Raw genomic sequence first — 57671 nt, 5'->3', positions numbered from 1 at the left:
GCGTCGTCGCAGGCCCGGACTCCACCCTGCAGTCGCAGCCCGCGCGCGCGATCGCGAAGGCCTGCGCGAAGGAGGGCATCGCACCCACCGACCTCGACCTCATCGAGATCAACGAGGCGTTCGCGGCCGTCGGCATCGCATCCACCCGCGAACTCGGACTGGACGCGGCCAAGGTCAACGTGAACGGCGGCGCGATCGCCGTCGGGCACCCGCTGGGTATGTCCGGTGCGCGGATCGCGCTGCACCTGGCGCTCGAGCTGGGTCGTCGCGGCGGCGGCGTCGGCGCGGCCGCGCTGTGCGGCGGCGGCGGTCAGGGCGACGCACTGATCATCCGGGTCCCCAAGCAGACCGACTGAGAGGAAGAACCGCATGGGATCGCCACAGCCGCAGTGGGAACCGACACAGGACGACGTGCGCCGCGCCCGGATCACCGACTTCGCGGAGTGGGTGGAGAAGCAGTACTCGGTGTCGGTGCCCGACTATCACTCGCTGTGGCGATGGTCGGTCGAGCACCTTGACGACTTCTGGCGGTCGGTCTGGGACTACTTCGGGGTCCGGTCGGCGACGCCGGTCGGCGAGGTGCTGGCCGAGGACCGGATGCCCGGCGCCGTGTGGTTCCCGGGGGTACGGCTGAACTACGTGGACCAGGTGCTGCGCAACGAGCGGTCCGACCGGCCCGCCATCGTCTACTCCGGCGAGGCGGCGTCCGAGGACGTGACCATGTCCTGGGAGGAACTGCGCAGGCAGGCGGGTACGCTGGCCGCGACCCTGCGTGCGAACGGGGTGGGGCCGGGCGACCGGGTCGTCGGCTACCTGCCGAACATTCCGGAGGCCGTCGTCGCGTTCCTCGCGACCGCGAGCCTCGGCGCGATCTGGGCGGCCTGCGGCCAGGACTACTCGGCTCCGGCTGCGCTGGACCGACTGGGCCAGCTCGAACCGTCGGTGCTGATCACCGCTGACGGTTACCGTTTCGGTGGCAAGCACCACGACCGCGGCGAGGCGATAGCGGAACTGCGCGCCGGACTGCCGAGCCTGACGTTGACGGTGCTTGTACAGCGTCTCGGCTCTTCCGAAAAGCGTCCGGCGGCCGACACCGAGGGCATCGTCTGTTGGGCCGAGGCGACCGCGGGCGCGGCGCCACTCGAGCCGGTGGCCGTCGAGTTCGACCATCCGCTCTGGGTGGTGTTCTCCTCGGGCACCACCGGGCTGCCGAAGGGAATCGTGCACGGGCACGGCGGCGTGATCCTCGAGCACCTCAAATCGATTGCCCTGCAAATGGACATCGGGTCCGCGGACACCTTCTTCTGGTACACCAGCCCGAGCTGGATGATGTGGAACTTCCAGGTGGCAGGCCTGCTGGTCGGCGCCACCATCGTCTGCTTCGACGGCAACCCCGGATATCCGGAAACCGATTCGCTGTGGGTGCTCGCCGCGCGGCATCGGGCCACCGTGCTCGGCACCAGCCCGGGCTACGTGCTCGCCTGCGCGAAGGCGGGCGTGGTCCCCCGCCGGGATCACGACCTGACCGCGTTGCGCGCGGTGGGGATCACCGGGTCGACCCTGCCCGCGTCATCGTCGTTGTGGTTGGCCGAGAATGTCTGTGCGCCAGTGGTTTCCATCACCGGCGGCACCGATGTGGTGTCTGCCTTCATCGGTGGCGCGCGCACCGTCCCGGTCTGGCCGGGTGAACTGTCCGCGCCGTTCCTCGGGGTCGCGCTCGACGCCTACGACGAGGGTGGCGTGCCCGTTCGCGGCGACGTGGGGGAACTCGTCATCACCAAGCCGATGCCGTCCATGCCGGTTCGATTCTGGAACGACCCGGACGGAAAGCGTTACCACGATGCCTATTTCGATGACTTTCCCGGAGTATGGCGGCACGGCGACTGGATCACCATCACCGAGCGGGGCAGCGTGCTGATGCACGGTCGCTCGGACTCGACACTCAACCGCAACGGCATCCGGATGGGCAGCGCCGACATCTACCAGGCGGTCGAACGGCTGCCCGAGATCACCGAGGCCCTCGTCATCGGGGCCGAGCAGCCGGATGGCGGGTACTGGATGCCGCTGTTCGTCGTGCTCGCGGACGGCGTCGTGCTCGACGAGGCGCTCGAGAACCGGATCAAGTCGACGATCCGGGAGCAGGCCTCGCCCCGGCACGTCCCGGACGAGATCATCGCGGCGCCGGGTGTCCCGCACACCCGCACCGGCAAGAAGCTGGAGGTGCCGATCAAACGGATGTTCCAGGGCGCCGACGCGGACCGGATCGTCGACCGGAGCGCGATCGACGCCCCCGAGCTCATCGACTGGTACCTCCAGCACAAGCGCTGACCCCAGCGGCGGGTGTGCGGCCGGGCTCGAGCGGGCAGACTCGAGGCATGGCCTCTGGCGCGTGGGTCGCGCGGACCGTGCTCGTCGCGGTGGCGGTCGTCGCGCTGCTGCTGGTCGCCCTGTGGGTGTTTCAGCGTCGGCTGATCTACCTGCCGGACGGCGCGGCGCCTGCGTCGGCGGATCGGGTGATCGACGGCGCCCAGGATGTCCGGTTGACCACCTCCGACGGTCTCGAGCTCGGAGCCTGGTACGTGCCGCCGACCGGAGCGGATCGCGGTGTGACGGTCCTCGTGGCGAGCGGGAATGCGGGGAACAGGGCCGATCGCGCCCCCTTGGCCCGTGCCTTCGCGGGGGCGGGGTTCGCGACGTTGCTCTTCGACTACCGCGGGTACGGCGGCAATCCGGGGCACCCCAGCGAGGACGGACTGGCCCGGGACGTTCGCGCGGCCCGCGTTCACCTCGTCGACCACAGAGGGGTGCCGCCGGAGCGGTTGCTGTACTTCGGTGAGAGCCTCGGTACGGGCGTCGTCGCCGAGCTCGCGACCGAGCATCGCCCGGCCGGAATGATGCTGCGCTCGCCGTTCATCGACCTGGCCACCCTCGGCCAGCGGCACTATCCCTTCCTGCCGGTCCGGCTGCTTTTGTGGGACAGCTTTCCGGTCGCGGAGGCCGTCGGGCGGATCGATGTGCCGACGACGATCGTCTACGGCACCGCCGACACCATCGTCCCGCCCGACCACAGCGAGCGGGTGGCCGAGGTCGCAGGGGGTCCCGTAGTGCGGGTCGCGCTGCCCGGGGTCGGGCACAACGATGCCGAGATGTTCGGCGGCCCGGAGATCGTCGGGGCACTGGTGGAACTGGCCGGTCGGGCCGTCGGGCCGTGACGTGCCTGATTCGGTGACCGCTGAGTGAGACAGGACTGGACGGAATCGTTACACGGTATATCGAGAATCTGCGTTCACCGGAAATTTTGCGGCGCATTCCCATACGCTCCTGCGGAATCGCTGCCTATCTCGAAGGACGCACTGTGAACTTGAAGAGACTTGCCCCGGTACTCGCTTCACTCGCCGCAGTCAGCCTCGTCGCGGCCGGATGTAGCGGCGACAGCGGCGCGGAATCGACGGAGGGCGCCGCGACCGGCCAGCCGATCAAGGTGGGACAGATCGTTCCGATCGAGTCCGCCGGACTGTCCGTCGCGACCCAGGCGGCAGGCATGACCGCCTCGATCGACGCGCTCAACTCGCGAGGGGGAGTCGGCGGACGCCCGCTCGAGCTGATCCAGTGCGACTCGACGGGTGACCCGAACAAGGAAGTCGACTGCGCCAAGAAGATGGTGTCCGAGGGAGTGGTCGCGACCCTCGCGGACTTCACGCCCACCTCCGCCGAATCGGTGTCGCAGATCCTCGCCGCCGCGGGGATCCCGCGGATCGGCCTCAACCCGATGAACATCGCCGACTTCACCGCGCCCAACGTGTTCACGCCGTTCTCCGGGTCACTACTGACGCTGTACGGGCTGGTGGACACCCTCGTCGCCGAGGGCAAGACGAAGCTCTCCTTGATGCGCCCCGACGTCCCGGTCGCCGCGATGCTGATCCAGCTGCTCGGCCCGGCCGTACAGGCCAAGGGCGCCGAGATCGTGAACGAGGTCGCGGTCGGCGCGGGCGCCACCGACTACACCCAGTTCGTCGTCGCCGCCGAACGCAACGACGCGCAGGGCGTGATCATGGCACTGACCGCCAACGAGTCGAACCAGATCGCCGAGTCGTTCGACCAGCTCGATTCCAAGCTGAGCTTCGGCAACGCGGCCACCGGGTTCACGCAGGCCGACCTGCAGAACCTGGGCGCCTTCGCCACCAGTGCGGTGTACACCAGCCCGGTCCCGGCGCCGTCGTCGAGCACCGAGGACTTCCCCGGGCTCGAGCCGTTCCTCGCGGACATGAAGGACTCCGGCGAGGAGGGCCTCGAGCGGGAGAACCTCACCGGTACGGAACTGTTCTCCTGGCTCTCGGTCCGCGCCTTCAGCCAGGTGGCCGAGGGACTGGGCTCGGTCAATGCCAACACCGTGACGCAGGGTTTCGAGAGCGCCAAGGACCTGGACATGCTCGGCCTGGTGCCGAACTGGACCCCGGGAGCAGTGTCGCCGTTCGGGATCTTCCAGCGGGTGTCGAACTCGATGATGTACCGGATGAAGTTCGACGGTGAGGCCGTGGTCACCGATCCCAAGCAGTACGACCTGCGCGGTCAGTAACACGGCAGAGGCGGTCCCGGCGGCGACGCCGGGACCGCTCCCGAGTTCTCGGAGAGTTGAATGACTGAATTCCTGCAATTCGCCATCCTCGGCCTCGGCGCGGGTTCGGCGTACGCACTGTTGGCGCACGGCGTGGTGTTGGTCTACCGCGGATCCGGGGTGGTCAACTTCGCTCAGGGTGCCATCGCCATGGTGGCCGCCTATGTTTGCCTGGAAACTCTTCGGGGAGAACATGACTGGTCCCTGCCCGCGGCCTTCGCGGTCGCGGTGCTGGTGGCCGGGCTGATCGGGCTGCTGTTCCAGGTGCTGGTCCTGCGGTGGCTGGCGGGCGCCGCGCCGATCGTCCGATTGGCCGCGACGCTGGGCCTGCTGGTCATTCTGCAGGCCGGTGTGCAGCAGTACTACGGATCGAAATCCATTCGGGTGCGCGCCTTCCTGCCGAACGACGCCTACCACTGGGGCGGGGTCGTGGTGCAGCAGGACCGGCTGATCCTGCTGGGCATCGCGGTGGGGATGACCGCCGTGCTCTGGGGGCTGACGCGATACACCAGGGTCGGCCTGGCGATCACCGCCGCGGCCGAGAACGAGCGGGCCGCAGCGGCACTCGGGTGGTCGCCGCAGCGTCTGGCGGCCCTGACCTGGACGGTGGGCGGCGCGCTCGCGGGGACCGCGGGAGTCCTGGTGGCTCCGCTGACCGGGCTCACCCCCACCGCGTTCATCATCATCGTCACGGTGTCCGCACTGGCCGCAGCCCTGCTCGGCGGCTTCAAGTCCTTCCCGCTGACCCTGCTCGGCGGGCTGCTGCTCGGGGTGGGGGAGAGCCTGGTCGTGCTGTACCAGGACCGGATCCGCGACCTGCTGGGGCTGGAGACGCTGACCGGGATCAACCGTGCGGTGCCGTTCCTGGTGATCCTCGTGGTGCTCGTCGTGCGGGGCAAGGGCCTGCCGCTGCGCAGCCACGTCTCCGAACGGATGCCGCGGCTGGGATCGGGCCAGATCCGCTGGCGCACACTGGCCGTGGTGGTCGGCGCGCTCGCGGTCGTGGTCATCGTGTTCAGCGGCGACTGGCTGCGCTCGCTGACCCTGACCCTTGCGGCGGCGGTGTTCCTGCTGTCCGTCGTCGTGCTCACCGGTTTCGCCGGGCAGCTCTCGCTCGCGCAGTACACCGTCGGTGGGCTCGGCGCCCTCTTCACCGCGAGGCTCGTCGGCCAGGCCGGCTGGCCACTGATCCCCGCGGCGATCGTCGGCGTCGCGTCGGTCATCGCGATCGGCGTCCTGTTCGCGCTCCCGGCGCTGCGCACCCGTGGGGTGAACCTGGCGGTGGTGACCCTCGGGCTCGGGTTCACGATCCAGGAGATGGTCTTCAACAACCCGACCCTGACCGGCGACAAGATCGACGGGGCGGTGCGGATCCGGGAACTGAGCCTGTTCGGATTCGAGGTGACCGCGACCGAGTACCCCGAGCGGTGGGCGTTGCTGTGCCTGCTGGTCCTCGTCCTGTGCGGACTGATGGTCGCGAACCTGAGGCGGTCGCGGACCGGTCGCCGTCTCATCGCGGTCCGCACCAACGAACGGGCCGCGGCGTCGCTCGGCATCAGCGTGTTCGCGGTCAAGATCTACGCGTTCGCGCTCGCCGCTGGGCTGGCGGGCGTAGGCGGCATCCTGCTGGGCCTGCGCAACACCTCCGTCACCTACATCGAGTTCAACGTGTTCGCGTCGATCAACGCCGTGGTGCAGGCGGTGACCGGCGGCCTTGGATTCGTGTTGGGCGGCGTCATCGGTGCGTTGATGGCGCCGGGCGCGCTGTTCAGCCGACTGGTGGAGAGCAGCTCCACCACCGGGGCGATCTCCACGTTGATCGGTGGGGTTGTCCTCCTCGTGATCCTGCTGACCAATCAGAACGGCATCGCCGACATGCTTTCCCGGGTGGCTGCAGCGGTCAGGAGGATGCCCTGGTTGCGGGCGCTGCCCAGGCGTGAGCCGGCACGGGTACCCCAGCTCTCTGCCGAGACGACCGTGCGCGCCGCGACGCCGACGCCGCTCTCCGTTCAGGGTCTGACCGTGCGCTTCGGCGGGGTCACCGCAGTGGACGGCGTCGACCTCGCGGTGCAGCCGGGCCAGGTCGTCGGCCTGATCGGGCCGAACGGAGCGGGCAAGACGACGGTGATCGACGCGATCACCGGGTTCGTCGGTCCCGCGGCGGGGCAGGTCACGCTCGGGGACCAGGACATCACAGGGTGGTCGACGGCGAAGCGGTCGCGGGGTGGGCTGCGTCGGTCCTTCCAGTCCCTCGAACTGTTCGAGGACATCACCGTCGCCGAGAACATCCACGCAGGCGCCGACGAGTCGACGTGGCGAACCTGGCTGACCGATCTGGTCCGGCCGGGAACCCATCCGCTCTCGCCGACCGCCTCAACGGCGGTGCGCGACTTCGAGCTCGAGGGCGACCTGGGCGCGCTCCCTGGCGCTCTGTCGTATGGCAGGCGGCGGTTGGTGGGGATCGCCAGGGCCGTCGCGTCCGGGCCGTCGGTGGTGCTGCTCGACGAGCCTGCCGCGGGATTGGACGACGCGGAGAGCCGCGAGCTGGCGACGTGCATCAGGCAGCTCGCGGTCGAACGCAACGCCGCGGTGCTGCTGGTCGAACACGACATGGGCCTGGTGATGTCCACCTGCGACCGGATCGTCGTGCTGGAGGCGGGCCGGGTCATCGCCGAGGGCACTCCAGGGGAGATCGCGCAGAGCACACGGGTGCGCGAGGCGTACCTGGGGACCGATGACGAGATGACGGGGGCGGCGACATGACGACCACGACACGAGAGCGCGCTGCGGCGTCGACCATGGTGCTCGAATGCGAGGGACTGAGCGCGGGTTACGCGGGCGCGGTGGTCTGCCGAGATCTCGACATCACCGTCCGGGCGGGCGAGGTGGTCGCGCTCATCGGCGCCAACGGCGCGGGCAAGAGCACCACGATGCTGACCGTCGCGGGCGAGCTGCCGCCGATCTCGGGTCGCCTCGCCGTTCTCGGTTCCGACAAGCGGGCCTCGCTGTCACGCCTGGCCGGGCGCGGCCTGAGCTACGTCACCGAGGAGCGGTCGGTGATCATGGGGCTGACCGCGGCGGACAATCTGCGGTTGGCGGGCGTCGGGGCCGATGCCGCGTGCGCGGTGTTCCCGGAGCTGCGCGCGTTGCTCGGGCGCCCGGCCGGACTGCTGTCCGGCGGCGAGCAGCAGATGCTCACCCTGGCCAGGGCGCTGGCCAGGAACCCGAGGCTGCTGCTGGCGGACGAGCTGTCTCTCGGGCTGGCGCCGCAGATCGTGGCGCGGCTGCTCGCCGTGGTGCGGGCTGCCGCGGACACCCAGAACCTCGGAGTCCTGCTGGTGGAGCAGCACGTTCGCCAGGTCCTCAAGGTCGCCGATCGTGTGTACGTGATGCGCCGCGGACAGGTGATGCTGGAGGGGACGGCCGCCGAGATCGGTGCGGATCTCGACGCGGTGCAGCGTGCCTACCTGTCGTCGGGTGAGCAGGGGGAGAGCGGGTAACAACCAATTCGGTCAACTCTTGTACTCTTGGTCGGTCGTTCGTCCTGGTCAGCGCGGGGCGTGACCGAACAGGAGTGAGGGTGATGGTGACGGCCGGAACGAAATCATCGGTGGTTCGGGTACCGAAGGCCGGTGAGCTGGTGGCCGCCAACCTTCGGCGACGGATCATCACCGGCGAACTCAACGTCGGCGACCCGCTGCCCACCGAGGCCGTGCTCATGGAGCAGTTCGGGGTGTCCCGGCCGACCCTGCGCGAGGCGTTCCGGATCCTCGAATCCGAGTCGATCATCACGGTGTTGCGCGGCGCGCACGGCGGCGCCAGGGTCCTCGCGCCCGACGCGTCGGTCGCCGCGCGGTACACCGGACTGCTGCTCCAGTACCAGGGCACACCGCTGGTCGACGTGTATCGCGCGCGGGCGTCGCTCGAGGTGTCCGCAGTGGGAATGCTGGCCGAGGGCAACCGCGGCGACGCACTCACCACCTTCGCCGAACTGATCGAGGCGGGTGCCGACCTCGTGGAGGACTCGGCGGGGTTCGCGCGCCACGACGTCGACGTGCACCAGGCACTCATCGACCTCACCGGGAACCAGACGCTCGCGGTCCTCGGCGGAATGTTGGTGCACATCATCGACGCACACAACGCCCTGTTCATCGCCGCGCACGGCGGCGGCAACGAGCGGCCCGCGGCCCTCGCGGCGCATCGTGCCTACCTCAAGCTGCTCGGACTGCTCCGCCAGGGCGATGCCACGGCCGCTCAGGAGTTCTGGCGTAAGCACCTCGACGCGATCGAGAAGTACATGATCGGTGACACCGAGACCACCCTCGTCGAGGTGTTGTCCTAGCTCTGTAGCGCCGCAGAGATCAGGGAATCGGGATCACCAGCGGCGGCAGGCCCGGAATCTGCACCTGGATCTGCGGAGGGGGCGGTGGCGGAGCCACCGGGACCGGTGCTGGCGCCGGTGGCGGCGGTTCTGGCGGTGGCGGTGGTTCGGGCGCCGGTGGTGGCGGAGGTGGCGGTTCGGGCGCCTGCCTCTGTACCGGTGGCGGTGCGACGGCGAGCGGCTCGAGTTGGGGCGCAGGCACGGGCGGCGGTGGCGGGCCGGGGGGTGGACTCGGCGGCGTGGGGCCCGGCCGGTCCGCGGGTTGTTGCGGTCCCGCCCCGATCGGAACGGCCGACAGGCCGCCGGTCATCAGGTCCACGACCGTCACCTGTGCCATCGGCTGCTGCGCTGGTTGAACGACCAACACTCGCTCGGCGTCGAATCCGGGCCAGGGCTCTTCCTGGGTGGCCGGTTCGAGGCCCGGGTACGGATCGATCAGCGGGCTTCCCCGCGCACACCGCACTCGGGGTGTCCCGTGGTCGTCGATCAGGACGACCGTCCCGGCCTCGAGCACCGACTGATACGAGGTGGCGCGGCTTCCGCTGTAGCCGTGATTGGTCACCCTTGTGTCCGCGCGCAGCAGCACGGGCGTGAGGGTGCGGACGTAGGTGCGCACGTCCTCGACATCCAGCACGCCCGACCAGGCCTCCGCCTTCGTGGGATCGCTCTCCAGGTCATCGACCAGTCGCTGCCGGTCACACAGCACACGGTCCGGGCTTCCCCCGTACAACCCGACGCGGTCTCCCGCGACGCGGAGGCCGCCGCCTTCGTTCGGCAGGGCGGCGCCAGGCGGACCGGGCGGGACGACCGTCGGGATCTGTGGCGGTAGCAGCCGATCGGTCCATGGCAGTCGGCCGTCGGCGATGACGTGGTCCAGGGTGAGGGGCTTGGGTTGCGTGGCGGTGCCGTTCGAACACGCCGCGGCGACCACCGCACATGCGATCACGAGCCATCGACCCGGCGCATGCCCTGCATGCGGACCGGTGCGTGCGACAGTGCTTCGTCGGGCAAACCATGCGGCCGGCCCGATGACGGTGGCCACCCGCACATCGTAAGCGCAGAGGCAACACAGCCGGGCTCTATTGCGCGAGGCGTCGCTGGTTCATCGCCGGACAGGGCCGAGGGTGGGGTTGGCCTTGAGGAACGCGCGATGTGGTCGAGTTGGCAGTCGGCTGCGGGCACGGCGCAGCCGGGGTGGCGGCAGGTGCCGTCGCGGAGTCGGACGGCGGCGGCGAGTAAGCAATGGGTTCCGGGCTGTCAGATCGGGCCCGGTCGGGGTGTACTCGAGAGGGCGCTCCACCCGTACTCACTAGGGTTCTCGCATGACGCGACATGCAAGCTCAGCGATCGGCCTGTACCTGACGGCGGCGGTGGCGCAAGCACTGACGTGGGCCGATCTCAGCGGAGATGAGCGAGGTACCCGTATCGTCCTGTTCCTGCTGGCCGCATCGTTCCTCGCCGCCATCCTCGGCGTGTCAGCGCGACCAAATGCAGACTGATCTCCGGGTGACGCGGCTCCGTTTATGGCGCGCAATGTGCTGGCATATCTCGGCCTCCCGCGGAGATCCGGCTCACCGCGCCGGTTCCGACTCCGGCGCCACGACCGGCACGGGGGCTGCGACGGTCGCCGGGGTCCGTCGCGGAATGAAGAACGCGATGAGCAGGGCAAGCAGGGCGGCCGCGGCGCCGATCAGGAAGGTCACCACGAAGGCCTTGTGGGTCGGCAGCTCGGTCGGTCCGAAGGGCATGGTCATGCTGGCCAGTACGACGGTCATCACCGCGGCGGCGAACGAGGTGCCGACCATCCGCATCAGCGAGTTGAGCCCGTTCGCGGCCGCCGTTTCGTGCAGCGGGACCGAGCCCATGATCAGCGCGGGCATGGCGGCGTACGAGATCCCGATGCCCGCGCCGATGATCGTCGAGACGAGCGCGATCTGCCAGACCTCGCTCATGAGGACGGCTCCGATCAGGTAGCCGGCCGCGATGACGACGGTGCCGACCATCAGCGTGGTCCGCGGGCCGTACCTGTTGGTGATGCGGGCGGACACGGGGGAGAGAAGCATCATCACGACTCCGGCAGGCGCCATGCACAGCCCGGCCATCACCATCGACTGGCCGAGTCCGTAGCCGGTCTCCGGCGGCGACTGCAGCAGCTGCGGAACCGTCAAAGATGTTGCGTACATGGCGAATCCGGTCATGATCGATGCCATGTTGGTCAGCAGGACCGGGCGAGAGGCCGACACCCGCAGGTTGACGAGGGGCTCGGCGATGCGCAGCTCGGCGGCACCCCATGCCAGGAACACGACGACGGCCGCGCCCAGTAGGCCGAGGGTGGTCGCGCTGGTCCAGCCCCATTCGCCGCCCTTGGTGATCGCCAGCAGCAGCGAGACGAGACCGGCTGCGAGGCCCACCGCGCCGAGGTAGTCGAAACGTCCAGGATTGCGGACGGGCGATTCGGGGACCAGGATCGCGACGGCGACCGCGACGAGGGTGCCAAGCGCGGCGGACGACCAGAACAGTATGTGCCAGTTGAAGTTCTGCGCCGTCGCGGCGGCCAGCGGCATGCCGATCGCGCCGCCGACACCCATTGTCGAGCTCATCACCGAGATCGCGCCGCCGACCTTCTCGGCGGGCAGTTCGTCGCGCAGGATGCTGATGCCGAGCGGGATCGCGCCGGTCGCCGCGCCCTGCAGGATGCGGCCGATGATCACCAGCGGGACCGTGTCGCTGATCGCGCACAAGACGGACCCGGCGACGAGGAAGGCCATGCTGATCAGGATCATCCGCCGCTTGCCGAACATGTCGCCGAGGCGGCCGGCCACCGGCGTGACGACCGCAGCCGCCAGCAGGGTGGAGGTGATGACCCAGGATGCGGTGGACACCGAGGTGTTCAGCAGCTCGGGCAGGACGTGGATCAGCGGAACGACCAGAGTCTGCATCAGTGACACCACGATGCCGGTGAACGCCAGCGTGGCGAGGATCCAGGTCGGGGGATGGGTGCGCCGCGTCGCGCTGGTGGCCGCGTTGGTCACGACGGACCTCTTCTCTTTGTGTTCTAGGTGCCGATCAAATTCGAACATGACAATGAGTGTGTACAGTACACAGCATATGTATCGTGCACAAATAGTTGGAGGGTCGGCGTGATGCGAGGATGACCGCGATGGATTCCGAGGAGATCGACACAGGACGCGGGCTGGAGCGCGAAATCACCCTGATGGCCCGCCACGCCACCCTGGTGAACAAGATGTGGCTGGAGCGGCAGGCACTGGACCGATCCGCGTATCTGCTGCTGTACCGGCTGGAGATCAGCGAACCGATGACGTTGAAGGAACTCGCGGACGCGTTCGGTCTCGATGTCTCCACGGTCAACCGGCAGACCGCCGCGCTTGTCCGTCACGGACTCGCCGAGAGAATTCTCGACCCGCAGGGCGGCACGGCGCGGCGACTGCGGCCGACGGACAGGGGACTTCGCGAACTGCGGTCCGACCGGCAGCACAACGTCGACGGCATCACCTCGCTCGTCGCCGATTGGGATGAGACGGACCGGCGGGATCTGGTTTCCTTGTTGAGGCGGCTGAACGAACAGATCGAGGAACGACAGGGCCTCAACTGGCCGCGGGACTGACCGACAAGCTGCGAGGGAGTTGCACGGATGGGCATCAACGAGGGACGCGTCGTGATCGTGACCGGCGCCGCGGGCGGCATCGGGCGTGAGCACGCGCTCGAATTCGCAAGGCAGGGAGCCAAGGTCGTGGTCAACGACCTCGGGCCGGCCGAGTCGGTGGTCGAGGAGATCAAGGCGCTCGGCGGCGAGGCCATCGCGAACAAGGACGACATCTCGGACTTCGACGGCGCCGGCCGGCTGGTGCGCAGTGCGATCGACACGTTCGGCACGCTCAATGTGCTCGTGAACAACGCAGGCATCCTGCGCGACAAGATGTTCGTCAACATGACGGTCGAGCAGTGGGACGACGTGATGCGGGTGCACCTGCGCGGGACGTTCGCGCCCTCGCAGCACGCTGCCGCGTACTGGCGCGAGCAGCACAAGGCGGGCACCCCGGTCGCGCACCCCCGAATCATCAACACCTCGTCGCCCTCTGGCCTGTACGGCAACATCGGTCAGGCGAATTACGGCGCCGCGAAGGCGGGGATCGCGGCCTTCACCGTGATCCTCTCCGACGAGCTCGCCCGGCTCGGCGTCACCGTCAACGCGATCGCCCCCACCGCGCTCACCCAGATGACCGCCGGCCTCGAGGGATTCGTCGCCGCGATGGAGGCGGAGAAGGAGCGCACCGGCTTCGACGCCGCCGCGCCTGCCAACATCTCGCCCACCGTGGTCTGGCTGGGGTCGCCGGAGTCCGACGGCATCACCGGTCGGGTCTTCAACGTGCACGGCGGTTCGATCAGCGTCGCCGAGACCTGGGTGGCCGGACCGGGAGTGTCGAAGAACGCCCGCTGGGATCCTGCGGAGCTCGGCGAGGTCATTCCTGCGCTGGTGGCGGAGGCTCGCCCCAATTCGGACATGGCGGGTCAGCCGCGCAACGAGAACTCGCGAGTGGGGCTCTAGTACCCCGCCGCCCGCCCGAGCAGATCCAGTGCGAAACCCGCGTACTCGGTGGCGATCTGCTCGGGCGTGGACGGCCCGTCGATCCGAAACCACTGGGGCAGGGATGTGCACATCGTGGCGATGGCGCGCCCCGCGTCCCTCGGGTGCCGCGTCGTCAGGGTGCCGTCGGCGACCGCTGCGTCGATCTCGTCGTCGAGCAGGTACTGAACCTGGTTGCGGGAGGCAGAGATCCGTGCCCGATTCGCAGGCTCGAGGCTCCGCATCTCACTGGCTCCGATGAAGGCGAGCTCGCGACGATGTGTGTGAAACAGCGCCAGGGCCTCGACGATCAGGGCCACCCGCGCGATGGCGGTGGCGCCCTCATCCCTGGCCGCGCGCACACGCCAGTGCAGTTCGTCCATCGTGAGGTCGAGCGCCCGTACCAGTAGTTCCTGCTTGTCGCGGTAGTGGTGGTAGACGCCCGGCACGCTCATGCCCGCCCGGCCGGCGAGCGAGCGCATCGTCGCGCCGTGGTACCCCGTTTCGACGAACGAGTCGATCGCGGCGGCGAGCACCGGGTCGATCCGCAGTGCCGGAAACGCTCGCCACTCGCCCGGCGCCCCGCCCGCCGAGTGTGCACCTGTCGTTGCCGTCCCTGGGGATTCGCTCCGGGAAGTGCGCACTCGGCGGCCGGCGGGCGGGGGAGGGTTGCCGTCCTCGCCCATCAGGTGCGCGGCGGTGGTGCCCAGCGCCGCGGCCAGCGCATGAAGTCGTTCCACCGAGACCCCGGTCTTGCCGTTCTCGATCGCGCTGAGGGTTGCCGGGCTGATCGTCAGTCGTCTCGCCAGTTCGCGCAGCGTCAGTCCCGCGGTCACCCTGGCCAGCCTGATCGACTCGGGGAGCCGCCGCGTTTCGATCATCCCGCCCCTTCCACATGTTCAGGATTACTGAACACAATAGCTGATGGCGGCCGGGCAATCCCGTTGACAGGCCAAGCCAAGTATGTAATCGTGCTGACGACGTAGGCCGAGCGATCGTTCGGCGTGGACCGGAACGGGGAGTTGCTGTGTCGATCGACCTGACGTATTCATCGGCAGTGCAGGACCTGATCGAACGCACCAGGACCTTCACCCGCGATGTCGTCCTGCCCATCGAGGACGAGCACGCGGGAGACATTGCGGTCGCGGGTGGCGACGCGCTGCGCATCGGTATGCAGCAGGCCGCGAAGGACGCCGGGGTGTTCGCCCCCCACGCCCCTGTCGAGTACGGCGGCCACGGGCTGAACATGTCGGACCGCGCGCCGGTGTTCGAGGAGGCCGGTTACTCGCTGTTCGGGCCGACCGCGCTGAACATCGCGGCGCCCGACGAGGGCAACGTCCACATGCTGGCGCACATCGCCAACCCCGAGCAGAAGCAGCAGTTCCTGGCTCCGCTGGCCCGCGGCGACGTGCGGTCCGCCTTCGCGATGACCGAGCCGGCACCGGGGGCGGGATCGGACCCGTCGGCCTTGACGACCCGCGCGGTCCGGGCGGACGGCGGCTGGCGGATCAACGGGCACAAGTGGTTCATCACCGGTGCCGACGGTGCCGCCTTCTTCATCATCATGGCGCGCACCTCGGGCGAGCCCGGACAGCGCGGCGGCGCCACGATGTTCCTGGCGCCGGCCGACGCGGCGGGGATCCGGGTCGGCCGGCACATCGACACCCTGGACCGGGCGATGATCGGCGGGCACTGTGAGGTCTTCTTCGAGGATCTGCTGGTGTCTGACGACGCGGTGCTCGGCGAGGTCGACCGCGGCTTCGAGTACGCCCAGGTTCGGCTCGGGCCTGCCCGGATGACCCATGTGATGCGGTGGTTGGGTGCCGCCCGCCGCGGACACGACGTCGCGGTCGCCCGGGTTGCGCAGCGGGAGGGCTTCGGATCCAGGCTCGGCGACCTGGGCATGATCCAGAAGATGGTGGCAGACAACGAGATCGACATCGCCGCCACACGGGCACTGCTGGTGCGGGCGTGCTGGGAACTCGACCGCGGCGAACCGGCGTCGAACGCGACGTCGATCGCGAAGACCTACGCCGCCGAGGCCATCTTCCGGATCGTCGACCGCAGCATGCAGATGTGTGGCGGAATGGGGGTGTCGGGCGACCTGCCGCTGGCCCGGCTCTCCCGCGAGGTCCGCCCGTTCCGGGTCTATGACGGCCCATCCGAGGTGCACCGCTGGGCCATCGCCAAACGGGTGGTCGGCGCGGCCAAGCGAGCACAGGGGGAACAGCGATGAGCCTGCCGGGCATGGACGTTGGCGCGCTGCGCGCGTTTCTTGTCGACCAGGGCCTCGAGGTGCACGGGGAGTTGCGGGTCGAGCTGATCAGCGGCGGCCGCTCCAATCTGACCTTCGTCGCCAGGGACGACAGGACCAAGTGGATCGTCCGGCGTCCGCCGGTCAGCGGGTTGACGCCGTCCGCACACGACATGGCGCGCGAGTATCGGGTGACCAGCGGCCTACAGGACACCAAGGTCCCGGTCGCCCGGACCGTTGCCTTCGATGAGCAGGGTTCCGCGCTCGGCGCGCAGATGACGGTCGTCGAGTTCGTGGAGGGTCGCGTGGTGCGCGACCAGAGCGAACTCGCGGCGCTGACCGACGAGCAGGTCCGGGCGGGCGCCCACACCCTGGTCGGCGTGCTGGCCGAACTGCACGCCGTCGACTACACGGCGGTTGGGCTCGAAACCTTCGGTCGCCCGGACGGATTCGTGGCACGACAGGTGAAACTGTGGGCCGGGCAGTGGGATCGGGTCAAGACCCGGGACCTGCCCGACGTCGCACGATTGCACGCGGCGCTCGCCGAGTCGATCCCGCGGTCGGCGGCGGCCTCGATCGTGCACGGCGACTTCCGGATCGACAACACGATTCTCGACGACGCCGACCCGACGGTGGTCCGGGCCGTCGTCGACTGGGAGCTCTCCACCCTCGGAGACCCGCTCACCGACGTTGCGCTGATGTGCGTGTACCGGTCGCCGGTGTTCGACAAGGTGCTCGGCCTCGACGCTGCCTGGACCAGTGACCGGTTGCCCTCCGCCGACGAGCTCGCGCAGAGCTACGCGACCGCCTCGGGGCGGGACCTGGGCGACTGGAACTTCTATCTGGCGCTGGCCAACTTCAAGCTCGGGGTGATCGGCGAGGGCATCACGCACCGCGCGCTGCAGGGGTCGGACGCCGGCGCCGGGGCCGTCCGGGCCGCGGAGGCGACGCCGGAGTTCATCGGCGCGGGGCTGCGGGCTCTCAAGGGGGCGAGGCTGTGACCGGCACCGGAGCGAACTCGACCGCGCTGGTCACCGGGGCATCGCGGGGTATCGGGCTGGGGATCGCGAATCGGCTTGCACGGTCGGGGTATTCGTTGACGATCACCGCCCGTGATGCCGAGCGGCTCGACGCCGTCGAACGCGATCTCAGGGCGGCAGGGGCCGCCGAGGTGGTGTCGATCGCGGGCGACATGGCTGACGAGTCCGATATCGCCCGGGTGACCGAGGCGCACGCGGACCGGTTCGGTTCGATGACCGCGCTGATCCTCAATGCAGGCGTCGGGACAGTGGGCGAGATCGGGGACTTCCCGCTACGACGGTTCGACAAGACCGTCGCGGTGAACCTGCGCGCGCCCTTTCAGCTGCTCCAGCAGTCGTTGCCGCTGCTGCGCGCTGGCGCCGCAGCGAACCCCGGTCGCGGTGCAAAGGTGGTCGCGCTCGCGTCCATCACCGGGGTGTACGCCGAGCGGGGCCTCGCGGTCTACGGTGCGACGAAAGCGGCGCTGATCTCGCTGGCGGCGACCCTGAATGCCGAGGAATCCGGTAACGGTGTCTGCGCGACGACCATCGCACCCGCGTTCGTGGACACCGACATGAGCGCCTGGACCCACGAGCAGATACCGCCGGAGGCGATGCTCGAGGTCAACGACGTCGTCGAGGTGGTCGACGCGCTGCTGAGGCTCTCGTCGCGGGCGGTGATCCCGAACATCGTCATGACCAGGTCCGGCACCGACGGCTATCGCGCCTGAATCTTTCGCGGGACGGAAGGACCGCGTAGCCTCCCGCGGATGACCACTCTGGCCGAGGGGTTCGGCCATTCGGAACGCCGTGCCAGGGGAGCTGGTGGTGCGGTCCGTCCCACCGAGGTGATCGCCGATCTGGACGCGTCGGGCTGACCGGATCGTGTGTCGAGGTCACGGTCTGTGACTCAATCACAATCCCGCTGTGACACGCGCACAAGGCGAGCCCTGAGCCTCCAAAAGGCCGTTGACCACGGTAAATGTTCCAAAATTAGGCTGACGGGAGCGTCATCGGGGCTCGCGAATCGCGGCATCCCTGGCGAGGTCCTGGACGCTTGTTAGAAGAAACACCAAAAGCGGGTGCCCGGCGCTGGATGAGATGTAGATTACATCTGCGGTGCGGGCAGATCTCGCCGCGATGTCGGAACGCTGTCACTTGTGACGGCGTGATTGTTCCTCGGGAGGGCGATCAATGAGCGCAGGGTGGATTCGTGGACTCGGTGCGCAGAGGGCTACTGCGGTGTCCTTCACAACGAGGTTGAGACCTCGTCGCAGTTCGGTGATTGCGCGAACCGCGGGAAGTTGTGTGACCACGTGACAGGTCGCATGACCAGACGATAGTTCTCGGTGCGCGCGTCGCGCACCCGTTCCCGCACGCACTTCTCAGCGATGCGGTCTCTTCCTTGTCGAATCTGACTTGGGTCCTCGTCTGTCTTTTGCTGTGCCCATGGGCTGGCACCGAGGGACTCAAGTGTTTGTTGGGACTCCGCGGTGTTCCGGAAAATGAGGTATCAGTTGAAGCCGAACCTGCACGACGGATTGGACGACGGCAGCCAGGCGTTGGATGTGGTCCTGGGTGACGGCCCGGCTCCGCTGCAGGCAGCTGTCGTGGATGCGCGGGACATCTTCCCGCTGTCGCCCGCGCAGCTCGGGATGTGGTACGCGCAGCACGTCGATCCCGAGGCTCCCATCAACATCGCGCAGTTCGTGGACGTGCGCGGTGCGCTCGACGCGGAGGTGTTGGAGAGGGCCGCGGACCTTGCGTCCCGGGAGTTCGGCACCGGATATCTGCGCCTGATCGAGGTGGATGGCACGCCGTACCAGATGGTCGACTCGGAGATCGAGGACCATCTGATCCTGCGCGACTTCCGACAGAGCGCCGACCCGGTGGGCGCCGCCCACGAGTGGATGCGGGCCGAGCACAGCGCGCCCATCGACCTGCTTGTGGATCGTCTCGGTGTTTCGGCCGTGCTGCGCATCGAGGACGACCGCTACTTCTGGTATTCCCGGGTGCATCACATCACCCTCGACGGCTTCGGCGCGATGGCTTACATGACCCGCGCCGCCGAGCTGTACACGACGCTGCTCGAGGGGCGGGAGCCGAGTCCCTCCAAGGCGAGCTCGCTGCGCAGCCTCTACGAATCCGAGATCGCCTATCGCGACAGTGCCCGGTTCCATTCCGACGCCGTGTACTGGGCCGACCGCGTCAAGGGCATGGAGGAGGGCACCAGCCTGAGTGATCGGACCGGGCCGCCGGTCGCGCACAACGGTATCGCGAGCGCGGCTCTGTCCAGCGGTACGGAGGCCCTGCTCACCGAGGCGGCTGCCCGACATGACTCCTCGCCGTCGGGGATGCTCATCGCGGCGTTCGCGGCGTATCTGGCGCAATTGACCGACACCGACGACGTGATCCTCAGCCTGCCGGTGACGGCGCGGACCACAGCCTCGATGCGCAAGTCCGGCGGAATGCTCTCCAACGTGGTGCCGCTGCGCCTGCGCGTTGGCACCGACACCACCGTCGAAGAACTGCTCAAGTCCGTCCAGATCGCGGTGTCGGGGGCTCTGCGCCACCAGCGCTACCGGCACGAGGACATCCGACGCGACTCCTCGAGCGCCGGCATGCAGCGCGAACTGCTGGGCCCGCTGGTCAATATCATGTTGTTCCACAACGAGGTCACCCTCGGACCCATCGTCGGCGAGTTCAACATCCTGTCCACGGGCACGGTCGAGGACTTGGCCGTGAACTTCTACCAGAGCGTCGCAGGCACGCGGACCCACATCGACTTCGAGACCAATCCGAATCTGTACAGCGAGCAGCAAGCCAAGGGCCATCACGTCCGGTTCCTCAGCTTCTTCGATCGGTTCCTCGCCGCGGGCCCGGCCCGCCGGGTATGGGACCTGACCGTCACCACCGAGGACGAGCGGGCCCTCACGCTGTCCGGTTGGAACTCCACCGAGCGTGCGCTCGAGGGCGGCACGTTGGTGTCGTTGTTCGACGCTCAGGTGGCGGCATCGCCGGGTGCGGTGGCGCTGTCGTTCGAGGGTGAGTCGGTGACTTACTCGGAGTTCGATGGTCGAGTCAATCGTCTTGCACGGCACCTGATTTCGATCGGTGTTGGGCCGGAGTCATTGGTTGCGTTGGCGATGCGGCGCTCGATCGACCTGCTGGTCGGTGTGTACGCGGTGGTCAAGGCAGGCGGAGCGTATGTGCCGGTCGATCCGGATCAGCCGTCGGATCGTATCGGCAACATTCTGGAGACGGCCGCGCCCGAATGTGTCCTGTCGACGTCGCGAGATGAATTCACCGGTACAGGGGACAGCTCTGTTCTCCTGATCGATGACCTGGATCTGGCCGGGGTCGATGGTGGGCCGGTGTCGGACGCGGATCGGTTGGCCCCGCTGGCGTCGTCGAACACGGCGTACGTGATCTTCACGTCGGGTTCGACGGGCCGACCCAAGGGTGTGGCTGTCAGTCACGACGCGATCGTCAATCGTCTGCTCTGGATGCAGGGTGAGTACGGCCTGACCGCTGATGACGTCGTGTTGCAAAAGACTCCGGTCACCTTCGACGTCTCGGTGTGGGAGTTGTTCTGGCCGTTGCAGGTTGGTGCTCGGATGGTCATTGCGACGCCGGACGGGCATCGAGATCCTGCGTATCTGGCCCGGCTGATTTCCGAGGAGTCGGTGACGACCGCGCACTTTGTGCCGTCGATGTTGGCGGTGTTCGTGGCGGAGCGATCGGTGGTCGAGGCGTCATCGCTGCAGCGGGTGTTCGCCTCAGGTGAGGCATTGCCTGCACAGACCGCTGCGTCGCTGCGTGATGTCCTGCCGTCGGCTCGGTTGCACAATCTGTACGGGCCGACCGAGGCTGCGGTGGATGTGACGTTCCACGAGGTCACTGCCGCGGATGAGGTGAGCGTGCCGATCGGTGCGCCGGTGTGGAACACGCAGGTCTTCGTGTTGGATTCGCGGCTGCGGCCCGTGCCGGTGGGCGTCGCGGGTGAGCTGTACCTGGCGGGCGTGCAGCTCGCTCGCGGGTACGTCGGTCGCAGTGACCTGACGTCGGATCGGTTCGTGGCGAACCCGTTCGATTGCTCGGGTGCACGGATGTACCGCACGGGCGACCTGGTGACCTGGACGACTGCCGGTGAGTTGGACTACATCGGTCGCACTGACTTCCAGGTGAAGTTGCGTGGTCTGCGGATCGAGCTCGGCGAGATCGAATCGGCAATGTTGGCGGACGAGCGGGTTGCCCAGTCCGTGGTTCTGGTGCGCAGCGACCTGCACTCCGGCGAGCAGCTCGTCGGTTACGTGGTCCCGGTCGAGGGTGCGGCAGTCGACGTCGATGAATTGAAGGCGACGGTCGGGCGCCTGCTGCCCGCGTACATGGTCCCCGCCGTCGTGGTGGTGCTCGAGGCCTTCCCGGTGAACGCGAGCGGCAAACTCGACCGCAAGGCATTGCCCACTCCGATCTTCGTGTCCGGGCGGGCCGCGTTCAGGGCGCCGCGGACGGCCACTGAGGAAATCGTTGCCGGGATCTTCGCGGATGTGCTGCAGGTGCCGCAGGTAGGGATCGATGACAGCTTCTTCGACCTCGGCGGCGACTCGCTCGTTGCCAACCAGGTGGTGTCGCGGATCGGTGCGGCCTTTGACGTCCGGCTCGGAGTCCGGATGCTCTTCGAGGCTCCCACGGTGGCTGGAATCGCCTCGCGCGCGGAGTCATTGGCTGGGGTAGATGAAGCGCGGCCGCAGCTGATCTCGGGCCCGCGACCCGACTTCATTCCACTGTCGCCAGCTCAGCAGCGGATGTGGTTCCTGAATCAGTACGACACTGCGGCGGCGACCTACAACCTGCCCTTCGTGGTTCGGTTGTCCGGTCAGGTCGACGGCGTTGCACTGGCCGCGGCGCTCTCTGACGTGATGGACCGGCACGAGTCGCTCCGCACGGTGTTTCCGGACTCCGACGCCGGTGCGCACCAGGTCGTGATCCCCAGCGGCGAGATCGATCTCGGCTCCGATCCCACTTCGGTCACCGAGTCGATCAGCGAGACGGAGTTGCCCCAGCGCCTGGCCGAGTTCGCCGGCACGGGATTCGACGTCACGAGTGAGATCCCGATTCGTGTTCGGGTGTTCGCGCTGGGCCAGCAGGACCTCGCGGTGGCAATGGTGCTGCATCACATCGCCGCGGACGGGTTGTCGTGGGCCGTCCTGGCGCGGGACGTGATGGTGGCCTACACCGCGCGGGCCGAGGGTAGGACTCCGGCCTGGGCGCCGCTGACGGCTCAGTACGCCGACTACAGCCTGTGGCAGCGCGAGCTCCTTGGTTCCGAGGACGATCCGGAATCGCTGTCCGCCAAGCAGATCGAGCATTGGAAGGCCGCGCTGGACGGCCTGCCCGATCAGCTGGATCTGCCGTCGGATCGTCCGCGTCCCGCGGTGCAGTCGTTCCAGGGCGGCCGACTGGGCTTCGAGATCTCATCGGAAACCCATGCCGGCCTCACTGCGCTCGCCCGGGCAAACGGCGTCACCATGTTCATGGTCATGCACGCCGCGTTGACGGTGCTGCTTTCCCGGTTGAGCGGAACCTCGGACATCTCGATCGGCACCCCGGTGGCGGGTCGAGGGGAGCAGGCGCTCGACGACATCATCGGCATGTTCGTCAACACGCTGGTCCTGCGCACCGAGGTCGACGCCGAGGCGTCGTTCGCCGACCTGTTGGCCCAGGTGCGTGACAGCGACCTGGCCGCCTTCGGTCACGCCGACGTGCCCTTCGAGCGACTGGTGCAGGTCCTGAACCCGGCCAGGTCGACGGCGCGGCATCCGTTGTTCCAGGTCGTGCTCTCGTTCGAGAACATGGCAGGCGCTGAGCTCGAGCTCCCCGGCCTGACTGTCACCGCCGACGAGGTCCGGGTCGACCTGTCGAAGTTCGACCTTCAGCTCACGCTTTCGGGTGGTGCGGCCGGTAACGACGGACCAATGTCCGCCGAATTCATTTACGCCACAGATCTATTCGATGAGGAAACGGTCTCCGCCTTCGTGGACCGGTTCCTTCGAATCCTCGACTCGGTGCTGGCCGAGCCGGCAGCGGCGGTGGGGGACATCGAGATCCTGTCCGCCGACGAGCGGACCGACCTCGTGCTGCGGCCGATCGAGACCGGCTTCGGGACGTCGGGGAGATTCGCGAAGCCGCTGACGCTGGCGCAGATCCTCACGTCCGCGGCCGCGCTCGATCCGGCGGCGGTGGCGCTGTCCGATGAGGGGCGCGAGCTCACCTACCGCGAGCTGGACGAGCGGTCGTCGCGGCTCGCCCGGGTACTGATCGAGCGGGGCGCAGGACCGGAGACCGCGGTTGCGGTGGCCGTTCCGCGGTCCCTGGAGTCGGTGCTCGCGGTGTGGGCAGTAGCGAAGACCGGTGCGGCATTCGTGCCGATCGACCCGAAGTACCCGGTCGATCGCGTCACGCACATGGTCATCGACTCGGGCGCCGTGATCGGCGTGACGATGGGTCAGTACCTCGATCAGCTGCCCGGTGCGGTGGAATGGCTCGCGCTCGACGGCCGGCCCGTCGCGGCCCAGTGTGAGGCGATGTCGCAGGCGCCGGTGACCGATTCCGACCGCACCCGTCCGTTGCGGATCGAGCATTCGGCGTACGTCATCTACACCTCCGGTTCCACCGGACGGCCCAAGGGCGTGGTGGTCACGCACGCCAACCTGTCAAACGTCTGCGGCCACCAGTCGGCGCATCTGTCGACGTCGGCGGACTCCCGCGTGCTGCACTTCGTGTCGCCGAGCTTCGACGTCTCCATCTACGAGCTTCTGCTCGCAGTCGGCGCGGGCGCCACGATGGTGATCGGCCCGCCGACCATCTACGGTGGCGCCGAGCTGGCGGAACTGCTTCGCCGCGAACGGGTCACGCATGCCACGGTGACCCCGGCAGCTCTCGCGTCCGTCGATCCGACCGATCTCACCGATCTCCGTATGGTGATGGTCGCGGGCGAGGCATGCCCGCCTGAGCTGGTCGCGAAGTGGGCTCCCGGCCGCGATTTCATCAACGGGTACGGTCCGACCGAGGCGACGATCATCGCCACCAGCACCCCTCCGCTGGTCCCGGGCGGCCCGATCACCATCGGTGTCCCGTCGTGGGGAATCCGGACGGTCATCCTGGACGCCCGACTGCGGCCGGTTCCGGTCGGGGTGGTCGGCGAGCTCTACCTGTGCGGACCGGCGCTGGCGCGGGGATACCGCGGCCGCCCGGATCTGACGGCGGACCGATTCGTGGCATACCCCTACGGCACACCCGGAGAGCGGATGTACCGTACCGGCGACCTGAGCCGGTGGACCGGACGTGGGGACATCGAGTACCTCGGGCGCTCTGACTTCCAGGTGAAGGTCCGCGGTTTCCGCATCGAACTCGGCGAGATCGACGCGGCGCTGAGCGCGTATCCCGGTATCGAGTTCGCGGTCACCCTCGGACACGAGGGGGCAGGCGGCGTCACCTCGCTCGTCTCGTACGTGCTGCCGTCTGAGGGCACCGAGGTCGACCTCGAAGAGGTCAGGGCCGCGATCGGGCAGACCCTGCCCGCACACATGATGCCGTCGGCGATCATGGTCCTCGACGAGATCCCCCGTACCCCGGTGGGCAAGCTGGACCGGAAGGCGTTGCCAGCCCCGGTGTTCGAGACACGCGCCTTCCGCGCGCCGACCACGCCGGTCGAGGAGATCGTCGCGACCACCTTCGCGGACGTACTCGGGATCGAGCGGGTCGGCCTCGACGATGACTTCTTCGAACTCGGCGGCAACTCGCTGATCGCCACGCAGGTCACGGCGCGCCTCGGCGCTGCTCTGGACACGACGGTCCCAGTGCGGACGCTGTTCGAGGCCTCCACGGTCGGAGCGCTCGCCGCTCAGGTCGAGCAGCACGCGGGCGCGGGGGGCAGACTTGCCCTCGTCGCCGGTGAGCGCCCCGACCAGATCCCGCTCTCGCTCGCACAGCAGCGGATGTGGTTCCTCAACCGGTTCGACATGAGTTCCACCGCATACAACCTGCCGCTGGCCATCCGTCTCTCCGGCGAGCTGGACATCGACGCCCTGCAGGCGGCAGTCGCCGACGTGGTCGAGCGGCACGAGTCGTTGCGGACCCTGTACCCGGACACGGATTTCGGACCTGCGCAGGTGATCCTCGATCCGGCGGACAGCGCCCCCGAGCTGATCCGGGTCGAGGCCACCGGGGACAACCCGGAGCAGTACCTGCGGGAGATGTTCTCGGTCGGATTCGACGTCAGTACTCAGGTGCCGTTGCGCGCCACACTTTTCGAGTTCAGTGACACCGAGTTCATCCTCGGCATGGTCGTGCACCACATCGCCGCGGATGGCTGGTCGATGTCGCCGTTGGCCCGCGACGTGATGGTGGCGTACGCGGCACGCAGCGCAGGCGGGTCGCCCACGTGGACGGCGCTGCCCGTGCAGTACGCCGACTTCAGCCTGTGGCAGCGCGAGGTGCTCGGGTCCGAGGACGACGAGCGGTCCCTGATCTCACAGCAGTTCGCGTACTGGAAGTCCGCGTTGGCCGGGCTGCCCGATCAGCTGGATCTCCCCGCGGATCGACCGCGGCCTGCGGTCTCGTCGTTCCGCGGCGGCGCACATCGGTTCGAGATCGATGTCCGACTGCACACCGCCCTCAATGAGCTTGCGCGCGAGCACAACACCACTCTCTTCATGGTTGTGCATGCGGCGTTGTCGGTGCTGCTGGCCCGGCTCAGCGGAACCGATGACATCGCGGTCGGAACCCCCATCGCCGGGCGCGGCGAGGCCGCGCTCGACGATGTGATCGGCATGTTCGTCAACACCCTCGTGCTCCGCACCCAGGTGGACCCGGGCACGCGGTTCGCGGATCTCGTGACGCAGACCCGGGAGAACGATCTCGGGGCCTTCGGTCACGCGGACGTGCCGTTCGAGCGGCTCGTGGAACTGCTCAGCCCTGCGCGGTCGCAGTCGCGGCACCCGCTGTTCCAGGTCATGTTGTCGTTCCAGAACCAGTCCGTCACGGCCTTCGAACTGCCCGGCCTCAACATCCGCGCGCTCGAATACGACGAGCAGGTCGCGAAGTTCGACCTGCAGCTCAACCTCACCGAGTCGATCGACGAGCACGGCGCACCGATGGGCATGTCCGCCCTGATGACCTACGCCACCGATCTCTTCGACGGATCGACGGTGGCCCGATTCGGGGACCGGTTCATTCGCATCCTCGAGGCGGTGGTCGCCGAGCCGAATCGTCTGGTCGGCGACATCGATGTGCTCGACTCGCTCGAGCGCGGGCTGGTGGTGTCCGGATGGAATGCCACCGATCGTGCGGTTGCGGATGAGACGTTGGTGTCGTTGTTCGATGCGCGGGTGGCGATGTCGCCCGGTGCTGTGGCGTTGTCGTTCGAGGGCGAGTCGCTGTCGTACGCGGAGTTCGATGGCCGGGTCAACCGCCTCGCGCGGCACTTGATCTCGGTCGGTGCGGGTCCGGAGTCGTTGGTGGCTTTGGCGATGCGGCGGTCGATCGATCTGTTGGTGGGCATCTACGCGGTGGTCAAGGCAGGTGCCGGGTATGTGCCGGTGGATCCTGATCAGCCGGTCGATCGTATTGCGAACATCGTGGAGACGGCTGCGCCGGTGTGCGTTCTGTCGACGTCGCGTGATGGATTCGAGGGTGCAGGGGACAGGACTGTCCTTTTGGTCGACACCCTCGATCTGGCCGGGGTCGATGGTGGACCGGTCTCGGATGCGGATCGGTTGGCGCCGCTCGCGCCGTCGAACACGGCATACGTCATCTTCACGTCGGGGTCGACGGGGAAGCCGAAGGGTGTTGCGGTCAGCCACAGCGCGATCGTGAATCGTTTGGTGTGGATGCAGGCCGAGTACGAGCTGACCGCGGATGACGTGGTGTTGCAGAAGACGCCCGTGACGTTCGATGTGTCAGTGTGGGAGTTGTTCTGGCCGTTGCAGGTTGGGGCACGCCTGGTGATCGCGGTGCCGGACGGGCATCGGGATCCGGCGTATTTGGTGCGGGAGATCGCGGAGCAGTCGGTGACGACGATGCACTTCGTGCCGTCGATGCTGGCAGTGTTCGTGGCGGAGCCGTCGGTGGCTTCTGCGGTGTCGTTGCATCGGGTTTTCGCCTCGGGCGAGGCATTGCCCGCGCAGACCGCGGCGAGCTTGCGTGGGGTGTTGCCGCAGGCGCGCCTGCACAACCTGTACGGCCCGACAGAGGCCGCGGTGGATGTGACGTTCCACGAGGTCACGGCGGCAGATGAGATGTCGGTGCCGATCGGTGCACCGGTGTGGAACACACAGGTCTACGTGCTCGACTCGCGACTGCGGCCGGTCCCGGTTGGAGTGGCTGGTGAGCTGTACCTGGCGGGTGCGCAACTGGCTCGTGGGTATGTCGGTCGTGCTGATCTGACGGCGGATCGGTTCGTGGCCAGTCCGTTCGGGTCGAGCGAGCGGATGTACCGCACGGGTGACCTGGTGACCTGGTCGTCTGCCGGTGAGTTGGAGTACATCGGGCGCACGGATTTCCAGGTGAAGTTGCGTGGTCTGCGGATCGAGCTCGGCGAGATCGAGTCGGCGCTGTCTTCTGTGCCGGAGGTCTCTCAGTCGGTGGTGGTGTTGCATCGCGATGAGCGGACCGGGGAGGCGCTGGTCGCCTACCTGGTTCCTGCGGTCGGTGCAGAGGTCGATACGGCGTCGGTGAGGTCTGCCGTGGCCGCGTCCGTGCCCGCCTACATGGTGCCGTCGGCCTTCGTGGTGCTCGATGAGTTCCCGCTGAATGCGTCCGGAAAGCTCGATCGGAAGGCGTTGCCTGCGCCGGTGTTCGAGGCGAAGATCTTCCGTGCGCCGTCGACTCCGGTGGAGGAGATCATCGCGGCAACGTTCGCGGAGCTGCTCAAGGTCGACAGGGTCGGGCGCGACGACGACTTCTTCGAGCTCGGTGGCAACTCACTGATCGCGACGCAGGTCGCGGCCCGGCTCAGTGCCGCGCTGGAGACCAGCGTGCCCGTGCGTGAGTTGTTCGAGTCGTCGACGGTGGCGGGATTGGCATCCCGTGTCGAATCGCATGTCGGGGAGGGCGGCCACCTCGCATTGGTCGCGATGGAGCGCCCCGCCCAGATTCCGCTGTCGCTCGCGCAGTCCCGGATGTGGTTCCTGAACCAGTTCGACACCGCGTCCGCGGTGAACAACATTCCCGCCGCAGTGCGCCTGTCGGGCCGCCTCGATGAGGCTGCGCTCCAGGCGGCCGTCGCGGACGTGATCGGCCGCCACGAGATCCTGCGCACGATGTACCCGGACACCGCGCACGGCCCGGTGCAGTTGGTCGTCGCCGCCGAGCGGGCGGTCCCCGACCTGACCCCGATCGACGTGCTCGGGTCGGAACTGACGGCCCGGGTCATCACCGAGGCATCGGTCGGATTCGACGTGACGCGGGAGGTGCCGATCCGGGCGCGACTGCTACGCGTCCAGCCGAACGAGCACGTGCTGATGATCGTGGTGCACCACATCGCTGCGGACGGCTTCTCGATGGGGCCGCTGGTACGCGACGTGATGATCGCCTACGTGGCGCGCAGCGCCGAGATGGCACCCGCGTGGACGCCGCTGCCGGTGCAGTACGCGGACTACACCCTGTGGCAGCGGGAGGTGCTCGGCTCCGAGGACGACCCGACATCGCTGATCTCTTCGCAGCTGCAGTACTGGACGAAGACGTTGGCCGGACTGCCCGATCAGCTCGACCTGCCTGCGGACCGCCCGCGGCCCGCCGCCGCGTCGTATCGCGGTGCGACGCATGGCTTCCCGATCGATGCGGATCTGCACATCGCACTGGCGGAGCTCGCACGCAAGCACAACGCCACCATGTTCATGGTCGTGCACGCGGCGCTCGCGGTGGTCCTGTCGAGGCTGTCGGGAACCCAGGACATCGCGGTCGGCACGCCGTTCGCCGGCCGCGGTGACGCCGCGCTCGACGACCTCGTCGGCATGTTCGTCAACACCCTGGTGCTGCGCACACAGGTCGAGTCCGCCGCCAGCTTCGAGGACCTGCTCGAGCAGGTTCGCAGCGCCGACGTCGCCGGCTTCGCACACGCGGACGTGCCGTTCGAGCGGCTGGTGGAGGTGCTCAGCCCGTCCCGCTCGCAGGCGCGGCACCCGCTGTTCCAGGTGGCGCTGTCGTTCCAGAACTTCGACATGACCGCCCTCGAACTGCCCGGACTGAGCGTCAGCGGTGTCGACTTCGACGCCCAGATCGCCAAGTTCGACCTGCAGGTGACGATGACGGAGTCGATCGACGACGGCGGTGTTCTCTCCGGCATTGCCGCCGAGCTGACCTACGCCACCGATCTCTTCGACGAGCCGACGATGCGCGAGTTCGAGCAGCGGTTCGTCCGGGTGCTCGAGGCCGTGGCGCTGAACCCGGTTGTCGCGGTGGGGGATATCGACATTCTCGACCCGGTCGAGCGCGGTCTCGTGCTCGCCGAATGGAACTCGTCTGGTGATGACACCGGAGCCGATTCGACGCTGGTGGAGCTGTTCGATGCCGCGGCGGCCGGTCACGGCGACGCGGTGGCCCTGCGGTTCGTGGACGATTCGATCAGCTACCGCGAGCTCGACGAGCGCGCGAACAGGCTGGCCAGGAAGCTGATCTCGGCGGGAGTGGGCCCGGAGTCGCTGGTCGCGGTGGCGTTGCCCCGTTCGAGCGAACTCGTGGTCGCGCTGCTGGCCGTGGTGAAGGCCGGTGGCGGCTACCTGCCGGTGGACCCGAATTACCCGGCGGACCGTATCGAGTACATGCTCGCCGACGCGAAGCCGATCTGCGTGATCGCCTCTACCGACCGCGAGATGGCGCTGCCCGCCGAGTTGCCGGTGATCGAGTTGGACACGGCCGACCTGTCCGGGTTCGACTCGGCCACGGTCACCGATGCGGACCGGGTCGCCCCGCTCTCGCCTGCCAACGTCGCCTACGTGATCTACACGTCGGGATCGACGGGTAGGCCCAAGGGCGTGCTGGTGCCGCACAAGAACGTGGCACGGTTGTTTGCGAATACCGAGTCCGAGTTCGGGTTCGACGAGTCTGACGTGTGGACGATGTTCCACTCGTACGCCTTCGACTTCTCGGTGTGGGAGCTGTGGGGCCCGCTGCTGTACGGCGGCACCCTCGTCGTGGTCGACTATTTCACCTCCCGTTCGCCCGAGCAGTTCCTGGAATTGCTGCGTCGCGAGCGGGTGACGGTCCTCAACCAGACGCCGTCCGCGTTCTACCAACTGGCCGAGGCCGACCGCCTCGCCGAGCCGGCAGCACAGGACCTGGCGCTGCGCTACGTCGTCTTCGGCGGCGAGGCCCTCGAACTGCGGCGACTGTCCGACTGGTACTCGCGCCACGATGACCGGGCTCCCCGGTTGGTGAACATGTACGGCATCACCGAGACCACGGTGCACGTCTCGCACCGCGGTATCGACGAGGCGATGGCCTCGGCGGCGTCGGCGAGCGTCGTAGGACAGGCGATCGCGGGCCTGCAGGTGTTCGTGCTGGATTCGCGTCTGCGCCCGGTGCCGGTCGGCGTGCCAGGCGAGATGTACGTCGCCGGTGTCCAATTGGCGCGCGGATACCTCGGACAGCCCGCCTTGACCGCCGGCCGCTTCGTGGCGAATCCGTTCGGAGAGGCCGGTTCGCTGCTGTACCGCTCGGGTGATCTCGCCCGGTGGAACCGGCACGGGGACCTGGAGTATCTCGGCCGGGCCGACGACCAGGTGAAGGTGCGTGGGTTCCGGATCGAGCTCGGCGAGATCGAGTCCGCCGTGCTCGCGCAGGAGTCGGTCGGCCAGGTCGCGGTGGTGGTTCGCGAGGACACCCCGGGCAACCTCCGGTTGGTGGCCTATGTCGTGCCCACCGCGGGCGTGGCTCTGGATATGGACGCGGTCCGGGCAGGCGCCGCGGCGATGCTGCCGGAGTACATGGTGCCGTCGGCGTACGTGACGCTCGAGGACATCCCGCTCACCTCGAACGGCAAGCTGGACCGGAAGTCGCTGCCCGCTCCGCAGTTCGAGGCGCGGGTGTTCCGGGCTCCGTCGACGCCGGTCGAGGAGATCGTGGCGAACACCTTCGCCGGTGTGCTCGGGCTCGAGCGTGTCGGTCTCGACGACGACTTCTTCGAGCTCGGCGGCAACTCGCTGATCGCGGCGCAGGTGACCTCTCGGCTCGGCGTCGCTCTCGATGCCCGGGTGCCGGTCAGGGTGCTGTTCGAGTCCTCGACGGTGGTCGCGCTCGCGGCCACGCTCGCGGCGCAGGCGGGCGAGGGTGCCCGGCAGGCACTGGTGGCACAGGACCGTCCCGAGCGGCTCCCGTTGTCGCCCGCGCAGCAGCGAATGTGGTTCCTCAACCGTTTCGACACCACCTCGACCGCGTACAGCATCCCGATGGCGATCCGGATGTCCGGTGAGCTGAACGTCGCAGCCCTCGAGGCCGCCGTCGGCGACGTCTTCGCCCGGCACGAGTCGTTGCGAACCCTGTACCCGGAGACGCCGGACGGGCCGGTCCAGGTGATCGTCCCGATCGCGCAGTCCGTCCCGGACCTGACGCCCGTACGAACCCGGGTCGAGGACCTTCCGGAGCTCCTCGTGGAACTCGCATCCACCCAGTTCGATGTCACGGCGGAGGTGCCGGTTCGGATCCGGCTGTTCCAGATCGATGAGACCGAGTTCGTGCTCGGGTCGGTGGTGCACCACATCTCGGCCGACGGTTCCTCGATGGCGCCGTTCGTCCGCAACATCATGATCGCGTACTCGGCGCGCGTCGAGGGTCGCGAGCCCGGCTGGGCGCCGTTGCCCGTGCAGTACGCGGACTACGCGTTGTGGCAGCGTGCGGTGCTCGGCAGCGAAGACGATCCTGATTCGGTGGCGGCCCAGCAGATCGGCTACTGGCGTGAGGCTCTCGCCGGCCTGCCCGATCAGCTGGACCTGCCGAGCGATCGGCCGCGTCCGGCCGCGCAGTCGTACAAGGGCGGCCGGGTCGCGTTCGACATCGACGCCCGCCTGCACCGCGGCCTCGCCGAGCTGGCGCGTGCGCACAGCTCCACCCTGTTCATGGCCACACACGCCGCGCTTGCGGTGCTGCTGGCGCGACTGTCGGGGTCCGAGGACATCGCCGTCGGAACGCCGATCGCCGGTCGCGGTGAGGCCGAGCTCGACGACCTGATCGGAATGTTCGTCAACACCTTGGTCTTCCGCACGCAGGTGGACGGCAGCCTCGGCTTCGCCGACCTGCTGGCGGGTGTGCGCGAAGCGGACCTGCAGGCGTTCGGACACGCGGACGTGCCGTTCGAGCGGCTCGTGGAGGTGCTCAATCCGGCGCGCTCGACCGCGCGGCACCCGCTGTTCCAGGTTGGATTCTCCTTCCAGAACGTGACACAGACCAGCCTGGAGCTGCCGGGGATGACGGTGGCCGCTGTCGATGTGGACACCCAGATCGCCCAGTTCGACCTCCAGTTGTTCCTCACCGAGCGGTACGACGCCGACGGTGCGCCCGCCGGAATGGACGCGCTCTTCAGCTTCGCGACCGACCTGTTCGACCAGTCGACCGTGCAGCGGTTCGCGGAGCGGTTCGTGCGGATCCTGGACGCGGTGATCGCCGATCCCAGCGCCGCGGTGGGCGACATCGACCTCCTCGACAGCGGCGAGCGTGACCTGGTGCTGACCGGGTGGAACGACACTGCGGCGACCGTTCCCGCGGTCTCGCTGGTGGATCTGTTCGATCTGCAGGTCGCGGCGTCGCCGGATGCGGTGGCGCTGTCCCACGACCACGGTCAACTCAGCTACCGCGAGTTCGATGCCCGGGTCAACAGCCTGGCCCGCAGGCTGATCTCCGATGGCGTCGGACCCGAATCGCTTGTCGCCCTCGCCATGCGCCGGTCGGTCGACCTCATTGTCGGCATGTACGCGGTGGTCAAGGCCGGCGGTGCGTACGTGCCGATCGACCCGGAGCATCCGGCCGAACGAATCCAGCAGATTCTCGAGACCGCCGCGCCGCAGTGGGTGCTGACGACCTCACGGGACGAATTCGACGAGGCAGGCGCAGGGTCGGTGCTGTGCATCGACACCGCTGATCTGTCCGGATACCCGGATGCCCCGGTCTCGGATTCCGAGCGGGCGCGGCCGCTGCTGGCCTCGCATCCGGCGTACGTGATCTTCACGTCGGGATCGACCGGTCGCCCGAAGGGCGTCGCGGTCAGCCATGGCGCGATCGTGAACCAGCTGCTGTGGATGCGCGCCGAGTTCGATTTGGACGGAACGGATTCGTTGCTGCTCAAGACGGCGGCGACCTTCGATCTGTCGGTGTGGGAGTTCTGGTCCGCGCTGGTGTCCGGTGGCCGGATGGTGATCGCCAAGCCGGGAGGACATCAGGACCCGGACTACCTGCTCGGGTTGATCCGCAGCCAGTCGGTGACGACCCTGCACGCCGTGCCGTCGATGCTCACGATGCTGTCGGCGGCGGCCTCCGGCGCTCCGCTGTCGGATTCGCTGCAGCGGGTGCTCGCGATCGGCGAGGCACTGCCCGCCGCGGCGGCGCAGGCATTCCGCAGCTCCAACTCCGCTCGTCTGTTCAACCTGTACGGTCCGACTGAGGCTGCGGTCTCGGTGACCGCGCACGAGGTCACCGACGGCGACCTCGGCACGGTGCCGATCGGTGTGCCGGAGTGGAACACTCAGGTCTACGTGCTCGACGATCGTCTGAATCCGGTGCCCGCCGGAGTGTCCGGTGAGCTCTATCTGGCCGGTGCCCAGCTGGCGCGCGGCTATCACGGTCGTTCGGATCTGACCGCAGACCGTTTCGTCGCGAATCCCTATGGCGCGCAGGGTGAGCGGATGTACCGCACGGGTGACCTGGTCGCGTGGCGTCCGGACGGTCAACTGGAGTACTTGGAGCGCAGTGACTTCCAGGTGAAGGTACGTGGCTTCCGCATCGAGCTCGGAGAGATCGAGTCGGTGCTCGCCCGTGAGGAGTCCGTCGGTTCCGTCGTCGTTGCGGCCCGCGCCGACGCGCAGACCGGCGACAGGCTGGTGGCCTACGTGGTGCCTGCCGCGGGCGCGGTGGTCGATGCGACGGAGCTGAAGGCAGCAGCGACCGCGGCACTGCCGAGCTACATGGTCCCGGCCGCGTTCATGGTGCTCGAGGCGCTGCCGCTGACCGTCAACGGCAAGCTCGATCGAAAGGCGCTGCCGGATCCGGAGTTCACCGCCACCGAGTTCAGGGCGCCGACCACCACGGTCGAGCGTCTGGTGGCGGATACGTTCGCGGGCGTGCTCGGCGCCGACCAGGTCGGCCTGGACGACGATTTCTTCGCGCTCGGCGGTAATTCGCTCGTCGCGACCCAGGTCGCGGCCCGGCTCGGCGCGGCCCTCGACACCCAGGTGCCGGTGCTCTGGATCTTCGAGGCGCCGACGGTGGGCGCGCTTGCCGTCCGGGTCGAGGCGCACGCGGGATCGGGCGGCCGGCTGGCGCTGGTCGCCGGTGAACGCCCGGCCGAGATCCCGCTGTCGCTCGCGCAGCAGCGGATGTGGGTGCTCAACAAGATCGCGCCCGACTCCGCGGCATACAACATCCCGGCCGGAATCCGGCTGTCGGGCCGACTCGATCTCGACGCACTCGAGGCCGCGCTCCGCGACGTCCTCGAACGGCACGAGGTGCTGCGGACCGTATACCCGGATGGCACCGACGGCCCGGTCCAGTCGATCCTCGCGGTCGACGAGATGGCCCCGAGCCTGGCACCGATCCAGGTCGACGACAAGGGTCTCGAGGCCGGGGTCCTCGAGGCGGTCGGCACCGGCTTCGATGTGGCCGCCGCGGTCCCGGTCCGGGTCCGGCTGTTCGAACTGAGCCGTACCGAGTATGTGTTGGTCCTGGTCGTGCACCACATCAGTGCCGACGGATTCTCGATGGGGCCGCTGGCCCGAGACGTGATGCTGGCCTATTCCTCGCGGGTCGAGGGTCAGGCGCCGACGTGGGCGCCGCTGAGGGTGCATTACGCGGACTTCAGCCTGTGGCAGCGCGAGCTGCTCGGGTCCGAGAACGACCCGGATTCCCTGGCCTCGCGCCAGGTCGCCTACTGGCGTGACGCGTTGGCGGGCCTGCCGGACCAGTTGGATCTGGTGGCCGATCATTCGCGGCCCGCGATCCAGACCTTCGGTGGGGCACGCCTCGGATTCGAGGTTCCCGCCGACACGTACCGCGCGCTGCTCGCCTTCGCCCAGGAGCGCGGCGTCACGATGTTCATGGTCATGCATGCGGCGCTGAACGTGCTGCTGGCCCGACTGAGCGGGACCAGCGATATCGCCGTCGGCACGCCGGTGGCCGGCCGTGGTGAGCAGGCACTCGACGATGTGATCGGAATGTTCGTCAACACGCTGGTGCTGCGCACCGATGTGGACGGCGCGGCATCGTTCGAAGCCATGCTGGCGCAGGTCCGCGAACGCGACGTCGCCGCCTTCGGTCATGCCGACGTCCCGTTCGAGCAGTTGGTCCAGGTGCTCAACCCGGCCAGGTCCACCGCGCGGCATCCGCTGTTCCAGGTGGCGCTGTCCTTCGAGAACATGGTGGTTGCGGAGCTCGAACTGCCCGGGCTGACGATCTCGGCCGAGGAGGCCCGGATCGAGGTCTCCAAGTTCGATCTACAGCTGACCCTGCGGCCGGGCACGGGCGAGGGCGCCATGTCCGCCGACTTCATCTACGCGACAGACCTTTTCGACGAGCGGACGGTCCAGGGCTTCGCCGACCGCTTCCTCCGAATTCTCGAGTCCGTGCTGGTCGACCCCGGTCGAGCGGTAGGCGACATCGAGATCATGACTCCTGCCGAACACACCGATCTGGTGCAACGCATCGATCCGTCTGTGGGATCGCAGGGTCTGACGAGCACCGCGGGCCCGCGGCTGCTTGCAGACATCCTCGCCGGGGCAGCGCTGATGGATCCCGAGTCCGTCGCGCTGTCCGGCGAGGATGGGCAATTGACCTATCGCGAGCTCGACGAGCGGTCCTCGCGCCTGGCCCGGGTACTCATCACCCACGGCGCAGGCCCGGAGACGACGGTGGCGGTCGCGATCCGCAGGTCGGTCGAGTCGATCCTGACGGTGTGGGCTGTGGCGAAGACCGGCGCGGCCTTCGTGCCGGTCGACCCGACCTACCCCGAGGACCGGATCACCCACATGGTGACCGATTCCGGTGCGGTGATCGGCGTGACCACGGCCGCGCACGGCGACCGGCTGCCAGGTTCCGTCCAGTGGCTGACGCTGGACCTGGCGGAGGCCCGTTCCTCGGCACTGTCCTCGGCTCCGGTGACCGACGCCGAACGGATCCGCCCGCTGCGGCTCGAGCATCCCGCCTACGTCATCTACACCTCGGGCTCCACCGGGCTGCCCAAGGGCGTGATGGTGACGCACACCGGGCTTTCCAACGTCCGTGACCACCTGAAGCGCAGCTACCTGACGTCCGCGGAATCGCGCACGCTGCACATCGCGTCGCCGAGCTTCGACGTGTCCGTCTACGAATTGCTGCTGGCGGCGGGTGCCGGGGCCACGATGGTGATCACCCCGCCGATGGTGTGGGGTGGCGCCGAGCTGGCTGAGCTGCTGCGCCGGGAACGGGTGACCCACGCGGTGATCACACCCGCAGCGCTGGCCTCCGTCGACCCCTCCGGTCTGGACGACCTGCGCGTGATCGCGGTGGCGGGCGAGGCCTGCCCACCGGAACTGATGGCCAAGTGGGCCGTCGGGCGCCGATTCGTCAATGCCTACGGCCCGACCGAGACGACGATCATCGCCGCGCGTACCGACGCACTCGTGCCGGGACAGCAGATCACCATCGGTGCACCCACCGCCGGTATCCGGAACACGATTCTCGACGGTCGACTGCGGCCGGTCCCGGTCGGAGTGGTCGGCGAGCTGTACCTGTCCGGTCTCGGTCTGGCGCGCGGCTACCGGGCGCGGCCCGGGCTGACCGCGGACCGGTTCGTGGCTGACCCGTACGGCGCACCGGGGGAGCGGATGTACCGCACCGGTGACCTGGCCCGGTGGACCGGACGTGGCGAGGTCGACTACCTCGGCCGGTCCGACTTCCAGGTGAAGGTGCGTGGCTTCCGGATCGAGCTCGGGGAGATCGACGCGGTGCTCGCCGCCCACCCGGGGATCGAATTCGCGGTCACACTCGGACACGATTCGCCTGCGGGTGCGACCTCGCTGGTCTCGTACGCGATGCTCGCGGACGGCGTCGAGGTGGACGCCGACGCGCTCAAGGTCGCCGTCGGGCAGAAGCTCCCGGCGCACATGGTGCCGTCGGTGATCATGTTCCTCGACGAGATCCCGCGTACGCCGGTCGGCAAGCTGGACCGAAAGGCGTTGCCCGCACCGGTGTTCGAGGCTCGTGCCTACAGTGCACCGACGTCCCCGGCCGAGGTGGTCGTCGCCGGCATCTTCGCGGATGTGCTCGGCCTCGAGCGGGTCGGCGCCGACGACGATTTCTTCGACCTCGGCGGCAACTCGCTGATCGCCACCCAGGTGACCGCGCGACTGGGTGCGGCCCTGGACACCACCGTGCGCGTGGTGACCCTGTTCGAGGCGTCGACTGTCAGCGCGCTGGCCGCCGTGATCGAGCGGCAGGCCGGACTCGGTGCCCGCCCGGCGCTGGTGGCACAGGAACGTCCGGATCAGGTTCCGCTGTCGTTGGCGCAGCAGCGGATGTGGTTCCTCAACCGTTTCGATCCCGAGTCCGCGCTGTACAACATGCCGGTCGCGCTGCGACTGTCAGGTGGTCTGGAGATCGAGGCACTGCGTCTGGCCGTTGCGGACGTCTTCGAGCGGCACGAGTCGCTGCGCACGCTCTACCCCGAGACGGGTGGCGAGCCCTGCCAGGTCATCGTTTCTGCGGCGCTGTCGGCCCCGGACCTGACCCCCGTCGCGGTGGCCGAAGGCGAGATCCTCGGCACGGTCATGGAACTGGTGACCCGCGGCTTCGATGTCACCACCGAGGTTCCGCTGCGGGCACACCTGTTCACGGTGGGCCCGGACGAGTACGTCTTTGTCATGGTGGTTCATCACATCAGCTCGGACGGCTGGTCGATGCTGCCGCTGACCCGGGACGTGATGGTCGCCTACGCGGCGCGCAGCGCGGGCGAGGTTCCCGGATGGGAGCCGCTGCCCGTGCAGTACGCGGACTTCGCGATCTGGCAGCGCCAGGTGCTCGGGTCCGAGGACGACCCGGAGTCGGCGATCGCCCGACAGTTCACGTACTGGCGTTCGGCGCTGGCCGGACTGCCCGATCAGCTGGATCTGCCGATGGATCGTCCGCGTGCGCTGGTCGCCTCGAATCGGGGTGCGGCGCATGCGTTCACGATCGACAAGGACCTCCATGCCGGGTTGGACGAGCTGGCTCGTCGTCACAACTCGACCCTGTTCATGGTCGTGCACGCGGCGCTGTCGGTGTTGCTGGCGCGCCTGTCGGGTACCGAGGACATCGCGGTGGGCACGCCGGTCGCCGGTCGGGGTGAGGCCGCGCTGGACGACGTGATCGGTATGTTCGTCAACACCCTGGTGTTGCGGACCCAGGTCGACGCGGGCGTCTCGTTCGCGGACCTGCTGGCGCAGACGAAGGCCGCCGACGTGGCCGCGTTCGGCCACGCGGATGTGCCGTTCGAGCGTCTGGTGGAGGTGCTCAACCCGGTTCGGTCGCAGGCCCGCCATCCGTTGTTCCAGGTGATGCTCTCGTTCCAGAATCAGGGCTTCGCCGCGCTAGACCTGCCGGGTCTGAGCATCCGCCCTGTCGAGTTCGACGGGCAGGTCGCGAAGTTCGATCTGCAGTTGACGGTGTCCGAGTCGGTGGACGAGCACGGCGCGCAGGCGGGGATTTCGGCGGAATGGACCTACGCCACAGATCTCTTCGACGAAGCGACGGTGGCGGGGTTCGCGGAGCGGCTCACCCGCATCCTTCGCTCGATCGTCGCGGACCCGGCGCAGGCTGTCGGCGAGGTCGAGATCCTCGGCGATGATGAGCGGACGGGACTGGTCTCCCGGTACGGCGCCACCCCGGTGGTTCCGATTCCGTTGGGGCAGATGCTCACCCGTGCTGCCGCGATGGACCGGCAGGCGCCAGCCATCTCCTTCGAGGGTCGAGTGCTCAGCTACGGCGAACTCGACGAGCGGTCCTCGCGGATCGCGCGGTACCTCGCCCACCGAGGCATCGGCGCCGAGGACCTGGTGGCGGTGGCGGTGCCGCGTTCGGATCTGTCGATCATCGCGGTGTGGGCGGTGGCCAAGACCGGCGCCGCGTTCGTCCCTGTCGATCCGAACTACCCGGCCGACCGTGTCGAGCACATGGTGACCGACACCGCAGCCAGGATCGGCCTGACCACCGGCGAGTTCGTGTCCGCACTGCCGGCCGTCACCGACTGGCTGGCCCTGGACGACCCTGAATTCTGCGAGCGCACCGGGGCATTGCCCGGTGACCCGGTGACCGTTGACGAGCTGGTGCGTCCCGTGCAGGCCTCGCACCCGGCGTACGTCATCTTCACGTCGGGTTCGACGGGCAAGCCGAAGGGCGTCGTCGTCACCCATGCCGGCCTGGAGAACTTCTGCACCGAGCAGATCGAGCGGTACCGCCTGACCTCGGACAGTCGGGCGCTGCACGTGGCGTCGCCGAGTTTCGACGCGTCGGTGCTCGAGTTGCTGCTGGCCATCGGGGCGGGCGGCACGTTGGTGATCGCGCCGCCGACGGTGTTCGGTGGTGTCGAGCTGGCGGAGTTGCTGCGTCGGGAGCGGGTCACCCACTCGTTCATCACGCCGTCGGCGCTGGCCTCGGTCGATCCGGCCGGGCTGGACGAGTTCCGCGTCGTCGTCGCCGGTGGCGAGGCGGTGCCCGCGGACCTGGTGACCAGGTGGGCGCCGGGCCGCGAGCTGTTCAACGGTTACGGTCCGACCGAGACCACGATCATGACCAACATCAGCGACCCGATGGTCGCCGGTGAGCGGGTGGTCATCGGCGGCCCGACCCGCGGCATGCGCTCGCTGATCCTGGATTCGCGGCTGCGGCCTGTCCCTGCCGGGGTGTCCGGCGAGCTGTACATCGCCGGCATCCAGCTGGCTCGCGGCTACCACAACCGTCCCGCGCTGACCGCGGACCGGTTCGTGGCGAACCCCTACGGGCAGCCGGGGGAGCGGATGTACCGCACCGGCGACGTGGTGCGGTGGACGGGCTCCGGTGAGGTCGAGTACGTGGGCCGCGCCGACTTCCAGGTCAAGGTGCGCGGTCTGCGCATCGAGCTCGGGGAGATCGACGCCGCACTCACCGCGCACCCGGACGTCGAGTTCGCGACCACGATCGGGCACACCTCGGAGGCGGGGGCAACCTCGCTGGTGTCGTATGTGCTGCCGAGTTCCGGCGCCACGCTCGACCCCGCGGAGGTCACCGCGTTTGTGGCGCGGTCGCTGACCGCGTACATGGTTCCGTCGGCGATCATGGTTCTCGATGAGATCCCGTTGACGCCGGTGGGCAAGTTGGATCGGAAGGCGTTGCCTGCGCCGGTGTTCGAGGCGCGTGCTTTCCGGGCTCCGTCGACTCCGGTGGAGGAGATCGTTGCCGGGGTGTTTGCGTCGGTGCTCGGTGTGGACCGGGTGGGTGCGGATGATGATTTCTTCGAGTTGGGTGGCAACTCGTTGGTCGCGACGCAGGTGACGGCCCGGTTGGGTGTTGCTCTCGATACGACGGTGCCGGTTCGGGTGTTGTTCGACTCGCCGACGGTGGTTGCGTTGGCGGCGTGGTTGCAGGAGCGGTCCGGTCAGGGTGGCCGGGTGGCGTTGGTTGCGGGTGAGCGGCCGGAGCGTCTGCCGTTGTCGTTGGCGCAGAACCGGATGTGGTTCCTCAACCAGTTCGACACCGAGTCCGCGGCGTACAACATCCCGATGGCCATCAGGCTGGTCGGCGAGCTGGACGCCTCGGCTCTGCAGCTGGCGGTGCGGGACGTGCTGGACCGTCACGAGTCGCTGCGCACCGTCTTCCCGAAGATCGACGGCGTTCCGGTCCAGGTGATCGTCCCCGTCGACGACGTCGACCTGGATCTGACCCCGGTCGATGTCGCGGCGGACGACCTCGCCGAGACGATGGCGACCGTGCTCGGCGCCGGCTTCGACGTGACCGCGGCCGTGCCGGTGCGGGGCAGGTTGCTTCGGACCGGCCCGGACGAGTTCGCCCTGGTCCTGGTTGTTCACCACATCAGCGCGGACGGCGTGTCCACCGGGCCGCTGGCCCGCGACGTGATGACGGCGTACGTGGCCCGGGCTGCGGGTCAGGCCCCGGGCTGGGCACCGCTGCCCGTCCAATACGCGGACTTCACGCTCTGGCAGCGCGAGGTCCTCGGGTCCGAGGGCGATCCGGACTCCGTTGCCTCCCAGCAGATCGCATACTGGGTCGACGCGCTGGCGGGTCTGCCGGACCTGCTCGAGCTGCCGACCGACCACCCGCGACCGGCCGTCGCGACGCATCGTGGGTCGCTGGTGCGGTTCGACGTCGAACCGGCGCTCGTGGCCGAGATCGGCCGGATCGCGCGGGAGAACGGCGCGTCGACCTTCATGGTGATCCAGGCCGCCTTCGGTGTGTTGCTGGCACGGCTGTCCGGGACCTCCGACATCGCCATCGGCACCCCGGTCGCCGGACGCGGCGCGGCGGAGCTGGATGACCTGGTCGGCATGTTCGTCAACACTCTGGTGCTGCGCACCGAGGTCGACGGCGCAGCATCCTTCGTGGAGCTGCTGGGCGGGGTCCGCGAAACGGATCTCGCCGCGTTCAGCCGCGCGGACGTACCGTTCGAGCGGTTGGTCGAGGTGATCAACCCGGCACGGTCACAGTCGCATTCGCCGCTGTTCCAGGCGTCGCTGACTTTTGAGAACCAGCAGGGCACGGCTCTCGAGCTGCCCGGGCTGACGGTCAGTGCGTTCGACTACGTCGCGGACATGGCCCAATTCGACCTCACGCTGGCCATCACCGAGGACATGGAGATCGACGGGGTTCCGGGCGGCATCGTCGCCGGGTTGCGGTACTCCACCGATCTGTTCGAGCGCTCGACCATCGAGGCCATCGCGGCACGGCTGGTGCGGATCTTGCGGGCAGTGGTCGCCGAGCCGGACACCGCTGTCGGCGACATCGACGTACTCGGAGCCGACGAGCGCGAGCGTGTGGTGTTCGATTGGAACGCAACGGACGAACTGGTCGAGCCGAAGAACCTGGTCGAGCTGTTCGACAACCAGGTGGCTTCGACGCCGGACGCCACGGCTCTCGTCTTCGAGGGTGAGTCGCTGAGCTACGGCGAGTTCGATGCTCGGGTGAACCGGCTCGCGCGGCACCTGATCTCGGTTGGCGTCGGGCCGGAGTCGCTGGTGGCCTTGGCCATGCGGCGGTCCCTGGATCTGCTCGTGGGCATCTACGCGGTCGTCAAGGCCGGCGGTGCGTACGTGCCGGTCGACCCGGACCAGCCCGCCGAGCGGATCGGCCATATCCTCGACACGGCAGCACCGGTGTGCGTGCTGTCCACGTCGCGAGACGATGTAGAGCTTTCAGGGGACAGGTCTGCCCTTCTCGTGGACCGGTTGGACCTGTCGGTGTTCTCGGCACTGGCGATCACGGATGTGGACCGACTGTCGGCGCTGAGCTCGGCCAACACCGCGTACGTGATCTTCACGTCGGGGTCGACGGGCAGGCCGAAGGGTGTCGCGGTGACGCATGGCGCGATCGCGAACCGTCTGGTGTGGATGCAGGCCGAGTACGGGCTCGGCGCAGACGACGTGGTGTTGCAGAAGACGCCGGTGACGTTCGACGTGTCGGTGTGGGAGTTGTTCTGGCCGTTGCAGGTCGGAGCACGACTGGTCATCGCGACGCCGGATGGTCACCGGGACCCGGCGTACCTGGCGCGGGTGATCTCCGCGGAGTCGGTGACGACCGCGCACTTCGTGCCGTCGATGCTGGCACTGTTCGTTGCCGAGTCGACTGTGGTCACGGCGTCCACGCTGGTGCGGATCTTCGCCTCCGGTGAGGCGCTGCCGGCCCAGACCGCCGCGTCGTTGCGGGAGATCTTGCCGCAGGCGCGGTTGCACAACCTCTACGGACCGACCGAGGCCGCGGTCGACGTGACGTACCACGAGGTGACCGCCGCAGACGCGGTGAACGTCCCCATCGGGGCGCCGGTGTGGAACACCCAGGTGTTCGTGCTGGATGCGCGGCTGCGACCGGTTCCGATCGGCGTCGCAGGCGAGCTGTACCTCGCGGGCGAGCAGTTGGCTCGCGGGTACGTCGGGCGTAGCGATCTGACCGCGGACCGTTTCGTGGCGAACCCGTTCGACCACGGTGCACGGATGTACCGGACCGGCGACCTGGTGGCCTGGCAGCCGAACGGCGAGATCAACTACCTGGGCCGGACGGATTTCCAGGTGAAGCTGCGTGGTCTGCGGATCGAGCTCGGCGAGATCGAGACCGCGCTGCTGGCATTGCCCGAGGTAGCGCAGTCGGTGGTGACCCTGCACCGCGACGAGCGGACCGGCGAGGCGCTCGTCGCCTACCTGGTGCCTGCCGTCGGGTCGTCGGTCGATGCCGACGCGGTCAAGGTCGCGCTGCGTGCGGGTCTGCCCGCGTACATGGTGCCGTCGGCCTTCGTGGTGCTCGAGGCGTTCCCGTTGAACGCGAGCGGCAAGCTCGACCGTAAGGCGTTGCCTGCGCCCGTGTTCGAGGCGAAGCTGTTCCGGACGCCGTCGAACCCGATCGAGGAGACCGTGGCGAGCGTGTTCGCCGACGTGCTCGGTGTCGACCGGGTCGGTGCGGACGACGACTTCTTCGAGCTCGGCGGCAACTCGCTGATCGCCACCCAGGCCGCGGCACGGCTGGGTGCCGCTCTCGACACAACGGTCGAGCTGCGGGCCCTGTTCGAGGCCTCGACCGTCTCGGCCCTCGCGACGCGGGTCGGCTCGCACGCGGGCAGCGGTCGTCGCCGCGCCCTCACCGCGGGGGAGCGTCCGGACCGGATTCCGCTGTCGCTGGCGCAGCAGCGGATGTGGTTCCTCAGCCGGTTCGACAGCGAGTCGGCGGTCAACAACATCCCGGTGGCGATGCGGCTCTCGGGCGACATCGATACCGCCGCCCTGCAGGCCGCGGTCGCGGATGTCGTGGCGCGGCACGAGATCCTGCGCACCGTCTACCCGGTCTCTGCCGATGGCACCGGGGTGCAGGTGATCCTCCCCGCGGGGCAGGGTTCCGTGGACCTGACCCCTGTTCCCGTGGACGAGGCGGACCTGCTCGCACGGGTGATCGAGGTGGTTCAGGCCGGATTCGACGTCACCGCACAGGTGCCGCTGCGGGCCAGGCTGTTCCAGGTCGGGCGCGGCGAGCATGTTCTCGTGTTCGTGGTGCACCACATCGCCGCCGACGGGTTCTCCGTTGCCCCGCTGGTGCGCGATGTGATGCTGGCCTACGCGGCCCGCTCCGCGGGCGAGGCCCCGGGTTGGGCCCCGCTTGCGGTGCAGTACGCGGACTTCAGCCTCTGGCAGCGTGCGGTGCTGGGCGCCGAGGACGATCCGGAGTCGCTGATCGCGGCGCAGCTCGACTTCTGGACGCGTGCCCTCGACGGCGCTCCCGCCCAGCTGGACCTGCCGAGTGACCGGCCCCGGCCGGCGGTGGCGTCCAACATCGGCGGCGGCGTCGAGTTCGCGATCGATGCGGAACTGCATGCGGCGCTGTCGGATACGGCGCGGACACATAATTCTTCGCTGTTCATGGTCGTGCATGCGGCGCTGGCGGTGTTGCTGGCGAGGCTCTCGGGCACCAGCGACATCACCATCGGGTCGCCGGTGGCCGGTCGTGGTGAGGCGGTGCTCGACGATCTGGTCGGCATGTTCGTCAACACCCTGGTGCTGCGTACCGAGGTGGACCCGTCGGTGTCGTTCGCGGAACTCCTCGGCGATGTCCGCGAGGCGGATCTCGGTGCGTTCGGGCACGCCGACGTCCCGTTCGAGCGGCTCGTCGAGGTGCTCAACCCGGTGCGTTCGCAGGCGCGACATCCGCTGTTCCAGGTGGCGTTGTTCTTCCAGAACCACGAGCAGCCCACCCTCGAGCTGGCCGGGTTGACCATCTCCGGTCTCGATTTCGATGCCGCGATCGCGAAGTTCGATCTCCAGGTCACCCTGTCCGAGAGCGTCGACGAGCACGGCGTGCCCGCGGGTATCGGGGTGCATCTGACCTACGCGCGTGACCTGTTCGACGAGGCCACCGTGCGGGTGTTCGGCGACCGCTTCACCCGGGTGCTGCGGGCCGTGTCCGCGGACCCGGCGCTGGTGGTGGGCGACATCGAGCTGCTCGGCGGGGATGAACGCGCGCTGGTGCTGACCGGCTGGAACGACTCGGATCACGTCGTGGATTCGGGTGATCTGCTGCTCGGGGCGTTCGATGCGCAGGTCGCGGCCACGCCGGACTCGACGGCCCTGGTGTACGAGGGCGCGGCGCTGACCTATGCCGAGTTCGACGCGCGGGTCAACCGCCTGGCACGTCTGCTCATCGCCGAGGGTGTCGGGCCGGAGTCTTTGGTGGCGTTGGCGATTCGTCGCTCGTTGGATCTTGTCGTCGGTATCTACGCGGTGATCAAGGCCGGCGGCGCGTACGTGCCCGTCGACCCCGACCATCCGGCCGAGCGGATCGGGCACATCCTCGACACGGCGAATCCGGTCTGTGTGCTGTCCACCTCGCGGGACGGGTTCGAGGTTCCGGGGGACAGGTCTGCCGTCCACATCGACACGCTCGACTACTCGGGCTTGTCGCCTGCGCCGGTGACGGACGCGGATCGGATCGCGCGGTTGGCTCCGGAGCATCCCGCGTACGTGATCTTCACGTCGGGTTCGACGGGCAAGCCGAAGGGTGTGGCGGTCAGCCATGCCGCGATCGCCAACCAGATCGCGTGGATGCTGACCGAGTACCCGCTGGGCGCATCGGATGTGTACCTGCAGAAGACGGCGACGACGTTCGACGTGTCGCTGTGGGGCTTCTTCATGCCGCTTCGGGTCGGTGCGCAGCTGGTTGTGGCGACGCCGGACGGGCATCGTGATCCGGCCTATGTCGCGGCGACCATTCGCGAGCTCGGGGTGACGGTGACGGACTTCGTGCCGTCCATGCTCACCGTGTTCGCGGGTGCCGCGGCAGCCGCGGATCTCGAGAGCCTCCGATACGTGTTCGTCATCGGCGAGGCGCTGCCCGCTGAGACGGTGCGCGACTTCGCGTCGGTCTGTGATGCGGGTGTGCACAACCTCTACGGGCCGACGGAGGCGGCGGTGTCGATCACCTACGCCGACGTCACCGGCACGGAGGTCGGCGGGGCCGTCTCGATCGGCCGTCCCGAGTGGAATTCGCGGGTGTATGTCCTCGATTCGCGGCTGCGTGCCGTGCCGGCCGGTGTGCCGGGCGAGCTCTACCTCGCGGGTGTCCAGCTCGCCCGTGGCTACTACGGCCGGGTGGACCTGACCTCGGATCGATTCGTGGCGAACCCGTACGGCGACAACGGTGCTCGCATGTACCGCACCGGTGACCTGGTCTGCTGGCGGGCGAACGGTGAGCTCGAGTACATCGGCCGCACGGACTTCCAGGTGAAGTTCCGCGGGCAGCGGATCGAGCTCGGCGAGATCGAGACCGCGCTGCTGGCCCATGAGTCGGTGCTGCAGTCGGCCGTGCTGGTGGTGCAGACCGCGACTGGTGATCAGCTGGTCGGGTACGTGGTGCCCGCGCCGGGCGCCGCCATCGAGGTGGACGGACTCAGGGAGTTCGCGGCAGGTTTGCTGCCCAGCTACATGATGCCCTCGGCCCTGATGGTGCTCGACGCGTTCCCGCTCAACCCGTCCGGCAAGCTGGACCGGAAGGCACTGCCCGCGCCGGTCTTCGAGACGCGCGAGTTCCGTGCGCCGTCGACCGCGGCCGAGGTGATCGTCGCCGGTGTCTTCGCCGAGGTGCTCGGGATCGAGCGGGTCGGTCTCGACGACGACTTCTTCGAGCTCGGTGGCAACTCGCTGGTGGCGACCCAGGCCGCGGCCCGGCTCGGCGCCGCACTCGACACCCGGGTTCCGGTGCGGGAGCTGTTCGAGGCGACCACCGTCGAGGCGCTCGCGGCGCGAGTGCAGCCGACGGCCGGACTCGGCGGCCGAACCGCACTGACGGCGAAGGCCCGGCCGGATCGGCTTCCGCTGTCGCTGGCCCAGACTCGGATGTGGTTCCTGAACCGGTTCGACGCCGATTCCGCGGTGAACAACATCCCGGTCGCGGTTCGGATGTCCGGGCAGTTGGACGAGGCCGCTCTTCAGGCCGCGGTTGCCGACGTCGTGGCGCGGCACGAGGTGCTGCGGACGGTGTACCCGGAGCGCGACGGGGTCGGTTCCCAGGTGATTCTGCCGGTGGGACAGGCCGTCCCCGACATCACGCCGGAGACCGTCGCCGAGACCGATCTGTTCGCGCGGATCGTCGAGGTCGTGACGGCCGGATTCGATGTCACCGCGCACGTTCCGGTCCGCGCCACGCTGTTGCGCGTGACGAGCACGGAGCACGTGTTGGTCCTGGTGGTTCACCACATCACCGGCGACGCCTTCTCGGTCGGGCCGCTGACCAGGGACGTGATGGTCGCCTACACGTCGCGGGCCGCAGGCCTCGCGCCCGACTGGGCGCCGATGCCGGTCCAGTACGCGGACTACGCACTGTGGCAGCGGGAGGTCCTCGGCAGCGAGGACGATTCGTCGAGCCTGATCTCGCAGCAGCTGGCGTACTGGGCGGACACGCTGCGAGGCTTGCCCGAGCAGCTGGATCTGCCGTCGGATCGCCCGCGTCCCGCGGTTGCCTCCAACCGCGGTGCAGGTGCGTCGTTCACGATGGACGCGGACCTGCATCGACGCCTCGGTGAGTTGGCCAGGGCCAACAACGTGACGCTGTTCATGGTTGTGCACGCGGCGTTGTCGGTGTTGCTGGCGCGTCTGTCGGGTACCGAGGACATCGCGATCGGTACTCCGGTCGCAGGACGCGGCGAGGCCGCACTCGACGACATGATCGGTATGTTCGTCAACACCCTGGTGCTCCGGTCGAGCATCGAGTCCGGCTCGAGTTTCGAGGACCTGCTTGGCCGCACCCGCGAGGGTGACCTGTCCGCGTTCGCGCACGCAGACGTGCCGTTCGAGCGGTTGGTGGAGGTGCTGAGCCCGGAGCGGTCGCAGGCCCGCCACCCGTTGTTCCAGGTGGTGCTGTCCTTCCAGAACCTGGCGCCGACCCGGTTCGAACTGCCGGGTCTGACCCTCAGTGGCGTCGAGGCCGACGCTGCGGTCGCCAAGTTCGATCTGCAGGTGACGGTGTCGGAGTCGGTCGACGCGGACGGCGCCCCCGCCGGAATGACGGCCCACTGGATCTACGCCACCGATCTGTTCGACGAGGCCACGGTGCACGGCTTCGGGGAGCGGCTGACCCGGATCCTGCGGGCGGTCGGCGACGACCCGTCCACCGCACTCGGGGACCTTGAGGTGCTCAGCGGAGTGGAGCGGGCGGACCTGACGACCCGTCGCGGCGGCGAGGCGATCGCTGCGCGGCCGCTCGGACAGATGCTCGCCGCGGCGGCCGCGCTCGACCCGTCGGCGACGGCGATCTCCTTCGCCGGACACACCCTCGCCTACGAGGAGCTGGACCACCGTTCCTCGCGGCTGGCTCGGCTGCTGATCGCGCGGGGAATCGGAGCGGAAGATGTGGTGGCCATTGCCATTCCGCGTTCGGACCTGTCGGTCATCGCGGTGTGGGCGGTGGCCAAGACCGGCGCAGCGTTCGTGCCGGTCGACCCGAACTACCCGGCCGACCGGGTGGAGCACATGATCACCGATTCGGGTGCCGTCATCGGTCTGACCGTCGGTGACAAGGCCGGGAACCTGCCGGCCGCCGCGCGGTGGCTCGTCCTCGACGATGTCGATGTCCTGGCCCGGATCCACGCCGAGTCGGCAGGTCCGCTCACCGCGGATGAGCTGGTGCGGCCGGTGCACGTGGACCAGCAGGCGTACGTCATCTACACCTCGGGTTCGACGGGCAAGCCGAAGGGTGTCGTGGTCACCCATGCCGGTGTGGCGAACTTCTGCGAGGAACAGCGTCGCCGGTACGGGCTGAGCGATCGGACGCGGGCGCTGCACGTGGCGTCGCCGAGTTTCGACGCGTCGGTGCTCGAGTTGCTGCTGGCCATCGGGGCGGGCGGCACGTTGGTGATCGCGCCGCCGACGGTGTTCGGTGGTGTCGAGCTGGCGGAGTTGCTGCGTCGCGAGCGGGTCACGCACGCGCTCATCACGCCGTCGGCGCTGGCCTCGGTCGATCCGGCCGGGCTGGACGAGTTCGGCTGCGTGATCGTCGGCGGCGAGGCGGTGCCCGCGGACCTGGTCGCCCGGTGGGCGCCCGGCAGGCGGATGCACAACGCGTACGGCCCGACCGAGGCGACCATCGCGACCAACATCAGTGGTCCGATGACCGCCGGTGCACGCGTGGTGATCGGCGAACCCACCCTTGGCATGCACGCCATGGTCCTCGACGGTCGGCTGCGGCCGGTTCCGGTGGGTGTGGCGGGTGAGTTGTACGTCGCGGGTGTGCAGTTGGCGCGTGGCTACTTGGGCCGTCCGGGGTTGAGTGCGGATCGATTTGTGGCGAACCCCTACGGGCAGCCGGGGGAGCGGATGTACCGGACCGGTGATGTGGTGCGGTGGACGGACTCCGGTGAGGTGGAGTATGTCGGTCGTTCGGATTTCCAGGTCAAGGTGCGTGGTCTGCGGATCGAGCTGGGTGAGATCGATGCGGCGTTGGTGGCTCATGAGGGTGTCGAGTTCGCGACGACTGTGGGGCATACGAGTTCGGCTGGGGTGACCTCGCTGGTGTCGTATGTGCTGCCGAGTTCCGGCGCCACGCTCGACCCCGCCGAGGTCACCGCGTTCGTGGCGCGGTCGCTGACCGCGTACATGGTTCCGTCGGCGATCATGGTTCTCGATGAGATCCCGTTGACGCCGGTGGGCAAGTTGGATCGGAAGGCGTTGCCTGCGCCGGTGTTCGAGGCGCGTGCTTTCCGGGCGCCGTCGACTCCTGTGGAGGAGATCGTTGCCGGGGTGTTTGCGTCGGTGCTCGGTGTGGACCGGGTGGGTGCGGATGATGATTTCTTCGAGTTGGGTGGCAACTCGTTGGTCGCGACGCAGGTGACGGCCCGGTTGGGTGTTGCTCTGGATACGACGGTGCCGGTTCGGGTGTTGTTCGACTCGCCGACGGTGGTTGCGTTGGCGGCGTGGTTGCAGGAGCGGTCCGGTCAGGGTGGCCGGGTGGCGTTGGTTGCGGGTGAGCGTCCGGAGCGTCTGCCGTTGTCGTTGGCGCAGAACCGGATGTGGTTCCTCAGCCAGTTCGACCCGGAGTCTGCCGCGGCCTACAACATTCCGGCCGCGCTCCGGCTCAGCGGCAACCTCGACGTGGACGCGCTGCGCGCGGCCGTGGGTGACCTGGTGGCCCGGCACGAGGTGCTGCGGACCATCTACCCGAGCGCCGCGGACGGCGTCATCCAGGTGATCCTGCCCGCGGAGCGGGTCGAGCTGGACCTGGGTCCCGTCGACATCGCCGAGAGCGATCTTCACGCGCAGGTCGGGGAGTTGGTCACCAGCGGATTCGACGTCACCACCGAGGTTCCGGTGCGGGCCCGGTTGCTGCGGATTTCCGGTACCGAGTCCGAGTTCGTGTTGGTCGTGGTCGTGCACCACATCGCCGCCGACGGGTCCTCGATGGGACCGTTGGTCCGGGACGTGATGCTGGCCTACGCGGCGCGCACCGGCGGCCAGGCCCCGAGCTGGGCGCCGCTGCCGGTCCAGTACGCGGACTACTCCTTGTGGCAGCGTGAGATTCTCGGGTCGGAGGAGGATCCGACCTCGGTGATCTCCGAACAGCTCGGTTACTGGACACAGCAGTTGGCGGGTCTGCCGGATCAACTGGAGCTGCCGTGGGATCGGCCTCGGCCGGCGGTGCAGTCCTTCGAGGGCGGCGTGGTCGCGTTCGAGATCGATGCAGGACTGCATGTTCGTCTGACCGAGATTGCGCGTCAGCGCAATTCGACGCTGTTCATGGTGGTGCACGCGGCGTTCGCGGTGCTGCTCGCGAGGTCCTCGGCGACCGATGACATCGCGGTCGGCACGCCTGTCGCCGGTCGGGGTGACGCTGCACTCGACGAGCTGATCGGCATGTTCGTCAACACGCTCGTGTTCCGGACCTCGGTGGACGGTGCACAACCGTTCGACCAGCTCCTGGCACAGGTTCGCGAGTCCGATCTGGCGGCCTTCGGCAACGCCGATGTGCCGTTCGAGCGGCTGGTGGAGGTGCTCAACCCGACGCGGTCGACCTCCAGGAGTCCGCTGGTCCAGGTCGGCTTCCTGTTCCAGAACATGGAGATGCGCGAACTGGAGCTGGGCGAGATCACGGCCACCCCGGTCGACTTCGACGCCATCGCAGCCAAGTACGACCTCCAGCTGACCGTGGCCGACCGGTACGACGAGGCGGGTTCGCCCATCGGTCTGACGGCCTCGATGGTGTACGCCAAGTCGCTGTTCGACGCGTCCACCGTCGATCAGCTGGCGCGACGCTTCACCCGGATCCTCGAGTCGATCGCGGTGAACCCGGAGATCGTCGTCGGGGAGATCGAACTGCTCGACAGCGCCGAGCGCGGCGTGCTGATCGAGCAGTGGAACGCAACCGATCACGAGCTCCCATCGGGTCAGCTGCTGCTCGACGGCTACCGTCGTCAGGCCGCGCTGCACCCGGAGGCCGTCGCGGTGGTGTTCGAGGGGCAGTCGTTGACCTACGGCGAGTTCTCGTCGCGGGTGAACCGGCTCGCACGTCACCTGATCGCCGAGGGTGTCGGCCCGGAGTCGCTGGTCGCCTTGGCTATTCGTCGTTCATTGGATCTGGTGGTCGGCATCTACGCGGTGCTCGAGGCCGGCGGTGCTTATGTGCCGGTCGACCCGGACCAGCCCGCCGAGCGGATCGGCCACATCCTCGACACGGCGGATCCGGTGTGCGTCCTGACCACGACCCGCGACGGGTTCGACGCGGTGGGCAGGGCGACGGTGCGGATCGACGGGCCGGATCTGTCCGGGTATTCCGCCGCCCCGGTAACGGACGCCGATCGTGTCGGCGTGCTGCGTCCGACGCATCCGGCATACGTGATCTTCACGTCCGGATCGACGGGCAAGCCCAAGGGTGTGGCAGTGCCGCATTCGGCGATCGTGAACCAGATGGAGTGGATGCAGTCCGAATACCGCCTCGACGGCTCGGACGTGTACCTGCAGAAGACGGCGACGACGTTCGACCTGTCCGTGTGGGCCTTCTTCATGCCCCTGCGGGTCGGGGCGCAGCTGGTGCTGGCGACGCCGGATGGGCATCGCGATCCCGGCTACGTGGCCGACACGATCGCCGAGCACGGTGTGACGGTCATCGACTTCGTGCCGTCGATGCTGGCGGTGTTCACGGCGTCGGTTGACCCGGTGAAGTTGGTGTCGCTGCGTCAGGTGTTCGTGATCGGTGAGGCGCTACCGCTGGAGACGGTGCGTGCGTTCGCGCGGGTCTCGTCAGCGGCGGTGCACAACCTGTACGGACCGACCGAGGCCGCGGTGTCGATCACCTACCGTGACGTGACCGGCGGCGATGCCGGTGCCGTGTCGATCGGCTGGCCGCAGTGGAATTCCCAGGTGTACGTTCTCGATTCGCGGCTTCGGCCGGTTCCGGCCGGTGTGCCGGGCGAGCTGTACCTGGCGGGCGATCAGCTCGCACGCGGCTACTACGGCCGGGTGGATCTGACCTCGGATCGGTTCGTGGCGAACCCCTTCTCCTCCACCGGCGAGCGGATGTACCGGACCGGTGACCTGGTCGCATGGGGGAAGGACGGGGAGCTCGGCTACATCGGGCGCACCGACTTCCAGGTGAAGTTCCGCGGTCAGCGGATCGAGCTCAGGGAGATCGAGACGGCTGTGCTGGCGCACGAGTCGGTGCTCCAGTCGGCCGTGTTGGTGGTGCCGACGGCGACGGGCGACCAGTTGGTGGCCTACGTGGTGCCTGCGTCGGGTGCGAGTGCCGGAGCCGACGAACTGAAGGCGTTCGCGGCAAGGTCGCTGCCGGGTTACATGGTCCCCGCGGCGGTGGTGGTGCTCGCGGAGTTCCCGCTGAACCCGTCCGGCAAGCTGGATCGGAAGGCGTTGCCCGCGCCGGTGTTCGGGGCAAGGGTGTTCCGGGCGCCGGTCACTGCAGCCGAGCAGATTGTGGCTGGGGTGTTTGCGGAGGTGCTCGGGGTCGACCGGGTCGGGTTGGACGATGACTTCTTCGAGCTGGGCGGCAACTCGCTGGTCGCGACGCAGGTGACGGCCCGGTTGGGTGTCGCCTTGAACGCGACGGTGCCGCTGCGTGCGTTGTTTGACGCACCGACGGTGGTTGCCCTCGCGGTGCGGGTCGAGCAACACAACGGCAAGGGTGACCGGGTGCCGCTCGAGGCTCTGGATCGTCCGGAGCAGATTCCACTTTCCCTTGCACAGCAGCGGATGTGGTTCATCAACCGGTTCGACCCGGAGTCGGCGGCTTACAACATTCCGGTCGCGATCCGGCTCTCCGGTGATCTCGACATCGCCGCGCTGCAGGCCGCGATGGCGGACGTGCTCGAACGCCACGAATCGTTGCGAACCGTCTACCCCGAGGTCGATGGTGTTGCGCAGCAGGTGATCCTGCCGGCCGCGCAGGTGGTCCCGGACCTGACGCCGGTGGCGATTCGCGAGTCCGAGGTGTTCGAACGGGTCGTGGCGTTGGTGTCGGCGCCGTTCGACGTCACTGCCTCCGCGCCGCTGCGCGCGACACTGTTCGAGGTGGGGTCCGCGGAGTACGTGCTCGTGCTCACCGTGCACCACATCAGTGCTGACGGTTGGTCGATCACCCCGTTGACGAGGGACGTGGTGCTCGCCTACGCAGCGCGCACAACGGGGCAGGCTCCGGCCTGGTCGCCGCTGGCGGTGCAGTACGCGGACTTCGCGTTGTGGCAGCGTCGTCTGCTCGGCGCGGAGGACGATCCGGCCTCCCTGCTCGCCACCCAGTTGGACTACTGGCGCGGTGCCCTCGCCGGGGCGCCGGATCTGCTGGAACTGCCGACAGACCGGCCACGTCCGGCGGTCGCGAGCAACCGAGGTGCGAGTCTGGCCTTCGAGATCAGTCCCGAGCTTCACGCCGGGGTGGGCCGGATCGGCCGCGAACACGGGGTGACGCAGTTCATGGTCGTGCATGCCGCGCTCGCGGTGCTGCTGGCCCGGCTGTCCGGTAGTTCTGACATCGCGGTCGGTGCTCCGATGGCGGGTCGCGGCGAGGCGGTCCTCGACGACCTCGTGGGCATGTTCGTCAACACCCTGGTGCTTCGCACCGAGGTGGACGTGGCGGAGTCGTTCGCCGGGTTGATGGCGCGGGTCCGGGACACCGACTTGTCGGCGTTCGAGTACTCCGATGTGCCGTTCGAGCGGCTCGTGAACGCGATCGCTCCGACCCGGTCCCAGTCGCATTCACCGCTGTTCCAGGTTTCGTTGACCTTCCAGAACATGGCCCGCACGGATCTGGAACTACCCGGACTGACGATCAGCGCGCTCGACCAGGGCATCCAGGTGACCCAGTTCGATCTGGACCTCACGCTCAACGAGGCGTTCACGGATGAGGGTGACCCGAACGGGATGCACGCGTCCTTCACATACGCGACGGATCTGTTCGACGAGGCGACAGTTGCCGGCTTCGCCGATCGCTTCGTGCGGATCCTCGCAGCGGCCGTGGCGGACCCGCGGTCCCCGATCGGCGACGTCGAGATTCTCGCGGGCGACGAGCAGGAGCGGGTGCTCCGCGAGTGGAATCAGACGGCGGTCGAGCTCGCACCGGCGACGCTGGTCGAGTTGTTCGACGCCCAGGTCGGACGCACCCCCGATGCGGTGGCGCTGCGGTTCGAGGGAGCGCAGCTGACCTATCGCGAGTTTGACGAGCGGGCGAACAGGTTGGCGCGCAAGCTGATCGCGGACGGTGTCGGTCCGGAGATGTTGGTGGGCCTCGCGATGCGCCGCTCGCTGGAGCTGATGATCGGGATGTACGCGGTCGTCAAGGCAGGCGGCGCGTACGTGCCGATCGATCCGGATCACCCGGCCGACCGGATCGAGTACGTGCTCGAGTCCTCGGCGCCGGTGTGCGTGCTCACCACCGCCGCGGACGAGGTGGTGCTGCCCGAGCATGTGACGGTGGTGGAGATCGACGGGCTCGACCTGAGCGCGGTCGACGGTGCCCCGATCGTGGATGCCGAGCGGCACGCGCCGCTGCGGCCGCAGAACACCGCGTATGTGATCTACACGTCGGGTTCGACCGGTCGCCCCAAGGGGGTTGCGGTCTCGCACACCGCGATCACCAACCAGACGCGGTGGATGCACTCGTACTTCCGGATGAGTGGACGCGACCGGGCCATGCAGAAGGCACCGATCACTTTCGACGTGTCGGTCTGGGAGTGCTTTGCGGTGCACCAGGTGGGTGGCCGACTGGTGGTCCTGCGTCCCGACGGGCATCGGGATCCCGCCTACATGGCCGAGGTCATGCACGCCGAGGGCATCACCATCGCCGAGTTCGTGCCCTCGTTGCTGGATGTGTTCCTGGCCGACCCGAACCTGGGTATGCCCGAGTCGATGCGCCAGATCCTGGGCGGCGGCGAGGCATTGTCCCCGCAGACCGCCCGTAAGGTCGCAAAGCTCGGTGTGAAGGTCGAGAACACGTACGGGCCGACCGAGGCCGCGATCACGACCACCTACTTTGACTGCACCGTGACGGATGAGTCGAGCGTGGTGCCGATCGGTCGTGCGGTGTGGAACACCAGGTCGTACGTGCTCGACGCACGCCTGAACCCGGTGCCGGTTGGCGTGGCGGGCGAGCTCTACCAGAGTGGCGACCAGCTGGCCCGCGGCTACGTCGGCCGCGCGGACCTGACCGCCGATCGGTTCGTTGCCGACCCGTTCGGGGAGCCGGGAGCGCGGATGTACCGGACCGGCGACCTGGTGCGCTGGAATGCGGACGGTCAGCTGGAGTTCCTCGGCCGCACCGACTTCCAGGTGAAGCTGCGCGGTCTGCGAATCGAGCTCGGTGAGGTCGAATCGGCACTCCTGCGGTCCGAAGCGGTGGTGCAGGCAATCGTGACGGTCGTTCGTGGCCCGCACGGGGGCGAGCACCTGGTCGGCTACGTGACCGTGCAGCCGGGCGCCGCGACGACGGGGCAGGACCTGCGCCTCGCGGTGGCGGCGGACCTGCCTGCGTACATGGTGCCGTCGCAGATCCTCGTGCTCGACCAGTTCCCGGTCAGTGCGGCTGGCAAGATCGACCGCAGGGCGCTGCCGGACCCGGTGTTCGAGGCTCGAGAGTTCCGGGCGCCGGTGACGAAGGTCGAGCAGACCGTGGCGGGCGTGTTCGGTGAGGTGCTCGGGGTGGAGCGGGTCGGTCTCGACGACGACTTCTTCGATCTGGGCGGAAACTCGCTCGTCGCGACGCGGGTGTCCTCCCTCCTGGGCGCCGAACTGGCGATGCAGATACCGGTGCTGTGGCTGTTCACCAGTTCCTCGGTCGAGGCGTTGGCCGCAAGGGTCGCGTCCGCTCGGCTCGGGCTGGAGAACCTCTCGGAGGATGCGGCATTCGACGTGCTCATCCCGCTTCGGGGCGGCGGGGCCAAGCCGCCGGTGTTCTGTCTCCATCCGGTTCTCGGAGTGTCGTGGGCGTTTGCCGGCCTGGCACCGCACATCGACCGCGAGCGGGGCATCTACGGACTGCAATCGCCTGCCCTTTCGGGCGAGCAGTTGCCGGAGACCATCGAGGCGTGGGCGCGGCTGTATGTCGAGAAGATCAGGACTGTGCAGCCGGAGGGGCCGTACCACCTGATCGGCTGGTCGCTCGGTGGCGTGATCGCGCACGCGATGGCGGCACAGCTGCAGGAGATGGGCGAGGAGATCGCGGTCCTGGCCATGATGGACAGTTACGCACATCTTCCGGCCGAACGATTGGTGGCCGATCGGGGCATGACCGCAGGCGACCTGCTCGGCGGGCTGCTTCCCACGCTGGTTGCAGACGGCGGTGCAGGGTCCGGGTTGTCGCTCGACGCGTTGTCCGGGCAGGAGCTGTCCGAGGATTTGCTGGACGGCATCCTTGCGCACCTCCCGGCACCGTTCGATGGGATCGGCGCGGAACGGCTCTCGGGTGCCATCGAGGGGGTTGGCCAGGCGAGCGCGATGACTGACGGGTACGCGCCGCCCAGGTTCAAGGGTGACGTGTTCTACTTCGCGGCGCTCGAAGACGACCCGAGCGGGGCCGTCGGCGCCGCCACCTGGCAGGACGTCGTGGACGGACGGATCGTCACGCACGGCATCGCGGCCGATCACTGGGGGATGGCGTCGCCGGCCTCTCTCGCCAGGATCGGGGGGGTGCTGAACGAGGCGTGGAACGCTGATGAGGAAATCGTCGGCGAGTAGGGCAGACCCGTCCCCGAGCGCGAGAACCGCGACGGGGGCGCGAGATGACGTGAGAACAACCGCAGTGCAACAGTGTTGATGAGAGAGGTGGACAGGTGAGCAATCCTTTTGATGACGAGAACGGCCAGTTCCTGGTCTTGGTGAACGACGAGGGTCAGCACTCGCTGTGGCCGATGTTCGCCGAGGTGCCCGCCGGCT

At 68.4% G+C, this 57671-nt stretch carries 18 protein-coding genes (2 of these 18 running past the window's edge); 15 read left to right on the top strand and 3 right to left on the bottom strand.

The window, feature by feature from the left end; translation table 11 throughout:
• The 7 genes from ACFXMV_RS09425 to ACFXMV_RS09395 all read left to right on the top strand — a co-directional run.
• On the top strand, positions 1-356 hold the final stretch of the coding sequence (locus ACFXMV_RS09425; protein ID WP_378499023.1) for an acetyl-CoA C-acetyltransferase. 847 nt of this gene lie to the left of the window's left edge; the window shows 356 of its 1203 coding nt (coding positions 848-1203); its start codon lies off the left edge, out of view; the stop codon is at positions 354-356.
• A gap of 13 nt (positions 357-369) precedes the next feature.
• On the top strand, positions 370-2328 hold the full coding sequence (locus ACFXMV_RS09420) for an acetoacetate--CoA ligase (protein WP_378499024.1): 1959 nt from the start codon (positions 370-372) through the stop codon (positions 2326-2328).
• A 47-nt stretch (positions 2329-2375) separates the two neighbouring features.
• A complete protein-coding gene (locus ACFXMV_RS09415) occupies positions 2376-3212 on the top strand; it encodes an alpha/beta hydrolase (RefSeq protein WP_378499025.1) in 837 nt (278 codons plus the stop codon).
• 143 nt (positions 3213-3355) lie between these two features.
• Positions 3356-4576, top strand: coding sequence for an ABC transporter substrate-binding protein (locus ACFXMV_RS09410; RefSeq protein ID WP_378499026.1), 1221 nt, complete (start codon positions 3356-3358; stop codon positions 4574-4576).
• Positions 4577-4636: 60 nt separating this feature from the next.
• Complete coding sequence (locus tag ACFXMV_RS09405) at positions 4637-7378, top strand: ATP-binding cassette domain-containing protein (protein ID WP_378500099.1); 2742 nt, start codon at positions 4637-4639, stop codon at positions 7376-7378.
• Positions 7375-8115 carry an ABC transporter ATP-binding protein gene (locus ACFXMV_RS09400; RefSeq protein WP_378500100.1) on the top strand — a complete coding sequence of 247 codons (741 nt, stop codon included), beginning with the start codon at positions 7375-7377 and terminating at the stop codon, positions 8113-8115. The genes ACFXMV_RS09405 and ACFXMV_RS09400 overlap by 4 nt, the downstream gene beginning before the upstream one ends.
• 83 nt (positions 8116-8198) lie before the next feature.
• Positions 8199-8957 (top strand): FadR/GntR family transcriptional regulator, encoded by a 759-nt coding sequence (locus tag ACFXMV_RS09395; protein ID WP_378500101.1) that lies wholly within the window; start codon positions 8199-8201, stop codon positions 8955-8957.
• Between the two features lie 19 nt (positions 8958-8976).
• Here ACFXMV_RS09395 and ACFXMV_RS09390 read toward each other — a convergent pair whose 3' ends face one another.
• A complete protein-coding gene (locus tag ACFXMV_RS09390; protein WP_378500102.1) occupies positions 8977-9942 on the bottom strand; it encodes a DUF6777 domain-containing protein in 966 nt (321 codons plus the stop codon).
• A 376-nt stretch (positions 9943-10318) separates the two neighbouring features.
• Between ACFXMV_RS09390 and ACFXMV_RS09385 the strand changes: the two genes are divergently transcribed.
• Complete coding sequence (locus ACFXMV_RS09385; protein ID WP_378500103.1) at positions 10319-10495, top strand: hypothetical protein; 177 nt, start codon at positions 10319-10321, stop codon at positions 10493-10495.
• 72 nt (positions 10496-10567) lie between these two features.
• Here the strand turns inward: ACFXMV_RS09385 and ACFXMV_RS09380 are convergent, their stop codons facing one another.
• Positions 10568-12028 carry an MFS transporter gene (locus ACFXMV_RS09380; RefSeq protein WP_378500104.1) on the bottom strand — a complete coding sequence of 487 codons (1461 nt, stop codon included), beginning with the start codon at positions 12026-12028 and terminating at the stop codon, positions 10568-10570.
• Between the two features lie 128 nt (positions 12029-12156).
• Here ACFXMV_RS09380 and ACFXMV_RS09375 point away from each other — a divergent pair, with 128 nt between their 5' ends.
• Both ACFXMV_RS09375 and ACFXMV_RS09370 read left to right on the top strand, forming a co-directional pair.
• Positions 12157-12621, top strand: a complete 465-nt coding sequence (locus ACFXMV_RS09375; protein ID WP_378500105.1) for a MarR family winged helix-turn-helix transcriptional regulator — start codon at positions 12157-12159, stop codon at positions 12619-12621.
• A 27-nt stretch (positions 12622-12648) separates the two neighbouring features.
• A complete protein-coding gene (locus tag ACFXMV_RS09370) occupies positions 12649-13563 on the top strand; it encodes an SDR family oxidoreductase (protein ID WP_378500106.1) in 915 nt (304 codons plus the stop codon).
• Here ACFXMV_RS09370 and ACFXMV_RS09365 read toward each other — a convergent pair.
• Positions 13560-14462 (bottom strand): TetR family transcriptional regulator, encoded by a 903-nt coding sequence (locus ACFXMV_RS09365; RefSeq protein WP_378502910.1) that lies wholly within the window; start codon positions 14460-14462, stop codon positions 13560-13562. The two genes, ACFXMV_RS09370 and ACFXMV_RS09365, sit on opposite strands and share 4 nt — an antisense overlap.
• Positions 14463-14608: 146 nt before the next feature.
• On the opposite strand from ACFXMV_RS09365, the gene ACFXMV_RS09360 reads away from it, so the two are divergent.
• From ACFXMV_RS09360 to ACFXMV_RS09340, 5 genes are all read left to right on the top strand, one after another.
• Complete coding sequence (locus tag ACFXMV_RS09360) at positions 14609-15817, top strand: acyl-CoA dehydrogenase family protein (protein ID WP_378502155.1); 1209 nt, start codon at positions 14609-14611, stop codon at positions 15815-15817.
• Positions 15814-16836, top strand: coding sequence for a phosphotransferase family protein (locus tag ACFXMV_RS09355; protein WP_378502909.1), 1023 nt, complete (start codon positions 15814-15816; stop codon positions 16834-16836). The genes ACFXMV_RS09360 and ACFXMV_RS09355 overlap by 4 nt, the downstream gene beginning before the upstream one ends.
• Positions 16833-17585 carry an SDR family NAD(P)-dependent oxidoreductase gene (locus ACFXMV_RS09350; RefSeq protein ID WP_378500088.1) on the top strand — a complete coding sequence of 251 codons (753 nt, stop codon included), beginning with the start codon at positions 16833-16835 and terminating at the stop codon, positions 17583-17585. The genes ACFXMV_RS09355 and ACFXMV_RS09350 overlap by 4 nt, the downstream gene beginning before the upstream one ends.
• Positions 17586-18359: 774 nt before the next feature.
• On the top strand, positions 18360-57473 hold the full coding sequence (locus tag ACFXMV_RS09345) for a non-ribosomal peptide synthase/polyketide synthase (RefSeq protein ID WP_378611792.1): 39114 nt from the start codon (positions 18360-18362) through the stop codon (positions 57471-57473).
• 95 nt (positions 57474-57568) lie between these two features.
• Positions 57569-57671, top strand: the 5' end (the start) of a protein-coding gene (locus tag ACFXMV_RS09340) for an MbtH family protein (RefSeq protein WP_378502509.1). It continues 119 nt past the right edge of the window; the window shows 103 of its 222 coding nt (coding positions 1-103); it begins with the start codon at positions 57569-57571; its stop codon lies beyond the right edge, outside the window.

The organism is Rhodococcus sp. NPDC059179, from assembly GCF_042754885.1.
Classification (GTDB): Bacteria; Actinomycetota; Actinomycetes; order Mycobacteriales; family Mycobacteriaceae; genus Rhodococcus_G.
The sequence above is the reverse complement of the archived record's forward strand: the minus strand, read 5'-3'. Positions and strand labels throughout refer to the sequence as shown.

Excerpts from the sequence above, each read along its gene's own strand:
- ACFXMV_RS09375 (WP_378500105.1), top strand. The coding sequence starts at position 12,157 with ATGGATTCCGAGGAGATCGACACAGGACGCGGGCTGGAGCGCGAAATC.
- ACFXMV_RS09355 (WP_378502909.1), top strand. The coding sequence starts at position 15,814 with ATGAGCCTGCCGGGCATGGACGTTGGCGCGCTGCGCGCGTTTCTTGTC.
- ACFXMV_RS09385 (WP_378500103.1), top strand. The coding sequence starts at position 10,319 with ATGACGCGACATGCAAGCTCAGCGATCGGCCTGTACCTGACGGCGGCG.
- ACFXMV_RS09400 (WP_378500100.1), top strand. The coding sequence starts at position 7,375 with ATGACGACCACGACACGAGAGCGCGCTGCGGCGTCGACCATGGTGCTC.
- ACFXMV_RS09420 (WP_378499024.1), top strand. The coding sequence starts at position 370 with ATGGGATCGCCACAGCCGCAGTGGGAACCGACACAGGACGACGTGCGC.
- ACFXMV_RS09365 (WP_378502910.1), bottom strand. The coding sequence starts at position 14,462 with ATGATCGAAACGCGGCGGCTCCCCGAGTCGATCAGGCTGGCCAGGGTG.
- ACFXMV_RS09395 (WP_378500101.1), top strand. The coding sequence starts at position 8,199 with ATGGTGACGGCCGGAACGAAATCATCGGTGGTTCGGGTACCGAAGGCC.
- ACFXMV_RS09370 (WP_378500106.1), top strand. The coding sequence starts at position 12,649 with ATGGGCATCAACGAGGGACGCGTCGTGATCGTGACCGGCGCCGCGGGC.
- ACFXMV_RS09405 (WP_378500099.1), top strand. The coding sequence starts at position 4,637 with ATGACTGAATTCCTGCAATTCGCCATCCTCGGCCTCGGCGCGGGTTCG.
- ACFXMV_RS09345 (WP_378611792.1), top strand. The coding sequence starts at position 18,360 with ATGAGGTATCAGTTGAAGCCGAACCTGCACGACGGATTGGACGACGGC.
- ACFXMV_RS09415 (WP_378499025.1), top strand. The coding sequence starts at position 2,376 with ATGGCCTCTGGCGCGTGGGTCGCGCGGACCGTGCTCGTCGCGGTGGCG.